This window comes from Frondihabitans sp. 4ASC-45 (assembly GCF_049472575.1).
GTDB lineage: Bacteria > Actinomycetota > Actinomycetes > Actinomycetales > Microbacteriaceae > Frondihabitans.
This window is the reverse complement of sequence record NZ_JBCEBN010000003.1, coordinates 285,365-330,703: the sequence shown is the minus strand read 5'-3', so window position 1 is coordinate 330,703 and position 45,339 is coordinate 285,365. Positions and strand designations below refer to the sequence as shown.

40 protein-coding genes and 2 tRNA genes (1 of these 42 running past the window's edge) are annotated in these 45,339 nt (G+C 68.1%); 30 read left to right on the top strand and 12 right to left on the bottom strand.

Translation table 11 applies throughout. From position 1 onward, the window contains the following. Positions 1-119 precede the first annotated feature (119 nt). A tRNA-Gln gene (locus VH571_RS07725) sits at positions 120-191 on the top strand. A gap of 38 nt (positions 192-229) precedes the next feature. Here VH571_RS07725 and VH571_RS07720 read toward each other — a convergent pair. From VH571_RS07720 to VH571_RS07690, 7 genes are all read right to left on the bottom strand, one after another. Continuing rightward, positions 230-760 (bottom strand): cysteine hydrolase family protein, encoded by a 531-nt coding sequence (locus VH571_RS07720; protein ID WP_423264013.1) that lies wholly within the window; start codon positions 758-760, stop codon positions 230-232. A 44-nt stretch (positions 761-804) separates the two neighbouring features. Continuing rightward, positions 805-2,079, bottom strand: a complete 1,275-nt coding sequence (locus tag VH571_RS07715; protein ID WP_423264012.1) for a cytochrome P450 — start codon at positions 2,077-2,079, stop codon at positions 805-807. Further along, on the bottom strand, positions 2,076-3,656 hold the full coding sequence (locus VH571_RS07710) for an FAD-dependent oxidoreductase (protein WP_423264011.1): 1,581 nt from the start codon (positions 3,654-3,656) through the stop codon (positions 2,076-2,078). Before VH571_RS07710 ends, VH571_RS07715 begins: the two co-directional genes overlap by 4 nt. 40 nt (positions 3,657-3,696) lie before the next feature. Then, on the bottom strand, positions 3,697-4,752 hold the full coding sequence (locus VH571_RS07705) for a zinc-dependent alcohol dehydrogenase (protein WP_423264010.1): 1,056 nt from the start codon (positions 4,750-4,752) through the stop codon (positions 3,697-3,699). Between the two features lie 110 nt (positions 4,753-4,862). Beyond that, positions 4,863-5,522 (bottom strand): response regulator transcription factor, encoded by a 660-nt coding sequence (locus tag VH571_RS07700; protein WP_055963332.1) that lies wholly within the window; start codon positions 5,520-5,522, stop codon positions 4,863-4,865. Further along, the gene (locus VH571_RS07695) at positions 5,519-6,688 is read right to left on the bottom strand and encodes a sensor histidine kinase (protein ID WP_423264009.1); all 1,170 of its coding nucleotides are present in this window, start codon (positions 6,686-6,688) and stop codon (positions 5,519-5,521) included. Before VH571_RS07695 ends, VH571_RS07700 begins: the two co-directional genes overlap by 4 nt. Positions 6,689-6,732: 44 nt before the next feature. Then, entirely contained in the window at positions 6,733-7,308 is a 576-nt protein-coding gene (locus VH571_RS07690) for a hypothetical protein (protein WP_423264008.1), read from the bottom strand. Between the two features lie 208 nt (positions 7,309-7,516). On the opposite strand from VH571_RS07690, the gene VH571_RS07685 reads away from it, so the two are divergent. From VH571_RS07685 to VH571_RS07660, 6 genes are all read left to right on the top strand, one after another. Continuing rightward, complete coding sequence (locus tag VH571_RS07685; protein ID WP_423264007.1) at positions 7,517-8,434, top strand: ribose-phosphate pyrophosphokinase; 918 nt, start codon at positions 7,517-7,519, stop codon at positions 8,432-8,434. Between the two features lie 85 nt (positions 8,435-8,519). Continuing rightward, entirely contained in the window at positions 8,520-10,109 is a 1,590-nt protein-coding gene (locus VH571_RS07680; protein WP_423264006.1) for a nicotinate phosphoribosyltransferase, read from the top strand. Positions 10,110-10,111: 2 nt separating this feature from the next. After that, complete coding sequence (locus VH571_RS07675; RefSeq protein WP_423264004.1) at positions 10,112-10,753, top strand: NUDIX domain-containing protein; 642 nt, start codon at positions 10,112-10,114, stop codon at positions 10,751-10,753. A 135-nt stretch (positions 10,754-10,888) separates the two neighbouring features. Further along, a complete protein-coding gene (gene glmU, locus VH571_RS07670) occupies positions 10,889-12,322 on the top strand; it encodes a bifunctional UDP-N-acetylglucosamine diphosphorylase/glucosamine-1-phosphate N-acetyltransferase GlmU (RefSeq protein WP_423264003.1) in 1,434 nt (477 codons plus the stop codon). A gap of 80 nt (positions 12,323-12,402) precedes the next feature. Continuing rightward, a complete protein-coding gene (locus VH571_RS07665; protein WP_055963312.1) occupies positions 12,403-13,380 on the top strand; it encodes a ribose-phosphate diphosphokinase in 978 nt (325 codons plus the stop codon). A gap of 1 nt (position 13,381) precedes the next feature. Next, on the top strand, positions 13,382-14,128 hold the full coding sequence (locus VH571_RS07660) for an HAD family hydrolase (RefSeq protein WP_423264002.1): 747 nt from the start codon (positions 13,382-13,384) through the stop codon (positions 14,126-14,128). Here the strand turns inward: VH571_RS07660 and VH571_RS07655 are convergent. Both VH571_RS07655 and VH571_RS07650 read right to left on the bottom strand, forming a co-directional pair. Then, entirely contained in the window at positions 14,092-15,534 is a 1,443-nt protein-coding gene (locus VH571_RS07655; RefSeq protein WP_423264001.1) for an NtaA/DmoA family FMN-dependent monooxygenase, read from the bottom strand. The genes VH571_RS07660 and VH571_RS07655 overlap by 37 nt on opposite strands. A gap of 118 nt (positions 15,535-15,652) precedes the next feature. Further along, positions 15,653-16,255 (bottom strand): hypothetical protein, encoded by a 603-nt coding sequence (locus VH571_RS07650; RefSeq protein ID WP_423264000.1) that lies wholly within the window; start codon positions 16,253-16,255, stop codon positions 15,653-15,655. A 168-nt stretch (positions 16,256-16,423) separates the two neighbouring features. On the opposite strand from VH571_RS07650, the gene VH571_RS07645 reads away from it, so the two are divergent. The 6 genes from VH571_RS07645 to VH571_RS07620 are packed head-to-tail and all read left to right on the top strand — an operon-like array spanning position 16,424 to position 22,557. Next, on the top strand, positions 16,424-17,548 hold the full coding sequence (locus tag VH571_RS07645) for an ABC transporter substrate-binding protein (RefSeq protein ID WP_423263999.1): 1,125 nt from the start codon (positions 16,424-16,426) through the stop codon (positions 17,546-17,548). 5 nt (positions 17,549-17,553) lie between these two features. Continuing rightward, positions 17,554-18,396, top strand: a complete 843-nt coding sequence (locus VH571_RS07640; protein WP_084816241.1) for an ABC transporter ATP-binding protein — start codon at positions 17,554-17,556, stop codon at positions 18,394-18,396. Then, positions 18,389-19,279, top strand: a complete 891-nt coding sequence (locus VH571_RS07635) for an ABC transporter permease (protein WP_423263998.1) — start codon at positions 18,389-18,391, stop codon at positions 19,277-19,279. Before VH571_RS07640 ends, VH571_RS07635 begins: the two co-directional genes overlap by 8 nt. Further along, positions 19,279-20,163 (top strand): ABC transporter permease, encoded by an 885-nt coding sequence (locus VH571_RS07630; RefSeq protein WP_423263997.1) that lies wholly within the window; start codon positions 19,279-19,281, stop codon positions 20,161-20,163. The genes VH571_RS07635 and VH571_RS07630 overlap by 1 nt, the downstream gene beginning before the upstream one ends. Positions 20,164-20,200: 37 nt before the next feature. Then, positions 20,201-21,190 carry an adenosine deaminase gene (add, locus tag VH571_RS07625; RefSeq protein WP_055963292.1) on the top strand — a complete coding sequence of 330 codons (990 nt, stop codon included), beginning with the start codon at positions 20,201-20,203 and terminating at the stop codon, positions 21,188-21,190. Continuing rightward, the gene (locus VH571_RS07620) at positions 21,190-22,557 is read left to right on the top strand and encodes an 8-oxoguanine deaminase (protein ID WP_423263996.1); all 1,368 of its coding nucleotides are present in this window, start codon (positions 21,190-21,192) and stop codon (positions 22,555-22,557) included. Before add ends, VH571_RS07620 begins: the two co-directional genes overlap by 1 nt. 19 nt (positions 22,558-22,576) lie before the next feature. Here the strand turns inward: VH571_RS07620 and gndA are convergent, their stop codons facing one another. Beyond that, positions 22,577-24,037 (bottom strand): NADP-dependent phosphogluconate dehydrogenase, encoded by a 1,461-nt coding sequence (gene gndA, locus VH571_RS07615; RefSeq protein ID WP_423263994.1) that lies wholly within the window; start codon positions 24,035-24,037, stop codon positions 22,577-22,579. 282 nt (positions 24,038-24,319) lie between these two features. Here gndA and VH571_RS07610 point away from each other — a divergent pair, with 282 nt between their 5' ends. The 7 genes from VH571_RS07610 (at position 24,320) to mfd (ending at position 32,258) form a co-directional block, all read left to right on the top strand. After that, positions 24,320-24,946, top strand: coding sequence for a 50S ribosomal protein L25/general stress protein Ctc (locus VH571_RS07610; RefSeq protein ID WP_423263993.1), 627 nt, complete (start codon positions 24,320-24,322; stop codon positions 24,944-24,946). A 45-nt stretch (positions 24,947-24,991) separates the two neighbouring features. Continuing rightward, on the top strand, positions 24,992-25,573 hold the full coding sequence (gene pth / locus VH571_RS07605; RefSeq protein ID WP_423264026.1) for an aminoacyl-tRNA hydrolase: 582 nt from the start codon (positions 24,992-24,994) through the stop codon (positions 25,571-25,573). Between the two features lie 304 nt (positions 25,574-25,877). Further along, a complete protein-coding gene (locus VH571_RS07600) occupies positions 25,878-26,477 on the top strand; it encodes an alternate-type signal peptide domain-containing protein (RefSeq protein WP_228514614.1) in 600 nt (199 codons plus the stop codon). Between the two features lie 22 nt (positions 26,478-26,499). Next, on the top strand, positions 26,500-27,093 hold the full coding sequence (locus tag VH571_RS07595) for a hypothetical protein (RefSeq protein WP_423263992.1): 594 nt from the start codon (positions 26,500-26,502) through the stop codon (positions 27,091-27,093). After that, positions 27,090-27,995, top strand: coding sequence for a hypothetical protein (locus VH571_RS07590; protein WP_423263991.1), 906 nt, complete (start codon positions 27,090-27,092; stop codon positions 27,993-27,995). The genes VH571_RS07595 and VH571_RS07590 overlap by 4 nt, the downstream gene beginning before the upstream one ends. Further along, complete coding sequence (locus VH571_RS07585; protein WP_423263990.1) at positions 27,992-28,573, top strand: signal peptidase I; 582 nt, start codon at positions 27,992-27,994, stop codon at positions 28,571-28,573. Before VH571_RS07590 ends, VH571_RS07585 begins: the two co-directional genes overlap by 4 nt. Positions 28,574-28,634: 61 nt before the next feature. Then, the gene (gene mfd, locus VH571_RS07580) at positions 28,635-32,258 is read left to right on the top strand and encodes a transcription-repair coupling factor (RefSeq protein ID WP_123942962.1); all 3,624 of its coding nucleotides are present in this window, start codon (positions 28,635-28,637) and stop codon (positions 32,256-32,258) included. Here the strand turns inward: mfd and VH571_RS07575 are convergent. After that, positions 32,255-33,445, bottom strand: a complete 1,191-nt coding sequence (locus VH571_RS07575) for a Na+/H+ antiporter NhaA (protein ID WP_423263989.1) — start codon at positions 33,443-33,445, stop codon at positions 32,255-32,257. The genes mfd and VH571_RS07575 overlap by 4 nt on opposite strands. Positions 33,446-33,551: 106 nt before the next feature. Here VH571_RS07575 and VH571_RS07570 point away from each other — a divergent pair, with 106 nt between their 5' ends. The 9 genes from VH571_RS07570 to VH571_RS07530 all read left to right on the top strand — a co-directional run bounded on the left by VH571_RS07570 (position 33,552) and on the right by VH571_RS07530 (position 42,430). Further along, complete coding sequence (locus VH571_RS07570) at positions 33,552-34,256, top strand: MazG nucleotide pyrophosphohydrolase domain-containing protein (protein WP_423263988.1); 705 nt, start codon at positions 33,552-33,554, stop codon at positions 34,254-34,256. A gap of 210 nt (positions 34,257-34,466) precedes the next feature. Beyond that, positions 34,467-35,066, top strand: coding sequence for a TetR/AcrR family transcriptional regulator (locus tag VH571_RS07565; RefSeq protein ID WP_423263987.1), 600 nt, complete (start codon positions 34,467-34,469; stop codon positions 35,064-35,066). 287 nt (positions 35,067-35,353) lie between these two features. Next, complete coding sequence (gene hisS, locus VH571_RS07560; protein ID WP_423263986.1) at positions 35,354-36,592, top strand: histidine--tRNA ligase; 1,239 nt, start codon at positions 35,354-35,356, stop codon at positions 36,590-36,592. A gap of 111 nt (positions 36,593-36,703) precedes the next feature. Then, positions 36,704-37,984, top strand: coding sequence for a phosphopyruvate hydratase (eno, locus tag VH571_RS07555; RefSeq protein WP_055963271.1), 1,281 nt, complete (start codon positions 36,704-36,706; stop codon positions 37,982-37,984). A 327-nt stretch (positions 37,985-38,311) separates the two neighbouring features. Continuing rightward, the gene (locus VH571_RS07550) at positions 38,312-38,851 is read left to right on the top strand and encodes an FtsB family cell division protein (protein WP_423263985.1); all 540 of its coding nucleotides are present in this window, start codon (positions 38,312-38,314) and stop codon (positions 38,849-38,851) included. Between the two features lie 29 nt (positions 38,852-38,880). Then, positions 38,881-39,444, top strand: a complete 564-nt coding sequence (locus tag VH571_RS07545) for a DUF501 domain-containing protein (protein ID WP_423263983.1) — start codon at positions 38,881-38,883, stop codon at positions 39,442-39,444. A gap of 5 nt (positions 39,445-39,449) precedes the next feature. Beyond that, the gene (locus tag VH571_RS07540) at positions 39,450-40,709 is read left to right on the top strand and encodes a S8 family peptidase (protein ID WP_423263982.1); all 1,260 of its coding nucleotides are present in this window, start codon (positions 39,450-39,452) and stop codon (positions 40,707-40,709) included. 39 nt (positions 40,710-40,748) lie between these two features. Next, positions 40,749-42,278, top strand: a complete 1,530-nt coding sequence (locus VH571_RS07535; RefSeq protein ID WP_423263981.1) for an NAD(P)/FAD-dependent oxidoreductase — start codon at positions 40,749-40,751, stop codon at positions 42,276-42,278. A 78-nt stretch (positions 42,279-42,356) separates the two neighbouring features. Then, positions 42,357-42,430, top strand: a tRNA-Leu gene (locus VH571_RS07530). Between the two features lie 8 nt (positions 42,431-42,438). Here VH571_RS07530 and VH571_RS07525 read toward each other — a convergent pair. Further along, on the bottom strand, positions 42,439-44,670 hold the full coding sequence (locus tag VH571_RS07525; protein WP_423263980.1) for a hypothetical protein: 2,232 nt from the start codon (positions 44,668-44,670) through the stop codon (positions 42,439-42,441). Positions 44,671-44,978: 308 nt separating this feature from the next. Between VH571_RS07525 and VH571_RS07520 the strand changes: the two genes are divergently transcribed. Further along, positions 44,979-45,339, top strand: the 5' portion of a protein-coding gene (locus VH571_RS07520) for a LemA family protein (protein ID WP_055963258.1). It continues 221 nt past the right edge of the window; 361 of the gene's 582 nt are visible here — the first part of the coding sequence; it begins with the start codon at positions 44,979-44,981; its stop codon lies off the right edge, out of view.

The window sequence follows — 45,339 nt, the reverse complement described above, 5'->3', positions numbered from 1 at the left end:
CCCCCCCCCCCCCGACTCCGGATAACACCCGCCCACTCGCACCTGTCGCGCACCCACGGGGCCCCGCCCCAAAACCGGAGCCGCGATCTGGCAGAATGGTCCGGCGCCTCCGGGCGTGGTCCGCCTTGGTGTAATGGCAGCACGACAGCCTTTGGAGCTGTTAGGTCTAGGTTCGAGTCCTGGAGGCGGAGCTTCGGGCTGGTCAGCGATGTGGCCGCCTCCGAGTCTTCTAGCCCCCGAGCGAGAGAACCCGACCCAGGGCCGGGATGACGCGGGTGAGGGTGCGGTCGTGACCGGCGGGATCCGGATCCGAGACGGCCTCGGCGAGCACGATGACGTCGTAGCCGAGGTCGGCGGCAGACCTGGCCGTCGATTCGACCCCGAAGGTTGTCGCGATGCCGACGATGACGACCTCGGTTACGGCCGCGGCCGTCAGGTGCTCATGAAGCTTCGTGTTCGCGAAGGCGCTCCACGCGGCCCTGTGGATGATCAGCTCGTCTTCCTGCGCATGAATTCCCACTGCGAGCTCGGTGTCGGTGCTCGGCCACGTTCGCCCTTGCGATCCGTACTGGGTTATGCCCGGCGGTGTTCCGGTCGAGATCGCGAAGACCACCGGTCGACCCGCCTCTCGGAAGCCGCTGATCGCTCGCCCCACGTCGACGATGAGCCGGTCGGCGGGTTGCGAGCGTGCGTTCGCCACCGTGCCGACCTGCATATCGACGACGACGAGGGCAGCACCGGAAGAGATGATCTCGCTCATGTTCGCCATCGTGTCGTGGTCTCTACTTTCGTTCGTCGGGCTGGTCACGGCGCTTTGATGCCGTCGAAGGTGATGTCGAGTCGACTCGGACCGCGCAGAAGGGGGTTGCGGCGATAGGGCGGCGGGTCTTCGACGAGGCGCACGTTCTCGAGTCGCGAGAAGAGCTCGGCCAGAGCGATCTGGGTCTCGAGGCGGGCGAGGGGCGCTCCGAAGCACGCGTGGATGCCGGCACCGAATCCGAGGTGGTCACGATTCTCCCGCTCGGGGTCGAACCGATCGGGATCGGCGAAGTGTCGGGGATCGCGGTTGGCGGCGGCCCAGGCAATCCAGACGGGGGACCCTTTCGTGATCGTCACGTCGCCGATACGCACATCCTCGAGAGCGATGTACTTCGGTGTGACCTGGGCGGGAGGTTCCAACCGAAGCAGCTCTTCGAAGACGAGGGGCATCGTGCTCGGGTCCGCGCGGAGCCGGTCGAGGGCCTCCGGGTGCCGCAGCAGAGTGAGCGCGCCGTTGGCGATCATGTTGACCGTGGTCTCGTGCCCTCCAATTAGCAGCATGATGGTGGTGCTGATCATCTCGCTGGTCGACATGGCCCCATCCGGGCCGGTGTCGTTGACAAGTCCCGACAGGAGATCGCCCTGGGGTGTTCCGCGACGGACCTCGGCAAGCTGGGCGAGGTAGGCCCCGAGTTCACTGGTGGCCCGTGACGCCTCCGCCTGCAGCCTTTCAGCCTCTTCGGGTGTCGTGGCCTCAGGAGGCGCGATGATCGCCATGCTCCAGGCATGGAAGCGCGGCTCGTCTTCATGGGGAACGCCGAGCACGTCGCAGATCATCATGACCGGAAGCGGGTAGGCGAAGGCCTCGACGAGATCGAGGGTGCCGGATGCGGGGAACGCATCGATGAGCGTGGTCGCCGTCTGCGTGATGTCGTCGCGGAGCGAGTCGATGTAGCCGGCGTGGTGAGGAGGGCCGAAGTGTCGCATGGTCTGACGGCGCAGGCGGTCGTGTTCCGGGGGATCCTGCATGACGAACGCGGATGTGAGGCCGGGGGCGGCCCCCTCGGTGTCGTCTCGGCCGGCGAGCGGGTTGGAGCTGATCCGCGGATCATGGACGACCTCGAGGATCTCGTCGTAGCCCGTGACGAGGAACGCCCCGTCGTCGAGGCGCTGAACCGGCGCGGCATCACGAAGGCGGGCATAGACCGGATACGGGTCGGCGCGGTTGTCGTGGTCGAGGAATTCGTTCCACACCGTTGTGGCGGTGGGGGAGGCGCCTGTGATGGGGCAGCCGGGGCGGGGTTCGGGAGAAGTGCTCACAGTGTGGTCCTTTCATCGGACTTCGCGGGGATGGTGGTTGGGCGACTAGCCCGGGAATGCGGGCGCACGCTTCGGTCGCTACCGGGCAGGCTGTCGACGGTTCGGCCCGTCGGCGGGAATGCGGCGCCGTGGTCGATCTCACGTCGGTAGTGCTCGAGCCACTTGACCTGGTCGAGGGCGGTGGCACCGACCATGCGGTCGCCGACGCCGTAGACGGCGACGAACGAACGCTTTTCGGTGGATCCTTGAGCGATGACCACGCTGTCTGCGGCCTCGGGCATGCCGACGGACTTGATCACGTGGCCGAACTGGTTCGACCAGAACACCGGCACCTCGTCGTGGTGGACGTTCGCACCCGTCAGCATGTTTCCGGCGGTGACGGTGGCCTGGCCCACGGCGTTGCCCCAGTGCTCCACCGACATTCGGCGGCCATCGCCCGACGGGTGCGGGAAGGCGGCGATGTCGCCGGCCACGAAGACCCCGTCGAGTACGGTGCCGTCGCTGTCGAGCGCCCGGCAGGTGGCGTCGCAGTCGACCCCGAGCGGGCCGACCGACAGGCCCGACTCGCTGAGCCACTCGGTGTTCCGAAGGGCGCCGATCGCGACTACCACCAGATCGACGTCGAGGGTCGTCCCGTCCGAGAGCGTGGCGGCCGCGACCGCCCCCCTCTCGTCCGAGTGAAGTCGGGAGACGGTGACAAGCGACCGCAGGTCGACGCCGTGCTCGCGCTGCACCTCGGCGAGCACGCCCGCGACGGTGTCGCCGAGCGCTCGGGCGAGCGGCGCCGGGCCTCGATCGACGAGGGTGACCGGGAGGTCGAGGCGACGGCAGGCCGACGCGATCTCGGAGCCGGTGAAGCCTCCACCGACGATGAGCACTCGCCGCGGTCCGGCGGCGAGGCGGGAGCGGAGCCGTGCCGCGTCGGCCGAAGTGCGGAGGGTGAAGACTCCGTCGAGAGCCGCCTCGTCGGCCACCGGCCACGGTCGGGCTCGGGTTCCGGTGGCGATGAGCACCCTGTCGTAGGGCACGCGTGAGCCGTCGGCGAGGAGAACGGCACGGGCGTCGACATCGAGGCCGGTGGCTGGCACGCCGAGGCGCCATTCCACGTCGAGGCCGGAGGCCTGCGGAAGGCGGGTGCCCGAAGCCGACGCCGTACCGAGCAGCACCTGTTTCGACAGGGGCGGACGGTCGTAGGGCTCGTCCGGCTCGTCGCCGATGAGTGTGATAGGGCCGAGGAACCCGTCCGACCTCAAGGCTTCCGCCGCCGTCAGGCCGGCCAGCGATGCGCCCACGACGACCACGCGATCGGTCTCGGTCAGCGCCGAGGGGCCCAATGCCGAGGAGGCCGGGGCCGAGGGGTTCACTGCCTTGGGCACGGCCCTGCGGTGCTCTCCGTCGAGGCGAATGGCCTGCACCGGGCAGGCGGCCGCGGACTGCCTAATGCGGGCCCGGAACTCCTCGGCGGGGTTGGGGTCGTAGACGAGGGCCTCGTCGCCCTCGAACCGGAACACATCAGGTGCCAGGAAGGCGCACTGCGCGTAGCTCTGGCATTTGGTCATATCAACGGCGATTCGCATGGTTCTTCTCCTTCTCGAGACGTGAGTGGTGCCGTAAGGGTCAGTCGAAGACGACGACGACCTTGTCGGCGGCGCCCGGTGTCGCAGCGAGGGTCAACGCCTGCTCGACATCGCCGAACGGGATGACGTCGCTGACGATCACCGCGTACTTCTCCCAGTTCGCGACGATGTCGCGCGTGACCTCGAAAATTTCGGTCGGGTAGCCCATCGACAGCACGATGGTCAGCTCGCTTCCAAGGAGCTGGCCGAGGTCCAGCTCGACGGGGTTCTTATGCACACCCACGATGCCGACGGTCGCTCCGTGCGTGGCGGCGGCGGTGACCGCGCCGAAGACGGGAGCGGCGCCGGCGGCATCGAGGTAGATGTCGGAGGCGGCCTTGCGAACGCCGCGACGCGTCTCGCCTTCGCCGTGGATCTCGACGAGCCGCTCGGTGACGTTCTCGGTGCGGGAGTCGATGACATCGTCGACTCCGATTTCACGGGCGAGCTCGAGTCGTTCGGGGATGACATCGACGACGACGATCGACCCGGCACCGGCGGCCATGTAGCTGATGGCTGCGCCGAGCCCGATGGGCCCGGCACCGAAGATGACGATTTTGTCGCCTGGCTTCGGCGCCGTCCGGTTGACGGCATGCCGTGCGACGGCCATCGGCTCGTTGAGCGCGGCGACCTCCCACGGGATGTGGTCGGGGACGACCGCGAGGCTGCGCCCGACCTCGGCATCTTCGATCAGCAGGTAGTCGCTCAGACCGCCGGTCGAGCCGCCGCTGCCGATGATTCCCGTCGGGGCGGCCATCGGGTTGACGACGACGTGGTCGCCGACCCGGAGGTCTGTGACCTCGGCACCGAGCTCCACGATCTCGCCGGCGGGCTCGTGGCCGAGGGGCGTGTGGCCCTCCCGGCCGGGCAGTCCGCCGAGCGAGACGTAGAACGAGTCGGAACCGCAGATGCCGCAGGCCCGCACCTTCACGAGCGCGTCGCGCGGGCCGACCTCGGGGGTCGGTACGTCGAGCACGGCTGTCGTTCCAGGGCCGGTGACATAGGTCGACTTCATAGTCGCGGGTCGGGCGGGGGTGGGGGGCTTCGAGCTGGACATCCGGTTCTCCTTGAGGGGCTGAGGTGATGCCTCAAGCCTCCCGGCGGGGACCCGTTCACGAATCGTTCGACTGCACCGATTCGGCCTACTGCGTTCGCAGTAGAAGCGGACTACGGCGTGAGCCCACCGCGGTACGCGAACGCCACCAGCTGCGCCCGATCGCGCGCCCCGACCTTCGCCATCGCCCGGTTCGCATGCGTCTTCACAGTGAACGGCGACAGGAACCGTTCGGCGGCGATCGCGTCGACGTCGAGCCCGGTCATCATGCTGAGCACCACGTCGCGCTCGCGCGGGGTCAACGCGTCGAAGCGCGCCGTCATATCCGCGTCGACGACCGTAGCCGGCTCGTCTTTCACCCGGCCGATCAGCATCGCGGCCGCGGCGGGCGAGAGCGCTCCGCCACCCGCGGCCACTTCCTCGATCGCTGCGATGAGCTCTTTCGGTCCTGCGGCCTTGCTCAGAAAGGCGTTGGCACCGGCGCGGAGAGCCGCGAGCACGTTGGAGTCCTGCTCGAAAGTGGTCAACATGACCACCCGGACCTCCTCTGCTGACCAGCGCTGTCGGATCCTTCGCGTCGCCTCGACACCGTCGATCCCCGGCATGCGGATGTCCATCAGCACCACGTCGACCGGCTGCGACGCGAGGGCTTCGACGGCGCCGAGTCCGTCAGAGGCCTCCGCGACGATCTCGAACGGGTCATGACGGCCGAGGATCCCACGGAGCCCGATCCGGATCATCTCCTGGTCGTCGACGAGGAGGAGGCGGATCATGCGACACGTCCATTCTTCAAGGGCAGGTGGGCGGTCAGTACGAATTCGGTGTCGGTGGAGGTCACTGTCATCGTTCCGGCGCCCGCGGCGACCCGTTCGCGCATTCCGACGAGGCCGAGGCCGGTGCTCGGCTCGGACGGTTCGAGGCGCTGGCCGTTGCGCACGCGCACGACCAGCCTCAGGCCCTCGGCGGCGCACGTGACGCTCACCGCACCTCGCCCGTGTTTCTGGGCGTTCGTCAGGGCCTCCTGCAGGATCCGATAGACCGTCAGCTGCGTCGCCGCATCCACGCTGTCCGCTGGCACCTCGAGCTCGGCGTGGAGGTCCATCCCGATGTGCCGATACGACTCGAACAGCGTCGGAAGCGAGTCGAGATCGGGAACGGGATCGGCTCCGCCCTGCTCGTCATCGGAGCGGAGGAGCACGAGCATCCGCTGCGTTTCGGCAAGGACGTTGCGCACCCCGGTGCGCGCCCGATCGAGCGCCTCGGTCACGTCGGGAGGTGTGTCGACCAGGGCCATCTCGACAACGCCGAGGTTCATGCTGACGACGGCGACCTCGTGGCCGACGACGTCGTGGAGGTCGCGGGCGATGCGGAGGCGCTCTTCGGCCACTCGCCGTGTCGCCTCGAGCTCCCGCGTGGCCAGCGCGTCTTCGGCCCGCCGCTCGAGCGAGTCGCGGTAGAGCCGCTGCGCGCGCAAGCCGGCGCCGATTGCCGACCCTGCAGCCAACGAGACGAGGGTCGCGAAGACGCTGGTGACCGGATCACCGAGGTCACCGGCGATGATCGTGCCGGCGAGGGTGGGAACGACCACGAGTGCCGCAGCCCGGATGGGTCGCCCGAAGCGGAGGGTGACGATGAAGACCAGAAAGACGGTGATGCTCCACTCGACCAGAGGCCCCCATGATCCAAGGGCGACCACGAGGCATCCGAATGAGTTCACGGCCAGGCCGACGAAGGGTCGTTTCGTCGCGATGAGGAGGCCCGCGAGCGTGACCGCGAGCCCCCAGATCGCTCCGATTTCCGCTGAGTCGGCGATCATCCGGATCAGCTCGACGGCGAGGCTGAGTCCGATGAGCCCGGCGACCACGGCAGGGAGTACATCGAGTCGTGAGATCCCGTTCCGCGTGACCCGCGGCAGGAGCGGCTGACGAGACGAGGGCATGGGTTGATTCTCGCCCACGACAGGTCGCACCCGAGGCGGAACTCTCACCGACGGATCGACCGCGACACGGACTGCTCGTCGCGGAGCGCGTGTGCGGCCTCGAGGACGTCGTGAGCGGCCTGCTTCTGCTCGGCCACTCGGCCGGATACCGACGCGCTTCGCTTTTTCAGAATGGTCTTCTTCAGCGGAATGGGCAGGAAGCAGTGGGCGAAGGCGACCGCGGCGAGGATGTAATAGGTGAGGCCGCCGCCGTCGAGGTAGGCGAAGACCGCTCCGCCCATGTAGGCGACGCCGACGAGGCCGGCGATGATCGCCACGGTGCGCGCCACCCGCTTCGGCGAACGCTGCAGGCGATCCACTTCGGTGACGGCGTCGAGGTGTTCTGCCTCGAGCGCATCGAGTGCAGCTCGGTCGGCGATGGCGCGATCGCGGCGGAGGAAGAAGGTGGCGGTGCGTCGGTCGAGGATCGTCGGGACCTGATCCTGAAGGGTCCAGCCGAAGACCTCGAGGGCGGTGAGTCGCTCTTCCGCCTCGGAGCGGGCGACGGTGACGGTCTGGAAGTCCCAGACGGTAGGGGCCGGTGCAACGGTCTGGTCGGCGGGGGGCGTCGTGATGGTCATGGGAAACTCCTTGATCGTCCGGGGTAGCAGCTCGTGCTGCACCTCAAGAATCGCGAAAGCGGGTGCCTGTGACGTCGTCGATTCGGGCCGGGCCGTGTACTGCGTTCGCAGTAGCTCGCGGGCTTGATGCCGAATGTATTTCTCTTTTTGAGAATAACTGCTACGGTGGAACCAGTTCTTATCACGGAGAGAAAAACTGGAGGAAGCCATGACAGTCACGTTCAGCACCCGAATCGGGCCCGGTTACGTCACCACACCGACCTTCCGCGCACACACCTTCTGGGCCGGCGAGCAGCACATCGAGGTCATCAACGACAACGACGGCAAGGGCAGCCTCACCGAGATGGCACGCATCGACGGAGCCGACGGGAACGACCTCATCAGCCTCGCCATGTGGGCCGACGCGGCCCACCAGCGCAATGCCCGTACCATCCTCGTCATGCCGTACCTGCCGGGAGCCCGTCAGGATCACGCCGACGCCCTCCCGTTCGGAGCCAAGGTCTACGCCGACCTCATCAACTCGATGACACTCGACCAGGTCATCTGCCTCGATCCGCACTCGCCTGTCATGCCCTCGCTCATCGACAACATCAGCGTCCTCACCTCCGAGCACATCGTCCGCAAGAACATCGTCGGCCGCGCCGACAGCGACACCGCCGCCCAGCGCTACCAGGGCATCATCGCCCCCGACAAGGGCGCCGTCGCCCGAGCCACAGCCGTCGCCAATGCCTGCCACATCCCGGTGTACCTCGCGGAAAAGCACCGCGACCCCGTGACCCGTCAGCTCTCCGGCTTCTCCTGCGAGCCCCTTCCCGAGACGGGTCGCTTCCTCGTCGTCGACGACATCTGCGACGGCGGCGGAACCTTCATGGGCTTGGCGTCAGCAACCGGGCTCCCGGCCGAGCGACTCGGCCTCTACGTCAGCCACGGCGTCTACACCGACCGGGCGGCCGAGCTCGTGAACTACTTCGGCGAGATCTGGACCACCAACTCCTACGCAGCCGACCCGAGGCCGACCGGCATGGCCGACGACGACACCCGCGCCGCGGCTTTCCGCACCATCGACGTCGATGCCTACCTCACCCGCGCCATCGCGGCTCCCGAGCCCCACCTGGCAGAGGCTTAAGGCACCGCGAAGACGCGTCGGGCACAACTCCGGCAGCAGACAAGACCGTCCCATAGCTCTCACCACTTCACACAGAACGGACATCATGACCACGACAGCCGCATCCGCAGCCAGCCGCCTCGGCACCCCGACGAAGCCCAGCGTCATCGCGGGCCTTCTCGCCACCGACGGCTACAAGCACTCCCACCGCCAGGTCTACCCCCAGGGCACCAACACCATCCTGATCAACTGGACCAACCGTTCCGGCAAGCTGCTGCCCGGCGCGACCCACGCTGTGCACTTCGGCCTGCAGGCATTCCTGCAGAACTACCTCATCGAGATGTGGGCGCCGTTCTTCGCCGCCACCGAAGACGAGGTCGCCGACGAGTTCGAGCGGGTGCTGCTGTCGTACTTCGGCCCCAACAACATCGGCTCCGACCACGTTCGGGCCCTGCACCGCCTCGGCTACCTGCCCCTGCACGTGAAGGGTCTCCCCGAGGGGACGCTCGCACCGTTCGGCGTCCCCACCGTGCTGGTCGAAAACACCCACCCCGAGTTCTTCTGGCTGCCGAACTACATCGAGACGGCGCTTTCCGCGTCGATCTGGCACCCGTCCACCACCGCGACCGTCGCCACCATCTACCGCGAACTGCTCGAAGGCTGGGCGGAGAAGACCGGCGGCGACCTCGACGCCATCGACTTCCAGGCTCACGACTTCTCGATGCGCGGCCAGACCAGCCTCGAATCGGCCGCCGCGTCCGGTGCCGGCCACCTGCTGTCGTTCCTCGGCACCGACTCGATGCCGTCGCTCGACTTCATCGACCGGTACTACCCCGGCGACAACGGCTGGGTCGGAGCATCCGTGCCCGCCACGGAGCACTCCGTCATGTGCATCCGCGGAGAGCAGGGCGAATTTGACACGTTCAACGCGATCCTCGACGCCTTCCCCACCGGCATCGTCTCCGCAGTCGCCGACGGCTACGACTTCTTCGGCGTCCTCACCGAGATCCTCCCGCAGCTCAAGGGCCGCATTCTGGCCCGCGACGGCAAGCTCGTCATCCGCCCCGACTCCGGCGACCCCGTCGACATCATCACCGGCACCTACATCGTCGACGACTCGAACCACGCCGACTACGAGGCGAAGAAGGCCGCTGGCGCCCTCACCCCCGAAGAGCTCGGCGCGATCGAGATCCTCGGCGACCTGTTCGGCTGGGAGCTCAACGACAAGAACTACAAGCGGCTCAACCAGCACATCGGTCTCATCTACGGCGACAGCATCACCCTCGACCGAGCCCAGCGGACCTTCGAGCGTCTCGCTGCGAAGGGCTGGGAGTCCACCAGCGTCGTCCTCGGCATCGGGTCGTTCACCTACCAGTACCTCACCCGTGACAATCTCGGATCAGCCGTGAAGGCCACCTGGGCAGACGTCGACGGGCAAAGCGTCGACATCCAGAAGGATCCGAAGACCGGCGCCGGCAAGAAGAGCGCGAAGGGTCGCCTCGCGGTCATCCGCGACGATACCGGAGAGCTCGAACTCATCCAGCAGGCCACCCCGGAGGACGAGGCACGCTCGCTCATCCAGACCGTGTGGCTGGACGGCGAGTTCATCAACCCGGTGTCGTTCGCCGACGTTCGGGCCAACCTGAAGGTTGCGCGCGCCGACCGCGCAGCACGTGCTGACCACCGGGCCGAGTGAGCATGGCCGAACGCCAGCAGCCCCTCATCGCCATCGACGTAGTCCCCATTGGCTACGACCAATCCACGCAGAAGCTGCGCTACGGAACCGCCACTCGTCGATTCGAGCCCTTCGCCGGGGAGCAGGCGCTTCCCGGCGTCCTCCTCGGCCCCGATGAAACACTTGATGAAGCAGCCCGTCGCGCTCTCGCCGACAAGGGCGGCTTCCGTCCCGGAAAGGTCACCCACCTCACCCAGGTCGGCACGTTCGACGGCCCCGGGCGGGATCCCCGCGACAAGGCCATCAGTGTTGCGTTCCTCGCCGTCATCGCACCGCACCCGTCGCGCCTGATCACCTGGCGCGACTGGGGCGATGATGACGGCATGCCGTTCGACCACGACCGAATCCTCGAGGCGGCGAAAGACGTCGCCCGCACCAGGCTCTGGGTCGACCAGGCCTTCACCCGTGCGGTCACCGGCGAGACGTTCAGCACCCGCGACGCCTCCACCATCGCCGCGACTCTGACCGGCACAGCGCCGCACGCGGGTAACTTGCACCGTCAGCTCTCCGGCCTCGACGGGCTGACCGCTACCGGCAAGGGCGAATCCACCGTCGCCGGCGGACGAAGGGCGACCACCTGGGCCTGGGGGTCGACTCCCGGTTGAGCCGCCCCGCACCCTCGTCAGTCCCGTCTGTGCCGCGGGATCCTCGGCTCGCCCCACAGACGAACCGTCCTCGCGACGGGCTCGTTACCCTGGTACTCGACCTCGTGCCCCGGCACGTCGAACCAAGGAGCACCCATGCAGCCACTCGCCGTCATCGTCCTCGCCGCAGGCCAGGGCACCCGCATGAAGTCGTCGACGCCCAAGGTGCTCCACCGTCTCGCCGGCCTGCCACTCATCCACCACGTGCTCGAGACGGCCCGTTCGCTTGAGCCGGAGCACCTCATGGTCGTCGTCCGGCACGACCGTGACACGGTCGCCGCGAGCGTGCTCGAGGCCGCACCGAGCGCCGTTCTCATCGATCAGGACGACACCCCCGGCACCGGTCGAGCCGTCGAGCAGGCCGTCGAGGCGCTCCCCGCCGACTTCACCGGCGACGTCGTCGTGGTGAGCGCCGACGTGCCGTTCCTCGACGACGACGACCTCCTCGCCCTTCTCGAGCTGCACCGCTCCGACGAGGCCGACGCGACCCTGCTGAGTGCGATCCTCGAGGATCCCACGGGCTACGGCCGCGTGATCCGCTCCTCCGGCCGGGTGCAGAAGATCGTCGAGCACAAAGACGCCTCGGCTGACGAGCGCGACGTGACCGAGATCAACTCTGGCACCTACGTGTTCACGGTCGAGGCGCTCCGCAAGCACCTCCCGTTCGTGACCGCCGCGAACGCGCAGAACGAGAAGTACCTCACCGACGTCGTCGGGCTGCTGACGATCAACCGGGGTCACGTGTCGGCCAAGCCCGTGGCCGAGGCCTGGCGCGTCGAGGGCATCAACGACCGCGTGCAGCTCGCCGCCGCGGCCCGGCGCCTCAACGACACGATCGTCACGCATTGGCAGCGCGAGGGCGTCTCGATCCTCGACCCGCAGACCACCTGGATCGACCGTGACGTCAGCCTCGCCGCCGACGTCGAGATCCTGCCCGGAACGCAGTTGAAGGGCGCCACCGTCGTCGAGACCGGCGCCATCGTCGGCCCCGACACGACGCTCGTCGACACCGAGGTCGGGGCGGGCGCCGTCGTCAAGCGCACCGACGCCACCCTCGCCGTGATCGGTGCCGGTGCGAGCGTCGGCCCCTTCGCGTTCCTGCGCCCAGGCACGATCCTCGGCGCCGACGGCAAGATCGGCACCTTCGTCGAGACGAAGAACTCGACCATCGGCGAGGGCAGCAAGGTTCCGCACCTCAGCTACGTCGGCGACACCGAGGTCGGCGTCGGCGCGAACATCGGGGCCGGCACGATCACGGCCAACTACGACGGCGTGAACAAGCACCGCACGGTGGTCGGGTCGCACGTGCGCACCGGGTCGCACAACGTCTTCGTCGCGCCCGTTAGGATTGGCGACGGAGCGTACACAGGCGCCGGAACGGTCGTCCGCAAAGACGTGCCGGCCGGATGCTTGGCTATCACCGTCGCTCCGCAGCGAACCATGAGCGGGTGGGTCGAGGCCAAGCGCCCCGGCACCGACGCGGCGAAGGCGGCAGCCGACGCGGCGGCGACCAGCGAGACGGCGAGCTGACCGAGCACCCAGAACCACCAATCGACGACTGCGCCGCCCTGCGGCCGGTGTCGGGGCCCCCGGGCCAGAGAGCGAGTGACGTGTCGGGAATCAAGATCACCGGCGAAAACCGTCTCGTCCTTGTGACGGGGCGTGCGCACCCGCAGCTGGCGATCGACATCGCGCAGGAGCTCGGCACCGAGCTGACGCACACCGACGCACGCACCTTCGCGTCGAGTGAGATCTATGCGCGATACGACGACAGCGTCCGCGGCTCTGACGCGTTCGTGATCCAGTCGCACACCCGGCCGATCAACGAGTGGCTCATGGAGCAGCTCATCATGGTCGATGCGCTCAAGCGGGCCTCGGCCAAGCGGATCACGGTCGTCGCTCCCTATTACCCCTACGCCCGCCAAGACAAGAAGGGTCGCGGTCGCGAGCCGATCTCGGCCCGCCTCGTGGCCGACCTGTTCAAGGCCGCCGGCGCGCACCGCATCATGAGCGTCGACCTGCACGCGCCGCAGATCCAGGGCTTCTTCGACGGTCCGGTCGACCACCTCTTCGCCATGCCCGTGCTGCTGAAGCACTTCCAGGAGCGCCTCGACCCTTCGACGCTGACCGTCGTCTCACCCGACATGGGGCGCGTCAAGGTGGCCGACATCTGGAGCGAGAAGCTCGGAGCGCCGCTGGCGATCATCCACAAGCGTCGTGACCCCCGCGTCATGAACGAGGTCTCGGTGCACGAGATCGTCGGTGAGGTCAGCGGTCGTGTCTGCCTGCTGGTCGACGACCTCATCGACACGGGTCGCACGATCGCCAAGGCCGCCGAGGCGCTGAAGAAGGCCGGAGCCCTCGGGGTCATCGTGGCCGCCACGCACGCCGTCTTCTCCGACCCGGCTCCCGAGATCCTCTCGAACGAGTTCATCGACTCGGTCGTCGTCACCGACACCCTTCCGATCACCGAGCACCAGATGTTCGACAGCCTCACGATCCTGCCGATCGCTCCGCTCATCGCCCGTGCGATCCACGAGGTGTTCGACAACGGGTCGGTCACGTCGATGTTCGACGGCGCCGCCTGAGGTGACACCGCTGTCGCGACTGCTCGTCCTCGACTTCGACGGCACCGTCTGCCTCGGCGACGAACCCGTGCTCAGCTACGCGCGGCACATCGACGAGGCCCTGCCCGAGACCGAGCGCGTCGTCGAATCGACGATCCGCGCGTTCCTGGCCGGCCCCGACGCGGTTGTCCATGAGAACGACGACGAGAGTGCAGGATCCGCGGCTCGCCACCTCGCCACTTTGGTCGACGCCGCCGACGGCTACGCGGCTGCGGCCTCTCTCGCGCGCTCCCGCGGCGTCGCCGCCGCTTCGCTCAGCCGCGCGTACGAGGCCAGCCGCCGCGAGCTGGCCGGCGGCCTCCTCGAGACCTGGGCTCCGGCCGGCCTCGCCGACTTCCTCACCGGCCTGAGGAGCGCCGGCGTCACCGTCGTCCTCGTCACCAATGCCACGGCGACCGGCGTAGCCGGGCAGCTGGCGCACCTGGGGCTCGACGGCGTCTTCGACGAGATCGTGACCGATGCCGGTAAACCGGGTGGGATGCCTCGGATCCTTACGTCTCTGCGGGAGAAGCACGGCCTGGCCGCGTACCCCGAGCGTCTGCTCAGCGTGGGCGACATCTGGCGCAACGACCTCGAGCCGGCCGCCGATCAGAAATCCCCTACGGCCCTGATCGAGAGGTTTGCGGCTGACGAAGCGAAGCCCACTTTCCGGGCCCCGACCTTCGAGGGGCTCTACGACGACATCGCGGCCTGGGCCTCGCGCGCCTGATCGGCGGGTGCCGGGCTCGGCGTCACCACGAAGGTGCGGCCGGGGTGGTCGGCTGAGAGGTGGGCTCCGGGTCGTCCGAGCACCTGCTCGCGGAGGGTGCCGGTGGCTGGCTCCAGGGGCATGCGGCCGCGGCGACGGAGCTCGGGCACGACGAGTTCGGCGAAGTCGACGCAGTCGGCGGTGCCGAACAGCGGTTCGAGCAGGAAGCCGTCGAGGCCGGTCTCGTCCATGATGCGTTCGAGAGCGTCGGCGACCTCGATCGGATCGCCGACAAGCTGGAGGCCGCGCGTCCCCTTGCCCTTGAGATCGTCCAGAATCTCGCGGACGGTCGGGGGAGCCGTGCCGTCGGTGGGCAGGAAGCGGTCGATGTTGCTCTGGGCGATCTGTCCGATCTGCCCGCCGTCGTCGCGCAGCTGGGTCAGATCGCGATCGGGGTCGAGCGAGAGCAGATCGATGCCGGTGTTGCCGGCGTAGAGCACGGCGACGACCTCGTCGGTCTGCATCGCGTCGAATTCGGCCCGGAGGGCATGCGCCTCCTCGCTCGTCGGGGCGACTGTCACCGAGAGCCCGACCATCGTCACGATGGAGTCCGGGTCGCGGCCGTGCTCGGCGGCGCGGGCGCGGATGTCGGCGACGTTCGCCTTGGTGTGCGGGCCGGTCGTGTATTGGACGAAAACCGCTTCGGCATTGCGGGCGGCGTAGGCACGACCGCGCTGCGATGTGCCGGCCTGGAACAGCGTCGGCGTCCGCTGCGGCGACGGTGCGACGGTGAAGTAGCCGTTCGAGCGGAAGTGTTGGCCTTCGAACGAGATGCGGTGGATCTTCGAGCGGTCGGCGAGGATCTCGGCGTCTTTGTCGGCGCGGAAGCCGTCGTCTTCCCAGGAGCCCTCCCAGAGAGTCATGGCCAGGTCGACGTACTCGTCGGCCTGGTCGTAGCGGTCGTCGTGCTTGACCATCTCGGTGTGGCCGAACAGCGCGGCGACGGCGTTCGCCGAGCCGCCCGTGACGATGTTCCAGCCGATGCGGCCGCCGGTGAGGTGGTCGAGCGTGGCGAAACGCCTGGCGGTCTGCAGGGGGTGGTCGAGCCCCGTCGCCGAAGTGACCACGAAGCCGAGCCGGGTGGTCTCGCGAGCCAGGGTCGGGATCAGCAGCGACGGATCCATGCCCGGAAAGTTGATTCCGCCCCGCGCCGCCATCTCGGGCAGGTCGCCGTCGATGGTCGGGTATCCGAAGCCATCGGCGAAGAACAGGAAGTCGAATCCCGCCTGGTCGAGGATCTTCGCCATGCCGATCCACAGATCGAGCTCGTGGTACCGGACGGAGTCGCTTCGAGGGTGCGACCAGCTGCGCGTTCCGCCGACCTGTGTGCCGGCGACTTCGAACACGCCGAGATGCATCTGCTTCATGGCGCCAGTGAACCAAATGGTTCACTCGGGGTCTAGGTGCGAAACAGGCTGTTTACGAAGCAGGCGCGAAGTCGTAACACGGCGGGCCGGATCCTGGGCTCCGTTGGGGCAACGACCGTCACACCACGCGCTCGCAGAGGGCCCGGTGCGCACTGTCGGCCACCCGGCCCACGAGCGCGTCGTCGCCGAGGCTGAGCAGCGACGCCTGGAGCCCCCGCCAGAGCGCCACGGTCTCGTGGCCGAGCTCGAGAGCCTGGTCGGGTGACGCGCCGGCGTCTTCGAACGCGCCGGCGACGTGACCGACCCACTCGGTGCCGATCAACCCCAGCAGGGTGGCGAAGCGGTCGCGCTCGAACCCGGCGAGGCCGAAGATCTCGAAGAAGAGCCGGTGGAAAGCCCGGTTCCGAGGATCCGCGATGGTCGCCCACGCGCCCCCGAGACGTTCCGTGAGCGGCAGGGCGTCATCATCGAGAAACGTGATCACCTCGGCCATGGTCGGAAACCGCGACTCGGCTCCGTGCAGCGCCTCGACGATGAGCTCTTCTCGCGATCCGAAGTAGTAGAGCAGCATGCGGTTGTTCGAGCCCACCGCCGTGGCGAGTGCCCGCAGGGTGATCTGGGCGATGCCGTTCTCGACGACGTGATCGACGATGCGGTCGAGCAGTTCGTCGCGGCGACCGGGTGCGCCCGTGGCCCGAGTGGCTCCGTCGACGTCGTCCATGCCGTCGACGCTATCGGTTGGCCGGGAGTGCGACGACGGCAATCCGACCGAAATGCCGATGAAACATCGGCGGTCTAGCGTTCCGAGGATCACCGATCGATGCCGCGGCCACAGACCCGCCCCAGCCGCGAACGATCCCTTCTGAGCCACCGAGCCCCTTGGAGTGCCATGAGCATCTTCTCTGCCCCGCCCGTGCTGAAAAAGGACTACGACCGTCGCGGGTTCCTGCGCCTCGGGGGAAGCGTCGGCCTCGTGGTCGGCACCACAGCCCTCCTCGCCGCCTGCTCGACCGATTCCGGTTCGAGCCCGAAATCGTCCGGTGCCGCTGCTGCCGGAAGCCTCGGCACAATTGCCGTGCAGCTGTCGTGGATCAAGAACATCGAGTTCGCGGGCGAGTACTTCGCGACCGAGAAGGGCTACTACACGAAGGCCGGTTTCGACGCGGTCACGCTTCTCGCCGGCGGCGGTCAGACCGGCGCCGAAGAGGCCCTCCTCGCCGGACAGGCGCTTGTCGGCCTGTCGTCGCCGTCGATCACCGCCCCCTCGATCAACAAGGGCGCGACCCTCAAGATCATCGGCACGACCTTCCAGAAGAACCCGTTCTGCCTGCTGTCGCTCGACGAGAAGACCCCGATCAAGACTGTCGCCGACCTCAAGGGCAAGAAGATCGGCGTGCAGTCCGGAGGCAACCAGACCATCTTCGAGGGCTTCTTGAAGGCCAACGGCCTGACCACCTCCGACGTGACGATGGTCACCACGCAGTACGACATCGCCCCGCTCGAGGCCGGCAAGTACGACGCGCACATGTCGTACATCACCAACGAGCCGATCCTGGCCGAGGCCGACGGCTTCACCCCGGTCGTGCTGGGCTTCGCCGACAACGGTCTCCCGTTTGTCGCCGAGACCTTCACCACCACCCAGGATGCGATCGACAACAAGCGCGACACCCTCAAGGCCTTCCTCAAGGCCGAGGTGCAGGGCTGGACCGACGCCGCCAAGGATCCCGCTCAGAGCGCCAAGTACGCCGCCGAGAAGTACGGCAAGGATCAGGATCTCGACGTGGCCGAGCAGATGAAGGAGGCCGAGGCGCAGAACACCCTAATCCTGACCGACGACGTCAACAAGAACGGCCTCTTCACGATGACCGACGAGCTCGTGGCCGAGAACATCGCGTCGCTCAAGGCCATGGGAACAGACATCACGGCCGAGAAGCTGTTCGACCTGACCCTGATCAACGAGGTCTACAAAGAAAACCCTGAGCTGATCACGACCTTCACGATCCCGACCGCCTGATCGCCATGTCTTTCGCGCCCAGTACTCAGCTCTCGCTCGCCACGAACGACCCCGCCGGTTCGCCGGAACTCGCCACCGGCATCAACATCCAGGGTCTCACCAAGACGTTCCAGCTCGGCCGGAAGTCCGTCCAGGCCCTGTCCGAGATCAACCTGGGCACGAAGAAAGACGCCTTCCTGACCCTCCTCGGTCCGTCGGGATGCGGAAAATCGACGATTCTCCGCATCCTGGCGGGCCTGGAGACCCCGAGCTCCGGCGCCGTGGTCGTCAACGGCAAATCCGCCGCCGAGATCCAGAAGAGCCACGAGACCGGCATCGCCTTCCAAGACAGCGCGCTGCTGCCGTGGCGGAGCGTGACGGCCAACATCCGGCTTCCGCTCGAGGTCGCCGGCATCACCCCGCCCGCAGGGCTCGTCGACGACCTCATCGACCTGGTCGGGCTCAAGGGTTTCGAGAACGCCAAGCCCGCCCAGCTCTCGGGCGGCATGCGCCAACGTGTATCGATCGCGCGCTGCCTCGCCGTGCAGCCGACGATCATGCTGCTCGACGAGCCGTTCGGTGCACTCGACGACATGACGCGCCAGCGGATGAACGTCGAGCTGCTTCGCATCTGGACCGAGAAGCCCGCGACCACGCTCATGGTCACCCACGGCATCTCGGAGGCCGTCTTCCTCTCCGACGTCGTCGCCGTCATGAGCGCTCGGCCCGGCCGCATCGCGGAGGTCGTCGAGATCGACCTGCCGCGCCCGCGCCTGCCCGAACTGACCCGCACTCCCGAGTTCCACGCCTACGTCGATCGCATCTCCGAGATCCTCTTCGGCTCGCACGGGGCGGCCGTCGATGACTGACCTCAAGCAGGCGTTCGAGCGCGAGCTGTCGCAGAGCATCGCCCTCGACGTCGAGACGAGCCGCGGCCCCGCCCGCCGCTCGATGCTCGGCTCCTTCCGTTCGATGCCGCCCTGGGTCGGCTCCGTCGTCGGCATCGTCGTGATCCTGGTGGTCTGGCAGATCGTCGCCGTCACCGTGTTCTCCGTCACGGGCAGCGTGCCGCAGCCGGGCCTCGTCGCCGCCCAGCTCCTCCACGACCTCACCGACCCGATCTACTGGAACGCGATCGCCCAGACGGCCGCGACTGCCGGCTGGGGATTCCTGTGGGGCAACCTCATCGCCTTCGTGCTGGCCGTGCTCGTGCTCGTCTTCCCGTGGTTCGAGGGCATGTCGACGCAGCTCGCGGTCGTCACCTCGTGCATCCCGTTGACGGCGATCGCGCCCATCGTGACGCTTCTGATGCCCGCAGGATCCCGCACCACGTCGATCTTCCTGGCCGCCCTGAGCGTCATCTTCACCACTGTGGTCGGCACCATCCTCGGCCTCAACGCCGCGACCCAGACCCAACTCGATGTCGTCCGCGCCTACGGCGGCTCGCGCCTGACGCAGCTTGTGAAGGTGCGCTTCATCGCGGCCCTGCCGAGCATCATGGCGGCGCTCAAGCTGGCAGCGCCGGCAGCGCTTCTCGGCGCCGTGCTGGGGGAGTACTTCCTCCTCGGGGTCGACTCGGGCATCGGGATCCTTCTTCTGGCCGCGCAGGCGACCGCTGCCAGCGTCAAGCTCTGGGCGATCGCTCTGATCTGCGGTGGCGTCGCCGGGCTCGCGTACTTCGTGATCGGCCGGATCGGTCGCCTCGTCACACCGTGGTCGGCGGGCGACAGCCGCGCCGGGCAGGGGTTCTGATGGCCACCGCGATCCGCCTCTCGCGGACTGAGAGCCGAGCGCCGTCGCAGACCGGAGCCACCGTGCGGTTCGTCGCGCGTCGGATCGGCCGCACGGTCGTGACGATTCTCGCGTCAGCCGTGATCCTCGGCCTCCTCTGGCAGTTCGCGATCATCGGACTGCACGCGAACGCCTTCATCGCGAAGAAGCCGCTCGACGTGTACAACTACCTGTTCGTCGACTCGTCGCTGTCGCAGACCACCGCGGCCGAGAACCGCGAGGTGCTGTTCGGTCTGCTCGGCACGACGCTGCTGCATGCCCTGGTCGGCTTCGTCTTCGGGGTGGGCGCGTCGATCGTCATCGCGATCGTGTTCACCCTCATTCGCCCGATCGAGTTCATGTTCATGCCGATCGCCATGCTGCTGCGCACCGTTCCGCTGCTCGCCATGGCCCCCGTCATCTACCTGATCTTCGGCAACGGGCTCGTGACGGCAGCCTTCATCGGCGGAGTCGTCGTGTTCTTCCCGCTGCTGGTCAACCTGACGCTCGGCTTCCGGTCGGTCAGCGCCCAGTCGGTCGACCTGATTCGCGTCTACGGCGGGAGCCGCTGGACGATCATGCGAAAGATCGCCATTCCGACGGCGCTGCCGCACTTCTTCGCCTCGATGCGGATCGCCGTGCCCGGGGCCATCACGGGGGCGATGCTCTACGAGTGGCTCTTCACCTACGAGGGCCTCGGAGCCGCCATCACCAGCGCCAAGTCGAGCTCCGACTACGGCATGATCTGGGCGATTGTGGTGCTCATCACCGTCGTGTCGATCCTCTTCTACACGATCGCGACGTTCATCGAGACGGCCGTTCTCGCCAAGTGGGGCCCCGATGCCGGAAAAGCCGTCTCAAAGTGACCCGCACCATCCCCGTACCGAATCCAGGAGTACCCGCATGAGCGACACCCCCGTCCGCGACCTCACGGCCCTGCCGAAGGCGCACCTGCACATCCACCACGAAGCCGCCATCCGGGCGACGACGCTTGCCGAGATGGGGGCCGCCGAAGGCGTCGACGTCTCCGTGCCCGCCGAGTTCGACGACTTCAGCGCATTCAGCCAGACCTACCGCGGCATGCTGCAGGTGCTCTCGATCAAAGAGAACCTGTTCCGCCTGATCGACGAGTCGATCGAGGACTGCGCTCGCGAGGGAATCGTCTACGCCGAGTTCGGTGCGAGCCCGCACTTCTACGTCGACACCTTCGGCTCGACCGAGCTCGCCCTCGACGCCATGATCGCCCGAGCCCGCGAGGCCGGCGAGCGCTGGGGCGTCGAGGTCGGCTATATGGTCACCGTCGACCGCACCGAGAGCGTCGAGACCGCGACGGCCTACGCGAAGATCGCCGCTGCCTACGCCGGTCGCGGGGTCGTCTCGCTCGGCCTCGCCAACGACGAGCGGGGTCACCCGGCCGAGCAGTTCCACGAGGCGTTCGCCATCGCCAAGGAGGCCGGGCTGCTCTCGACGCCGCACGCGGGCGAGCTGGCAGGGCCGGAGCAGGTCGAGAAAGCGGTCGATGCCCTTCAGGCCGACCGGATCCTGCACGGGGTGACCGCGATTCAGAGCGACGCCCTGACGGCACGGCTGGCCGCCGAGGGTATCTGCCTCGACGTCTGTCCGACCTCGAACCTGCTGCTCGGCGTGATCCCCGAGATCGACGCGCACCCGCTCAAGCAGCTGCTCGACGCGGGTGTGCGTTGCTCGATCAATGCCGACGACCCGGTGCTCTTCGGCCCCGGTCTCCTGTCGGAATACGAGCTGTGCCGGTCGGTGCTCCGGCTCACCGACGAAGAGATCGCGGCGTGCGCACTCAGCTCGATCGAGTGCAGTGGCGCCTCCGACGCCGTCAAACAGAAGGCAGTCGCCGGGATCGCGGCGTGGCTGGCCTGATGCGTCGCCTCGTCATCGAGGGCGCGCACGTGGCCACGGTCGACGCGGTCGATCGGGAGTTCGTCGGCGGACACGTCGTGGTCGACGGCTCGCGCATCATCGCGGTCGGCGACGGGCCGGCGCCGCCCTGGGTGTTCGCAGACGGGGTCGAGGTCGAAAGCGTCGACGGCAGCGGGCATCTGCTGACGCCCGGCCTCGTCAACACGCACCACCACCTCTACCAGTGGCTCACCCGCGGCATCGCGCAAGACTCGATCCTCTTCGACTGGCTCGTCGCGCTCTACCCGACCTGGGCGCGCATCGACGAAGACCTCGTCGAGGCGGGTGCCGAAGCGGCCCTCGCCGTGCTCGCGAAGTCGGGCTGCACCCTCGCGGCGGATCACCACTACGTCTTCCCCCGAGGATCCGGCGACATCGTCGGGGGCATCGTCCGTGCTGCCGCTCGAGTCGGAATCCGACTCCACGGAACGCGCGGCTCGATGGACCTCGGGCGTTCGGCCGGTGGGCTCCCGCCCGACTTCGCCGTGGAGACCACGGCCGTAGCCCTCGACGCGTCGGCTCTCGCGGTCGAGCGGTACCACGACGCCTCGGCCGACTCGATGGTGCAGATCGCTCTCGCGCCCTGCTCGCCGTTCTCGGTCACCAGCGAGCTGCTCACCGAGGCGGCGACTCTCGGCCGCTCCCTCGGCGTGCGCCTCCACACGCACGGCTCGGAGACGGTCGAGGAGGACGCGTTCTGCCAGGAGCGCTTCGGCAAGACCCCGACCCAATATCTGGAGGATCTCGGTTGGCTCGGCGACGACGTCTGGATGGCGCACAGCGTGCACCTCGACGACCACGCCATCGCCCGCTTCGGCGCGACCGCCACCGGCAGCGCCCACTGCCCGTCGTCGAACGCCCGGCTCGCGGCCGGCATCGCGCCCATCCCGCAGCTGCTCCGCGCCGGGGCGCCGGTCGGCCTCGGCGTCGACGGCTCCGCCTCGAATGAGTCGGGCCAGCTCGGCACCGAGATCCGCCAGGCCGTGCTCATGAATCGCCTTCGTGCCGGCGCTGATGGGTTCAGCGTCCGTGACGGGCTGCGGATCGCGACCGTGGGCGGTGCCCGCGTGCTCGGGCGCGACGCCGATCTCGGGTCAATCGAGGTCGGCAAGCTGGCCGATCTCGCGCTCTGGGACCTCCGCGGCGTCGAATTCGCCGGCCTCGTCGACCCGGTCGCGTCTCTCGGCCTCGCGTCGATGCCGCCGTTGGCAGGGCTCTTCGTCGGTGGGCGCCGGGTCGTCGACGACGGCCGTCTGACCACGATCAACGAGGTCGGCGTCGCTCGAGCCGCAGCCCGGGCGAGCGCCGACCTCCTCGGCCGCGTCTAGCCGTCTCGCCGGCTTGGCCCTAGTGGGTCGAAGGTTCGGTCTCGATCTCGGAGCGGTCGCCCGACCACAGCGTGTGGAACACCTTGTCGCTGTCGGTGCGCTTGTAGGTGTGCGCTCCGAAGAAGTCGCGCTGACCCTGGATCAGCGCGGCCGGGAGGCGCTCCGACGCGAGCGAGTCGTAGTAGGCGAGGGCCGACGAGAAGCCGGGCACCGGGATCCCCGAGAGGGCTGCCTTCGCGACGATCCGGCGCCAGGCGTCTTCGCCGTCGGCGACGGCCTTCGCGAAGTACTCGTCTTCGAGAAGGGTGGCAATGGTCGAGTCGTTCTCGTACGCGTCGACGATGCGGTTCAAGAACTGCGCGCGGATGATGCAGCCGCCGCGCCAGATCTTGGCGACGGCGCCCTTGTCGATGCTCCAGCCATACTCCTTGGCGCCCGCGATGATGGCGTCGAAGCCCTGGGCATAGGCGACCATCTTCGAGGCGTACAGGGCCTTCTGAACGTCGTCTTCGAAGTTGTCGCCCGGATCCTGAATCTCGGGTCGGTTCTTCAGTGTCTTCTGAACGGCAGCGCGCTGGTCGGGCTTCGACGAGACCGCTCGGGCGAAGACGGCTTCGGCGATACCGCCGACCGGCACGCCGAGGCCGACCGAATTCTGCACCGTCCAGACGCCGGTGCCCTTCGAGCCCGCCTGGTCGACGATGAGGTCGACGAGCGGCTTGCCGGTCTTCTCGTCGACCTGCTTCAGCACCTCGGCGGTGATCTCGATGAGGTACGACTCGAGCTCGCCCTTGTTCCACTCCTCGAACACCTTTGCGATCGCGGCGGGCTCGTGGCCGCCAACGCGGCGAAGGAGGTCGTACGACTCGGCGATGAGCTGCATGTCGGCGTACTCGATGCCGTTGTGGATCATCTTGACGAAGTGCCCGGCGCCGTCGGTGCCGATGTGGGTGACGCACGGTTCGCCCTCGGCGACCGCGGCGATGGACTTCAGGATCGGGCCCAGCGTCTCCCAGGCCTCCGCGCTGCCTCCCGGCATGATCGACGGACCCTTGAGAGCGCCCTCTTCGCCACCCGAGATGCCGGTGCCGACGAAGTTCAGCTTCTTCTCTTTGAGGTCGTGCTCGCGACGGATGGTGTCGTGGAAGTTGGCGTTGCCGCCGTCGACGATGATGTCGCCCTCCTCGAACAGGTCGGCGAGCTGCGAGATGACCGCGTCGGTGCCCTTGCCGGCCTGCACCATGATGATCGCGGTGCGCGGCTTCGACAGTGAATCGACGAACTCCTCGATCGTCTTCGACGCGATGAAGCCGGCGTCGCCGTGCTCCTCCATCAGCGTGTCGGTGCGCTCGGGGGAGCGGTTGTACACCGCGACGGTGTTGCCCTCGCGGCTGGCCAGGTTGCGCGCAAGATTCGATCCCATGACGGCGAGCCCGACCACTCCGATGTTCGCCTGTGCGGTCTTTCCGTGTTCGGCCACGGTGCCTCCTTCGAATGTAAGTGAGGTCAATCTATCCACCACCTCCGACACGTATCCAGGGTCTGTCAGGCCCACTCTGGTGCCGGAGAGAGTGCCGTGTAGACTCTTCCCTTGAACTTCGGCGAGGGGTGCACGGCACCCGTTATCGACGCGGTGGGCGGATTATGGGCGCAGGCTCCGGTCTTTCCTCACGCACGGTTTCACCAACTGCGTTCGAGTTGAATCCACGGGCCACAGATCGCCGACTTCGGCGAGGCCCACAATCTTCCAAGGAGACACACAATGGCTGACGACAGCAACAAGCTTTCCGTCGAGCGTCGCTCGAGCTTCGGCAAGGGAGCGGCTCGCAAGATCCGCGCCGCCGACAAGATCCCCGCCGTGATCTACGGTCACGGCACCGAGCCCGTGCACATCTCGATGCCCGGTCACGAGACCATGCTGATCACCCGTCGTGCGAACTCGGTCCTCGAGCTCGACATCGAGGGCACCCAGCAGCTCGCACTCGTCAAAGACATCCAGCGCGACCCGGTGCGCCAGATCATCGAGCACATCGACCTCATCGTCGTCCGTGCCGGCGAGCGCGTCGAGGTCGAGATCCCCGTTCACATCGAGGGCGAGTCGGCTCCCGGCACGATCCACGTGGTCGAGGCCAACACCCTGCTCCTCGACGTCGAGGCGACGCACATCCCGCAGAGCGTCGTCGTCTCCATCGAGGGCCTCGAAGAGGGCACCCAGATCCTCGCCTCCGACGTCGAGCTCCCCTCGGGCGCCAAGCTCGTTCTCGACGGCGAGTCCCTCGTCGTCAACGTCACCGTGCCGCAGCTCGACCTCGTGTCCGACGCCGACTCGACCGACGAGGCCGCCGAGGGCGACGTGCCGTCGATCGAAGACGAAGAGCGCTCCGAGTAACACCCCGAACAACAGCGCGATAGCGGATCGGCGAGGAGCAGCGCTCTGGACGACAACAGATGGCTCGTGGTCGGGCTCGGTAACCCCGGGCCCGACTACGCCTCGACCAGACACAACGTGGGCCAGATGGTCCTCGCTCTCCTCGCCGATCGGTTGCAGTCCGGTTTCAAGAGCCACAAGACGCAGGCCGTGGTCGCCGAGGGGCGCAGCTTCCCCGGCGGCCCGCGCTTCGTCCTCGCGAAGCCGACCACGTTCATGAACGTTTCGGGTCCGCCCGTCGCCGCACTCCTCCGGTACTACGACCTCGACGTGTCGCGGCTCATCGTCGTGCATGACGAACTCGACATCCCCTTCGACACCCTCAAGATCAAGCAGGCCGGCGGCCACGGCGGCCACAACGGTCTGCGCGACATCATCGCGGCCTGCGGGTCGAACGACTTCACCCGGGTGCGGGTCGGCATCGGCCGTCCCCCCGGGCGTCAACCCGCGGCCGACTTCGTTCTGCACGATTTCTCGAGCACCGAGCGCAAGACGCTCCCCAATCTCCTCGACGATGCGGCCGACGCCGTCGAGATGATCGCGGCCGACGGCCTGACCGTGGCGCAGCTGAAGTTCCACACCGCCTGACTCCGGCCTGCCGGTACGCGCGAGGGCCGTCGCCGGACGGGGGACACCCGATGTCCCCCGGACTGGGTGTGTCCGCCGTATGGGGGACCGGCTTAGGTTCTACCCAGAACAGAACGGTTCGGCAACTGCCCGACGGTCGTCACGGGTAGCCCAAACACCCCGTGAGCCGACCTGTTCCGCAGGCGGCACCCGAGCCGTCGAGAGTCGGGGGACTCAAGGACTCCGCAGCGGACACCCCGATCGTCGGCATCACCGACGACGTCCGCGGCAGGATCGCGCACGGATGCGCAGAAAAGGCAGTGCAATGAGCCAGACCACCACGATCACCGCCACCCGCGGCACCGCGATGAACAGGATCGTCTCCGGGACGATCGCGGGTGCCGTCGGCATCGTCCTGCTCCTCGGCGGAGCGGGTACGTTCGCTCTCTGGAACAGTTCGACCGGAGCCGAGGCGGGCACGATCTCGTCCGGCACGCTCGCACTCGCGCCCATCGCCGGATCGGCGGGCACCTGGACCGACACCACGAACGGGCGCAACACGGGAACAACCGCCGCGAACATCGTGATGGTGCCCGGCAACTCCTACTCCTACACGCGCCAGTTCTCCGTGAAGGCCACCGGAACCGATCTGAAGGCGGTGCTGACGTACGACGAGGCCAGCATCAAGGGCACGTCCGAGCTCATCCAGGCGACGACGCGCTCGCTCGACGTCTCCTCGTCGTCGGCGAACGTCAGCCGCGTCGGCAGCTCCAACACCTTCACCGTGACTCCGGCGGCCGGCACATCGACCGTGTCTGTCGTCTTCTCGATCGCGCTTCCGCAGACGGCTGAGACCGGGCAGAACGGCACCGTCGACCTGACCGGGCTCAAGTTCACCCTCACCCAGACGGCCATCGGGTCGTAGCCGCGACGACGGGAACGCAACCATGCGAGAAATCGCGACAGGACGGCACGCCGCGCCTCGGCGACGTCGGACGCTCGCCCTGCTCGCCCTCGGCGTGGCCATGGCAGTCCTACTCTGCTTCGTCGGCACCCGCGGCACGCTCGCCCTGTGGAAGGCCGATGCGGCGATCCGCGCCGGCACGATCAAGAGCGGTACGGCCTCCCTCGACGTGTCGATCCTGCCCGCGATGTACCTGACCGCTCTCGGCCCCGGAGGCTCCACGACGGGCGCGTTCACCGTGCAGAACACGGGGTCGGTTCCCATGGACATCCGGGTGTCGACGACGTCCACCCATGTGGCCTACGCCGGGTCGACCCCCGACGCGACCGTCCTCGGATCCTTGACGATGCACCTCTCGAGCGTTGCTAAGGCATCCGATTGCAAGGCCGGCCTGTCGGGCGCCTCCGGGCCGATCGCGACGTTCGACACCGGAACCGGCTACTACCGACTGCCCGTCACGACGACCAGGGCCACTGCGTGCCTCGAGGTGTCGCTCGCGGCCGACGCGCCGCAGTCCGTCTCGGGTGCCGTCGTCGACTTCGTCGTCACCGTGTCGGGCAAGCAGGTCGTGTCGTGAAGCGCAGGATCCGACTACCCGCCGGGCGGGCGGCTCTCGTCGCAGCCCTGGTCGCGGCCATGATCGCCGGTACCTCGTCGACGGCTTTCGCCCTGTGGTCGACATCTCGGATCACCCAGTCCAGTGCCACGATCGGCTCGCTCGTGGGGGGCCTCTCGGGGACCGACGCAATGACGACGACGTTCTCGTCGACGGCCACATCGTTCACCGCGCCGCTCACCCTGACGAACAACGGCACCATCGCGGGCACGTACTCCACATCGACCGTCGCCGCGCAGAGCCGAACGCTCGCGCAGAACATCACGGTGGTCGCCTGGCAGGTGGCCGCCGCTGCGGACTGCACTGCGTCGGCTGACGCCCCGTCCTCGTCGCTCTCGGGAACCTGGGCCTCGATGCCGAGCCTCACGGGATCCCTGCCCGCCAAGCAGTCCGCCGTCTGGTGTCTCCGCAGCGCGCCCACGTCGAGTGCACCCGCGTCGTCGACGACGAACCCGGTGATCTCGATGGTCCTCGCGTCGGGCAGCTGGCGGTCGCCGACGGTGGCGGGCGGCTTCTACGTCGACACGGCCAAGGCCGCGGCCGCCGTGGCGACGGCGACCTGCACCGACCAGTCGGGAGGCAATAACGTCGTCATCGCGTGGGACGCCTCGAGCAGATCGCCCGACACCTTCTACGACCTCGAGATCGGCGGCACACGCGTCGGCGACCCGACCCAGGGGTACTCGGCATCGACGACCCTGTCGGCCAGTCGAATCTCGACCACGGTCGCGCCCGACGGAACGGCCCGGGTCGACGTGGTCGTCCTCGACGCGAACGGGAATGCGACGGCGACGATCCAGGCGTCCAGCACGGTGACGCTCGCAACGACGTCGGCGGGCAGGACACTCCGGTGCGGCGCGTGAGCGGCATCGTGCGCGCCGTGGCGGTGGGCTTCGGTCTCGGGGTGATGCTGCTCGTGGCAGGTCTCGGAGTCATCCTCGTCGTCGTGCCGAAGGCGACCGGCTCGACGCCGCTCACCGTCCTCACGTCGTCGATGGAGCCGACGCTCCCGCCCGGCACCCTCGTGGTCGTCCGCCCCGAAGACCCGTCAAGGATCCGAGTCGGCGACATCGCGACCTACCAGCTCGCCTCGGGGAGGCCCGAGGTGGTGACGCACCGCGTGCGCGCCGTCACCACCACGTCCACCGGCGAACGGCTCTTCACCTTCCGCGGAGACGCGAACGACGTCGCCGACGCCCCGGTCGCCGCCATTCAGCTCCGTGGCGTCGCCTGGTATTCGGTGCCGTTGCTCGGCCGGGCCAACACCCTCGTCAACGGCCACGACCGACCGTGGATCATGCCCGGGATCGCCGGCGTCCTCCTCGTCTACGGGCTCGCGATGGTCGCTCTCGGAGTCCGCGCGGCGCGGAGGCGTCGACGGGGCCCGGCTGCGGGCCGCCGATCGGCCCATGGCCGGAGACGGCTCACTGCCGCGTCGTAGCCCACTTCGCCCTGCGCGGACTCCCGGGCCGGTGTCGGAGGCGGCACGTAGACTCGAACCCGTGATACTCCAGGGTTTGATTCCTGCGCTTTCGCGCGCCTCGACGTTCGACTCTGCCCTGAAGCAGGCGACGAGATCGAGCGACTTCTCTCTCGTCGACGGCCTCCGCGTGCCTCTGCTGGCCGGGCTCCTCGACCGTCGTGCCGAAGGGTCGGGTGCGGCGCAGGCGCTTCTCGTGATCACCGCCACCGGGCGCGAGTCGGAGGCGGTCCGCACGTCGCTGACCAGCTACCTGCCCGACGCCGAGGTGATCGAGTTCCCCGCATGGGAGACCCTTCCCCACGAGCGGCTCAGCCCGAGCGCCGAGACGGTCGGCAAGCGCATCCACGCACTGCGGCGCCTGGTCGAGTGGCAAGCCGCGTTCGCGTCGGATCCTTCGTCTGTCGCCCCGCTCGTGGTCGTCGCGGGCGTGCGCGCCGCGCTCCAGCCGATCTCCGACAACCTCACCGACATCGATGCCGTGCGGCTCACCGTGGGGGAGCGCGGCTACGACCTCTCGGCGATCGCTGTGCGCCTGGTCGACCTCGCCTACGCCCGCGTCGACATGGTCACGCGTCGTGGCGAGTTCGCCGTGCGCGGCGGCATCCTCGACGTGTTCCCGCCGATGGCCGAGCACCCCGTCCGCGTCGACTTCTTCGGCGACGAGATCGACCAGATCCGCCTGTTCGCGGTCGCCGACCAGCGCAGCCTCGACACCGAAGCGAAGACGGTCGAGTTGCCGCCGAGTCGCGAGATGCTGCTCACCGAGTCGGTCCGCCAGCGGGCCCGCGAGATGCAGCACGAGTTCCCGAGCCTCGCGCAGATGCTCGAGAAGATCGGGCAGGGCATCCCCGTCGACGGAATGGAGTCGCTGGCCCCGGCGCTCGTGCACCGTCTCGTGCCGCTCACGCACTACCTGCCGCCGTCGGCGGCCATCGCCGTGCTCTCACCGGAGCGCGTCGTGTCGCGGGCCAAGAGCCTCGCCGACACCAACCGCGAGTTCCTCCAGGCAGCCTGGAGTGCCGCCACGGCCGGCGCCGAGGCACCCATCGACCTCGACTCGGGCGACTTCCTCACCGTCGGCGACCTGCGCCTCCAGGCCGGCGACCGCACCTGGTGGTCGCTGTCCGGGTTCGACTCCGGCGTCGTGCTGAGCGACGAGGAGCGGATCGAGTCGGCCGGTGACTACGTGCGGATCGACGCCGAGACCGTCCCCAGCTTCTCCGGCAACGCCGAGGGTGCCGTCGAGCACGTCGCCGAGCTCGCGGCCGCCGGCTGGAGCATCGTCGTCACCGCCCGAGGCGTGGGCCTCGTCGACCGTGCCCGCGACGTCCTCGCCGAGCGCGGGGTCGCGGCACGTATCGTCGAGGCGCTTGGCGACGACCTCGAGCCGGGGGTCGTGCATCTCGTCACCGGCGGTGTCGAGGCCGGCTTCCAGGTGCCCGAGGCGAAGCTCGCCGTGCTCGGCGAGGCCGACTTCTTCGGTCGGGCCGCCGGCTACGACGGGCGTCAGGTCAAGAAGCTCGCCTCGCGTCGAAAGAACGTCGTCGACCCCCTGCAACTCAAGACGGGTGACATCGTCGTGCACTCCACGCACGGCATCGGCCGGTTCCTCGAGCTCACCAGCCGCGAGGTCTCGTCGGGCGGCCGCAACGCCGTCAAACACAGCCGCGAGTACCTCGTGCTCGAATACGCGCCGTCGAAGCGCGGGCAAACCGGCGATCGTCTCTACGTGCCGACCGACCAGCTCGACCTGCTGAGCCGCTACGTCGGTGGCGAAGCGCCGAAGCTCTCGAAGATGGGCGGCAGCGACTGGTCTCAGGCGAAGGGCAAAGCGCGCAAGGCCGTTCGCGACATCGCCGTCGAGCTGGTCAAGCTCTACTCGGCGCGAATGGCCTCGCGCGGTCACGCCTTCGGCCCCGACACTCCCTGGCAGCGCGAGCTCGAAGAGGCCTTCCCGTTCGCCGAGACGCCGGATCAGCTGACCACGATCGACGAGATCAAGGCCGACATGGAGCGCCCCATTCCGATGGATCGCCTCATCTCGGGCGACGTCGGCTACGGCAAGACCGAGGTCGCTATCCGTGCCGCCTTCAAAGCCATCCAAGACGGCAAGCAGGTCGCCATGCTCGTGCCAACGACACTCCTCGTCAAGCAGCACATGGAGACCTTCTCCGAGCGATTCGCCGGGTTCCCGGTGCACCTCCGAGCGTTGAGCCGGTTCCAGACGGCCAAAGAGTCGAAAGAGACGATCAAGGGCATCGGCGACGGGACGGTCGACATCGTCATCGGCACGCACCGCATTCTCACCGAGGGGCTCTCGTTCAAAGACCTCGGGCTCGTGATCATCGACGAAGAGCAGCGCTTCGGCGTCGAGCACAAAGACCAGCTCAAAAAGCTGAAGACGAACGTCGACATCCTCGCGATGAGCGCCACACCGATCCCGCGCACGCTCGAGATGGCCGTCACCGGCATCCGCGAGATGTCGACGCTGGCCACTCCACCCGAAGACCGTCACCCGATCCTCACCTTCGTCGGCCCCAACAGCGAACGTCAGATTGGCGCCGCGATCCGTCGCGAGCTCCTCCGCGAGGGGCAGATTTTCTTCGTGCACAACCGTGTCTCGTCGATCAACCGGGTCGCCGCCCAGCTCGCCGAACTCGTGCCCGAGGCCCGGGTGGCCATCGCGCACGGGCAGATGCCCGAGTCGGCGCTCGAACAGGTGATGGTCGACTTCTGGGAGCGCAAGTTCGACGTGCTCGTCTCGACGACGATCATCGAGACCGGCCTCGACATCGCCAATGCCAACACGCTCATCATCGATCGCGCCGATCGCTACGGTCTGTCGCAGCTGCACCAGCTGCGCGGCCGCGTCGGCCGCGGCCGTGAGCGCGGCTACGCGTACTTCCTCTACGACGCCGACAAGCCGCTCTCCGAGACGGCTCAGGATCGCCTCGAGACCATCGCCGCGAACAACGAGCTCGGCGCAGGTATGCAGGTGGCACTGAAAGACCTCGAGATCCGCGGTGCGGGAAACCTGCTCGGCGGCGAGCAGTCCGGTCACATCGCTGGCGTCGGCTTCGACCTCTACCTCCGCATGATCGGCGAAGCGGTCAACGCCTTCCGCGGCGACGTCGCGGAGGGGCAGACCGAGTTGAGGCTCGAGTTGCCCGTCGACGCCCACATTCCCGAAGACTACGTCGAGAGCGAGCGCCTCCGTCTCGAGGCGTACCAGAAGCTCTCGACGGCGTCGTCGCCGACCTCGTCTGACGAGCAGATCGACTCGGTGCTCGAAGAGCTGACCGACCGCTACGGAGAACCGCCCGCCGAGGTCCTCGCCCTGATCGAGGTGTCGAGGCTTCGCAGGATGGCCCAGAAGACCGGCCTCAGCGAGGTCGTCGCGATGGGAACCAACATGCGCGTTGCGGCCATGGAACTCGCCGACAGCGTGCAGCTCCGGCTCGCCCGGCTGTTCCCGGGCGCGCGCTACTTCGCCCAGACGAAGTCGGTCAGCGTGCCGATGCCGCGCAAGAACGGCGAGGCCCTCCCCGACGCCGAGCTGATCACCTGGGTCGAGCAGCTGCTGACGAGCGTCTACGGGGCCGAGCCCGCGCGGCCGACTGACAGCGCGGCGGCACCGAGCTAAGCGAGTTGCCTTGCGCGGGCGCGATCCCGCTTGCGGTGCGCTCGCGCCAGCATACTCACGAGCGCGCCGGCGATCACGATCGACAGCCCCGACCCGACGAGCACCGCGAGCGTGCCCTCGTCAACGATCTCCTCGCTTCGCGCGAACGCCAGCTCGTTCATCAGGAGCGACACCGTGAATCCGATGCCGCCGAGCATCGCGACGGTGATGAGCTCGGTCGTGCTCAGAATCTGCCCGCGCCTCGCCGGGTCGGGATCGCGGAACACTCTCGAGGCAAGACCGCCGGCGAGGGTGATACCGATCAGCTTGCCGACGGGAAGCGCGACGACGATCGCCCAGAATACCGGGCTCAGCTCGCCGAGACCCACGCTCGGGACGGCCACGGCGGCCGCAGCGAACGCGAAGACGGGCAGCACGATGCCATTCACGAAGGGCTCGAGCGCGTGCACGGCCTTGCGCGCGGGCCCCAGCGGCAGCACGAGGCCGACGGCGACGGCTGCAATGGTCGCGTGGACCCCGGAGCTCAGGACGAGGTACCAGGTGACCACTGCCAGAACGGTGACGAGGGCGACTGCCGCGACCCCGAGGGATCCTTGTCGTCGTCCGAGCAGCCGGCCGGCCGCGAAGGTGGCGACGACGCCGAGAACTCCCAGGCCGAGGTAGAGCGGGCTGCTGTCGTGGGTGAAGAAGACGGCGATGATGAGGATTGCGACCAGGTCGTCGAGTACGGCGAGCGCGAGGAGGAAGACGCGGATGCGCCCCGGCAGACCCCGGCCGAACACGGCGAGCACGCCCAGCGCGAAGGCGATGTCGGTGGCCGTGGGCACGGGCCAGCCGGAGGCGTACGACGAACCGGCCGTGAAGATGAGGTAGACGGCGGCGGGCGCCGCGACTCCGCCGATGGCCGCGATGGCCGGGACGATCGCCTTCGAGAGCGAGTTGAGCTGTCCCTTGACGAGCTCGTGCTTGAGGTCGACCGCGACGACGAAGAAGAAGAGGGCCAGGAGGCCGTCAGAGATCCAGTGCCCGATCGACAGGTCGAGCCCGATGAGCGGAATCGACAGGTGGTGGTCTTTGAGGGCGAGGAGGCCGGGCCCGGTCGACAGATTGGCGAGGACGAGGCCGAGAACGGCGGCGGCGAGAAGAAGAACGGCGGAGGCGCGCTCAGAGCGGAGCAGGTTCGGCATGGGTTCCTGTCGGGAGGGTCGGGCAGAGAAGTGTCGACCAGACTTCCCGACTCACCAATGCCCATTCTATCGTTGAGCACCGACAGGCGCAGAAAGCAGGCATCACGTGACGTCTTCCCCGGCATCGGCCGCCCTCTCCGCCCTCGAGGCGACGGTCGGTGCTTTGCTCGATCCGCCCGGGTGCGAGTGGAATCGCGCGCAGACGCACGAGTCGCTCGTCACCTACCTGGTCGAAGAGACCTCCGAGCTCGTCGAGGCGATCGAAGACGGGAAACCGGCCGACATTCGCGAGGAGCTCGGCGACGTCCTTTACCAGGTCGTTCTGCACGCGGCGATCGCCGAGCGGAACGGTTCCGGATTCGACCTCGCCGCGGTCGTGACGGAGGTCGACGCGAAGATCCGACGGCGTCATCCGCACGTGTTCGGCGACGACCGGGCCGACGGCGTCGACGACATCGTGAGGCTCTGGTCGGCGGCGAAGGCCCGAGAGAAGGCGGCTCGGAGCAGCCGGTTCGAGGGCGTGCCCGCGGGACTGCCGGCTCTGGCGAGAGCGCAGAAGATCGCGGCGCGCGCGGAGTCGTTGGCCGTCTCAGAACCGAGCGCAGGATCCGACGGCTCGCTTCTCGACGCCGACAGCGAGGCCGCGTGGGGCTCGGCCCTCTTAGCGGAGGTGGATCGGGCGTCGGCCCGCGGATGGGATGCCGAGCGAGCTCTTCGCGGCGCCGTGCGCCGACGCGAGGCTGCCCTTCGGGTTGCCGAGGTGGAGCAGGAAGAAGAGAAGAGACGGCGGGGCACCCCACAACCCGAATAGAGGGGACCCCGCCCGAGCAGGTGATCAGCCATGCTCGACCGCGCTTGTTCAGCGCGATGGAATAACCCTACACCACAGTAAAATGTCACCTGGTCACTTTCAGTATTTCACCAGGCGGACCCCTGCCGTCCACCCTCTGTTATGGTGAGCGTTGGTCGCTGGGGTCGCGCAGGGTGGCTCATCGCGGCGACGGTACGAAAGACGAGTGTGATGCCGAGAAAGCCCGACCCGACACGCAAGCCGGAGCTCTTGGGCCAGATCCTCGAACACCTCGCCGGGCGGACTCTCGCCACCGTCTCGTTCCGCACACTCGCCGAAGCGTTGGGCGTAAGCACCTACGTTTTCGTCTACCACTTCGGCAATCGCGCGCAGCTCGTCGACGAGATCGTACGAGCCATCGTGGCGCGCCAGGACGACCTCCTCGCGGTCGACCCCACCACCCTCGACGAGCAGGGTTGGCTCGACTTCATGGAGTCGGCGTGGCAGAAAGTGTCGACGCCCTACAACCTCCAACTCCAGCGTCTCGAATACGAGGCCGCCATGCTCGAGATGATCGACGGCGCCGAGCCGGGCGTCGCACGCTCGGCAGTCGCCAAATGGCAGGGTTTTACGCGGAAGTGGTGCGTTTCGCAGGGGGTGCCCGAGGCTGTGGCTATGGTCGAGGCGCGGCTGTTCACCGACACCGTCTATGGCCTGCAGTACGACGCCCTGGCGACGGGAGCGACGGAGGAGGTCGCCGACGTTTTTCGTCGTCACGTTGCGACTTTCGCCGAGCGGATGCGAGTGGCAGCCACCCCCGCCACTGTCTGAGGCGTGGGATCGACGCAGGGCCTACGCGAAGTCTGTTGGAACGAAGTGGCGGGGCCCCGCCTAGGGAGCGGGGCGCCGCCGGCCGGACCAGCTCGTCACCGCAGGGAAGGGACGAGCTGCCGGGCAGGCAAGGCGCGCAACCCGATTCGCGCCTGCCGGTCTTGGGGGGTGGTCGGTGTGAAACGGTTGGCCACCCGATCGGGTGCTTCGAGAATACATGAAATGTCACATCTCGACAACCAGAATGGAGCGCAGAAGCGCTCGTCGGACTCTGAAAGACTGATCGCATGGCCTCCTCCGTCACTCCGCCGCGCGGAATGCGCGACTTCCTCCCCGCCGACAAGCGTCGCCGCGACCTGATCCTCGACCGCATCCGGTCGACCTATCGATCCTTTGGCTTCGACGAGATCGAGACGCCCGTGGCGGAGGAGAGCGACCGCCTTCACGCCGGGCTGGGGGGCGATAACGAGAAGCTCGCCTTCGCCATCATGAAGCGCGGCATCACGCCCGAGAAGCTCGCCGCGGCCTCCGAGCCGCTCGAGCTCGCCGACCTCGGCCTCCGCTTCGACCTGACCGTGCCGCTCGCGCGTTTTTACGCGACGCACCGCGCGACTCTCCCCGGGGTGTTCCGCGCGATTCAGATCGCGCCCGTCTGGCGAGCCGAGAGACCGCAGAAAGGGCGCTACCGACAGTTCGTCCAGTGCGACATCGACATCATCGGAGAGCCGGGCCCGATGGCCGAGATCGAGCTGCTCAGTGCCACGTCGGCCGTGCTCGACGGGCTCGGGCTGGCGGGCACGACTATCCGGATCAACGACCGCCGGATCCTCGTCGCCCTTCTCTCGCACTGGGGCGTTCCCGTCGACCGGTTCGACCACGCGCTCGTGATCGTCGACAAGCTCGACAAGGTCGGCGTCGACGGTGTCGTCACCGAGCTCGCCTCGATCGGGGTCCCGGTCGACGGTCTGGCCGAGGCTCTGGGCGAGCTCTCCGGCGCCACCTGGGAATCGGTCGCCGATGCTGACTGGCTCGACGCGGCCGCGTTCGCCGATCTGGTCTCGCTCCGAGACGCTCTGCCCGGCGCCCGCCTCGAGTTCGACCCCACGCTCGTGCGGGGAATGGGCTACTACACCGGAACGATTTTCGAGGTGGCGCACCCCGACTTCGGCTACTCGCTCGGCGGCGGCGGTCGCTACGACGGCATGATCGGTCGGTTCCTGGGCGTGGACGTGCCTGCGGCCGGATTCTCGCTCGGCTTTGAGCGTCTGGTTGATCTCGTCGAGCTTTCGGGTGAAGGATCCGGCGACGGCGTCGTCCTCCTCTACGACGCGGGCGCTGAACCGGCCGCTCTCGTGCGTCTGCAGCACGAGCTCGCCGCTCACGGAACCCGCGTCCGCCTCGACCGCAAGGCGAAGAACCTCAAGAACCAGCTCGCCGGCCTGAAGGAACAGGGCTTCGAGTCGTTCGCCACGGTCTCCGACAGCACCGCGACGGCCGCCGATCTCTCCTTCCGCTCCCTGTCGTAGAAGAGGCATCGGGCAGCCTGTGGAGAACCCCCTCCGGCGTTAAGGCGCCCTACTAGGATTGGGCGCGGGCTTCGAGCCTGAGCGAAAACAGACGATCCTAAGGAGTTATCCGTGGCAGCAATCGACGCAGTAGGCGCTCGCGAAATCCTCGACTCGCGAGGCAACCCGACCGTCGAGGTCGAAGTTCTGCTCGACGACGGTGTCGTCGCGCGCGCGGCAGTGCCCTCCGGCGCATCGACCGGCGCATTCGAGGCCTACGAGCTTCGCGACGGCGACAAGGGTCGCTACCAGGGCAAGGGTGTTCTCAAGGCCGTCGCCGCCGTCATCGACGAGATCGGCCCCGAGATCGAAGGTCTCGACGCCACCGATCAGCGCGTCATCGACAAGGCCATGATCGACCTCGACGGCACCGACAACAAGAAGCGCCTCGGCGCGAACGCGATCCTCGGCGTGTCACTCGCCGTCGCCCGCGCCGCCGCCGACTCGGCCGACCTGCCACTGTTCCGCTACCTCGGTGGCCCGAACGCGCACACGCTGCCCGTGCCGATGATGAACGTCATCAACGGTGGCTCCCACGCCGACAGCAACGTCGACATCCAGGAGTTCATGATCCTGCCGATCGGTGCATCCAGCTTCTCCGAGGCCCTCCGCTGGGGTACCGAGACGTACCACGTGCTCAAGAGCGAGCTGAAGTCGCAGGGCCTCTCGACCGGCCTCGGTGATGAGGGTGGCTTCGCCCCCAACCTCTCCAGCAACCGTGCCGCTCTCGACCTCCTCGTCGAGGCGATCACCAAGGCCGGCTTCACCCCCGGCAAAGACATCGCACTCGGCCTCGACGTCGCCTCCAGCGAGTTCTTCTCGAACGGCTCGTACTCCTTCGAGGGTGCATCGAAGTCGGCCGAAGAGATGTCGGCCTACTACGAAGAGCTCGTCGCGTCCTACCCCCTCGTCACCATCGAAGACCCTCTCGACGAAGACGACTGGGAGGGCTGGGCGCACCTCACGTCCGTCATCGGCTCGAAGACGCAGATCGTCGGCGACGACCTCTTCGTCACCAACCCGACGCGCCTCGCCAAGGGCATCGAGAACGGCGCCGCCAACGCGTTGCTCGTCAAGGTCAACCAGATCGGCACGCTCACCGAGACGCTCGACGCCGTGGCCCTCGCACAGCGCAGCGGCTACAAGACCGTGATGTCGCACCGCTCCGGCGAGACCGAAGACACGACGATCTCCGACCTCGCCGTCGCCACCGATGGCGGTCAGATCAAGACCGGCGCCCCGGCTCGCTCCGAGCGCGTCGCGAAGTACAACCAGCTGCTCCGCATCGAAGAGGAGCTCGGCGAGGCCGCGGTATACGCCGGCGCCTCGGCGTTCCCGCGCTTCACCGCGTAGCGACTGCTGCAGGAGGCCCGTCTCGCGCTTCGGTGCGGGGCGGGCTTTTGCGTGCGTGCGCTCGGCGACGCGCTTTGGCAAAAGCGACGCGGATCGGCCAAAACGACGCGGCGAGCCAGGTCGAATTGGCCGAACCGCGTCACTTCGTCAGCTCGGCGGGGCTGAACTTCTCGCGGCGCCGGCCCCCTGCCGAATTCGAAGGAGAAACTGCCGGGCGACCCCCTCGGATCCTTGATTTCTCGTCGCCGGAGGCGGGAATCTCCTTCGAATTCGGGCGGCACGCGCGCGCTGGCCCAGAGGCGGCCGGGCGTCGCCTAGGGTCGAGGCATGGCTAGCTCACCCTCCGACCGCGAAGGCGGAACGACCCGACGCGTGCCGGTGACCCTGCCGGCGATGGAGACGGCGGCCGGCGGCTGGCTGCGTGGCATGCGCGTCTCGGGGTTCAGCCTGCTGATGCTCGTGATCATCGTGCTGTTCGTGATCATCCTCGCGCCGAGCCTGAAGACGCTGATCCAGCAGCAGCAGCAGATCACGTCGCTGCAGTCCGACGTCGATGCGCAGAAGCAGAACGTCGACGATCTCAAAGACACGGTCGCCCGGTGGAACGACCCCGCCTACATCGAGGCCCAGGCCCGCGATCGCCTGTTGTACGTCTATCCGGGCGAGTACAGCTACCTCGTGATGGACGATGCGGCGACGAAGTCCGAGACAGCCGCGAAGACCGAGGCCGGAACGAAGATCACCAAAGACATCCAGAACCCGCAGGTCGACTGGGTCGGGGCGATGACCGCGTCTGTTCTCGACGCGGGCCTGACCGACGAGCCCGCGGCGAAGCTCGTGTCGCCCGACCTGAAGGGCGCCAAGTAGGCGCACGGGCCGGGTATTCTGATCACTCCATGACCACGCCACCCTTCGCCCCCGTCACCGAGCACGACATCTTCGTCGTCTCTCAGCAGCTCGGTCGCCCGGCGCGCAACGTGATCGGCATCGCCGCGCGCTGCGTCTGCGGCAATCCGACCGTGGTCTCGACCAAGCCCCGCCTGGCCGACGGAACGCCTTTTCCGACCCTGTACTACCTGTGCCACCCGGGTGCCACGGCCGCGATTTCGACTCTCGAGGCGACCGGCGTCATGGCCGAATACACCGAGCTGCTCGCCGACAGCGCCGACCTGCAGCAGAGCTATCGTGCGGCTCATGAGGCGTACCTCGCCGATCGCGAGGGCATCGAGCACGTCGACGAGATCGATCACGTGACAGCCGGCGGCATGCCCGAGCGCGTCAAGTGCCTCCACGCCCTGGCCGGTCACGCCCTCGCCGCCGGGCCCGGCGTCAACCCGTTCGGTGACCTCGCGCTCGAACGAGCGACCTGGAGCCCCGACGTGTGCACCTGCCCCGACTACTCCGCCGACGGCGCAGAGCGCCCCGACGCGACCGACGCGACCGCAGGATCCGAGGGCTGACCAGAGTGCGCCGGCTCGGAGCGTTCGCGGCCGCCGTGGCTGTCGTCTCCGCGCTGGTGATCCCCGGCGTCCTTCTCCCGGCCACCGCAGCGTCTGCCGACTCGATCCGCGATCGGGAGTACTGGCTCAGCGACTACGGCATCGAGCAGGCGTGGAACACCACCCGCGGCCAGGGCGTCACGGTGGCCGTGATCGATTCGGGAGTGGACGGCTCGGTCGCTGAGTTGCAGGGCGCCGTCGTCGGTGGCGCGGACTTCTCGGGGAGCGGATCGTCGAACGGGCAGACGCCGATCGGCGACGACTCCGCGCACGGCACCCTGGTCGCTTCGCTCATCGCCGGCAGGGGCGCCGGTTCGGGTTCCGGAGTGATCGGCGTCGCGCCCGAGGCGAAGATCCTCTCGATCTCGGTCGGTTTCGGCGCCAAGGCGAACAATGCCGACGAGCAGATCGCCACGGCCGTGCGCTGGGCGGTCGACCACGGGGCCAAGGTCATCAACATGTCGCTGACCCGCAACACCCTCGACTGGCCCACGAGCTGGGACGACGCTTTTCTCTACGCCATGAAGAAGGGTGCGGTGGTCATCGCCGCCGCCGGAAACCGGGGGAGCGGAACCGACGAGGTGGGTGCCCCGGCGACGATGCCGGGAGTGCTGACCGTGGCCGGCGTCGATCAGTCGAAGAACGCGAGTTTCGACGCGTCGAGCCAGGGGATCACGATCGGGGTCGCGGCACCGAGCGAAGGGCTCGTCGGTGTGGGGCCGGGCGGGCAATACCTGCTGTGGTCCGGCACGAGTGGCGCCGCCCCGCTGGTCTCGGGCATCGCCGCCCTCGTCTTCGCCAGCCACCCCGGAATCTCGGCCGACGACGTGATCCAGCGGATCGTCTCGACGGCCACGCCCAAGGGGTCGCCGTCGCCCGGCCCGATCTACGGCCACGGTCTGGTCGACGCCGACGCGGCCGTCACCAGGAGCGTGTCGAGCGTCTCGACGAACCCCGTCGGCGACCTCGCAGAGTGGATCCGGCTCCACCGCCGGGCCGAAGCCTCGCCGCAGCCGACCTCATCGCCCGAGCCCTCCGCGCCGGTGACCGCGAGCCCGACGACCGCGGTGGCGAATAGAGACGGAAGCGCTGGATTCCTCCCGAGTGTCGAGACCTGGAGATCTGCGGGGATCCCCCTCGCGGTTTATTCTGGTCTCGGGGTCAGTGTGCTGGTCGTCGTCATCGGGGCCGTTCGCCATTTCAGTCGTCTGCGAAGCAGGCGCTAGCCTGTTTCCCGTCCACACCTATCTAGGAGTTCATCCCTCGTGCCCAAAATCCTGATCGTCGGCGGCGGCTACGCCGGTTTCTACACCGCCTGGAAGCTCGAGAAGTGGCTGCGAAAGGGCGAGGCCGAGGTCACCGTGGTCGACCCGCTGCCCTACATGACCTACCAGCCGTTCCTTCCCGAGGTCGCAGCCGGTTCGATCGAGCCGCGTCATGCCATCGTGTCGCTGCGACGCCACCTGACTCGCACCAACGTCGTCACGGCCAAGGTGACGAAGGTCGACCACGCGACGAAGACCGCGACGATCACCCCCGAGGTCGGCCCCGAGTGGACGGAAGAGTACGACCAGATCGTCATGACCGCTGGTGCCGTCTCGCGCACGTTCCCGATTCCGGGTGTCGCCGACGAGGCCATCGGCCTCAAGACGATCGAGGAGGCCGAGGCCATCCGCGACAAGCTCCTCACCAACTTCCAGAAGGCCGCGAACCTCGACGCCGGCCCCGAGCGCGACCGCCTGCTCACCACCGTCGTCGTCGGTGGCGGCTTCGCCGGCATCGAGATCTTCGCCGAGCTGCGCAGTTTCGCGACCGACCTGCTCAAGAACTACCCGAACCTCACCATCGACGACACCCACTTTCACCTCATTGAGGCGATGGGTCGCATCATGCCCGAGGTCGCCCTCGAGACGAGCCACTGGGTGCTCAAGAACCTCGCCGAGCGCCAGGCCATCGTCCACCTCGACACGCAGCTGCAGTCGGCCGTCGGCGGCAAGGTCGAGCTGTCGACCGGTGAGTCGTTCGAGTCCGACCTCATCATCTGGACGGCCGGCGTCATGGCCAACCCGGTGGTTCGCAACACCGACTTCCCGATCGAGGCCCGCGGCCGCATCTCGGTGCAGCCCGACCTCCGCGTCGTGACCGAAGACGGCACCGTCGTGCCCGACGCCTGGGCCTGCGGCGACGTCGCGGCGACGCCCGACCTCACCGGCGGCGGCGTCGGCGGCTTCTGCGTGCCGAACGCCCAGCACGCCGTTCGCATGGGCAAGCAGCTCGCGAAGAACCTCACGGCCGACCTCCGTGGCGAAAACACGAAAGACTACCGCCACGACAACCTCGGAGCCGTCGCCGGTCTCGGTATCGGTATCGGTGTGTTCCAGAGCGGCAAGTTCGCCCTCAAGGGATTCCCGGCGTGGATGGCGCACCGCGGCTACCACGGCATGGCCATGCCGTCGTGGGAGCGCAAGATTCGCGTCGTGACCGGTTGGGCCAACAACTTCGTGCTCGGCCGCGACATCGCGTCGCTCGACAACGTCACGAGGCCGCGCGCCGCCTTCGAGGAGTTTGCCTCGCGCCCGAAGCCCGCGGCTCCGGCCGACGGGCCCGCAGCAGCTCCCGCCCCCGAAATCGGCAAGGTTGCCGGCCAGCCCGGCCCCGCGTACGCCACTCCCGCCGACGGTGAGACGAAGGCTGAGCCGGTGGCTGCGGAGTCGAAGCCCGCCGCTAAGAAGGCTCCGGCGCGCAAGCCGGCTGCCAAGAAGGCGCCGGCTGAGAAGGCCCCCGCCGCCGAATAGCTCGTCGTTAGTCGTGATGCCCCCGTCCTGCGGGGGCATCACGCGTTTCGCGGCCCGTTCAGTACGCTTGACGGGCACGCCCCCGTAGCCCAATCGGCAGAGGCAGGCGACTTAAAATCGCTTCAGTCAGGGTTCGAGTCCCTGCGGGGGCACTCGCTCGTCAGATGTCGTCGCCGGGCTCGACGAAGCGCACCCAGGCCCAGGCGCCCACGGCAAGGGTCGCGAATGCCGCGGAGGCGATCACGAGCGGCAGCATCGGGAACGTCTCGTCAGGGCCGCCGAGATAGACGACGGAGGCCATGGCGACGCCGATCACGGCGAACCCGACCAGCGTCGGCCGCGACCAGGCGTAGAGAGCGCGGCCGGGTAGGGCTCCGAGCGGAACCAGCAAGACGATCAAGGATCCAAGACCCGCCAGACACATCGTCGCCAGCGCCTCCCGCGTGATCTCGGCGGCGAACGCAGTGCTCGAGGCCGGCATGAGCCCGTGCGCGATCCATGCGAGGAACGACAGACCGGCCAAGGATCCCAGTTGGGCCGTGGCGAGGACACCGCCCGTTCGGACGTCGTCTCGCCGTTCGTCGTCCCGCCCGGTGTCGCGGCCGCGTGCATCGACCGTGCTCGCTTCGAGAACGCGCCCACCCGCGTCGGCGAGGCCCGCAGCGAGGAGCACTCCGAGGGCGAGCGGCGGGTCGATGCCCAGCACCCGGGTTGCCACACACGCCGCCACGGCTCCGACGAGCAGGCGGGGCGAAACGGAGAGGGAGAGGCGCAGCCCGAGACGACGCCCGAGGAGCCAGGTGGGGAGCACGACGCCGAGACCGTTGATCAGGGCGATTCCGACGGCGATCGCCACGACGAGCCGGATGTAGCGCACCTGGTCGTCGACGCCCGCGGCGAGGGCGACGAGCACGGCGCCGACCGCGAGGGCCAGGACGACCCCTGCGGTCGGCGAGAGGACCGACCGCTCGTCGCGGTCGGAGAGCGAGCGGTTGCGGCCCGCGAGTCGGTGGGCTCGTCCGGCGAGCCGACCGCCCAGCGCCGAGGCAGCAAGGCGCAGGGGTGCGACGACCAGGAGGAGGAAGACGAGGCCGATAACGAGGGCCCACATCCACGACCAGCCGCCGAGACCCTGCGACAGCGTCGGGAGGGTGCCGCCGAAACCGGTCGGGCCCGACCACGACGAACTATCGATGACGCCGGGGGTCGAGGCGGAACCCGAGCCGAGGGATCCTGAGCCGCTTCCTGAACCGCCGCCTGAACCACTGCCGCCGGTGCCTCCGCCTGATCCGGTCGACCCACCGGAACCGGACGAGCCACCGCTGGGCGACCCGCCGCCCGGGGTACCGGGGCTGGTCGGCGTGCCCGTCGGGGGAGCGGCAGACGGCTCCGTCGAGTCGGATGGCGTCGTGGGCTGGGCGGACGGAGTCGCCGACGGAGTCGAGGGCGTGGCCGATGGCGACGACGGGGCGAATGTGACCAGGACGGCCGCACTGGGCGCACCGTAGTTGCCGGCGGTGTCGCGCTGAGCAGCCTGGACCCGGCGGTCTCCGGACGGGAGGAGGAGGCCCTCCGAACTGCAGCTCCATGCGCCGTTCTTCACGACGGCGGTGCAGACGGGATTGCTGTCGACGTAGGTGGTGACGGTGGAACCGCTTTCGCCGGTGCCGTCGAAGACCACGGGTTGCCGGCTGATGGTGGAGCCCTGCGCGGGGTGGACGATCGTCGGCGCAGCCGGGGCATCGCGATCGATCGTGACGGTGACCGCGGCGGAGGCGGACGAAACAGGAACCGCCGGCACGCGCGACGACGACTGCGTCGCCTGAACGCTGTAGCGACCGGACGGTGTCGTCGCGGCCGAGAGCACGGTGCTCCACTGCCCCGCGTCGCTGACGATCGCTGTCGCCGCAGCCTTGCCGTCGGTCGTCACCGTAACTCGAGCGCCGGGATAGCCCGTCCCCTGGACGCGGGCTCCGATGTCGACTCCCGACCCGGTCGTCAGCACCGGGGCGGCGAGCACCGAGAACGGAGCCGACTGGACGTCGCCGAGCGCGGTGTCGGTGAGGTCACGCACGGTGAGAGTCTGGCCGGCGCCTGACACGAGAACGACTTCACACGACCAGCGCCCGTCGGCAGTGGCTGTCGAGGTGCAGAGCGACGATGCGGGGTGGACGGGGTCGAGCACGCGCAGATGTGCCGAGGGCGTGGCTGTTCCTGACACCGTCACCCGGGCGCGCGGGGAGTCGGCGACCGAGATCGTCGGGGCGACGGGCGGGGCCGGTGTGCCGATGCCCTGCGAGGGTGTCGGCGTCGCGCTCGTCGGCGCCGCCTCGGCTGCGGACGGAGCGACCGAGAGACCCGAGACGATCAGAACGAGGGCTAGTGCTGCCATGCAGATCGCTGCGGGTACCCGCCCACGACGAACTCGCCCGCTGGCCATGGCCACGGAGCGTCGGGAGCTGGGGGTCGTGTTGGTGAGCACTGCCCCCAGTAAGCCAAGTTGCGGGGTACAAGTCAATCGTTCGAACGGCGGAGTACGTGAAATCTCCGTGAATTGTTACAAGTGCCCACAGGCACAAGGCCAAGGATCCGTCGAAACCGCCGCTGGGCGTGAGTTGCCTCCGAGAATGCCCCCCGCGCATGGAGCCCCCATTCAGCCCGTTTATAGTGATCCCCGGATCGACAAGGAGTATCTCAACCATGGATTCCGCCCTCATCGGCATTCTCATCGCAGCAGGCATCGTCGTGCTGCTGCTCATCATCTTCGGCATCTACCTGTGGGCGACCTATAACTCGTTGGTCACCCTCAAGGTGCGCGTCGATGAGGCGTGGAGCGATATCACCGTCCAGCTGAAGCGTCGGGGTGACCTCATCCCCAACATCATCAGCACGGTAAAGGGGTATGCCACTCACGAGTCGGGGGTCTTCGAGAGCGTGACCAAGGCGCGTGCCGAGACGCTGAGCGCCACGAGTCCGGCCGAGGCCGCGGTCGCCGAGAGCCACATGCAGAAGTCGCTGAAGAGCATCTTCGCCGTGGCCGAGGCCTACCCTCAGCTGCAGT

Bases quoted from the DNA above. Each gene is read 5' to 3' on its own strand.
- VH571_RS07635 (WP_423263998.1), top strand. From the start codon at position 18,389: ATGACTGACCTCAAGCAGGCGTTCGAGCGCGAGCTGTCGCAGAGCATC.
- VH571_RS07720 (WP_423264013.1), bottom strand. From the start codon at position 760: ATGAGCGAGATCATCTCTTCCGGTGCTGCCCTCGTCGTCGTCGATATG.
- glmU (WP_423264003.1), top strand. From the start codon at position 10,889: ATGCAGCCACTCGCCGTCATCGTCCTCGCCGCAGGCCAGGGCACCCGC.
- add (WP_055963292.1), top strand. From the start codon at position 20,201: ATGAGCGACACCCCCGTCCGCGACCTCACGGCCCTGCCGAAGGCGCAC.
- VH571_RS07650 (WP_423264000.1), bottom strand. From the start codon at position 16,255: ATGGACGACGTCGACGGAGCCACTCGGGCCACGGGCGCACCCGGTCGC.
- VH571_RS07645 (WP_423263999.1), top strand. From the start codon at position 16,424: ATGAGCATCTTCTCTGCCCCGCCCGTGCTGAAAAAGGACTACGACCGT.
- VH571_RS07610 (WP_423263993.1), top strand. From the start codon at position 24,320: ATGGCTGACGACAGCAACAAGCTTTCCGTCGAGCGTCGCTCGAGCTTC.
- VH571_RS07525 (WP_423263980.1), bottom strand. From the start codon at position 44,670: ATGGCAGCACTAGCCCTCGTTCTGATCGTCTCGGGTCTCTCGGTCGCT.
- VH571_RS07710 (WP_423264011.1), bottom strand. From the start codon at position 3,656: ATGCGAATCGCCGTTGATATGACCAAATGCCAGAGCTACGCGCAGTGC.
- VH571_RS07695 (WP_423264009.1), bottom strand. From the start codon at position 6,688: ATGCCCTCGTCTCGTCAGCCGCTCCTGCCGCGGGTCACGCGGAACGGG.
- VH571_RS07550 (WP_423263985.1), top strand. From the start codon at position 38,312: ATGGCTAGCTCACCCTCCGACCGCGAAGGCGGAACGACCCGACGCGTG.
- VH571_RS07705 (WP_423264010.1), bottom strand. From the start codon at position 4,752: ATGTCCAGCTCGAAGCCCCCCACCCCCGCCCGACCCGCGACTATGAAG.
- VH571_RS07545 (WP_423263983.1), top strand. From the start codon at position 38,881: ATGACCACGCCACCCTTCGCCCCCGTCACCGAGCACGACATCTTCGTC.
- VH571_RS07630 (WP_423263997.1), top strand. From the start codon at position 19,279: ATGGCCACCGCGATCCGCCTCTCGCGGACTGAGAGCCGAGCGCCGTCG.
- VH571_RS07700 (WP_055963332.1), bottom strand. From the start codon at position 5,522: ATGATCCGCCTCCTCCTCGTCGACGACCAGGAGATGATCCGGATCGGG.
- hisS (WP_423263986.1), top strand. From the start codon at position 35,354: ATGGCCTCCTCCGTCACTCCGCCGCGCGGAATGCGCGACTTCCTCCCC.
- VH571_RS07680 (WP_423264006.1), top strand. From the start codon at position 8,520: ATGACCACGACAGCCGCATCCGCAGCCAGCCGCCTCGGCACCCCGACG.
- VH571_RS07690 (WP_423264008.1), bottom strand. From the start codon at position 7,308: ATGACCATCACGACGCCCCCCGCCGACCAGACCGTTGCACCGGCCCCT.
- VH571_RS07620 (WP_423263996.1), top strand. From the start codon at position 21,190: ATGCGTCGCCTCGTCATCGAGGGCGCGCACGTGGCCACGGTCGACGCG.
- VH571_RS07575 (WP_423263989.1), bottom strand. From the start codon at position 33,445: ATGCCGAACCTGCTCCGCTCTGAGCGCGCCTCCGCCGTTCTTCTTCTC.
- VH571_RS07685 (WP_423264007.1), top strand. From the start codon at position 7,517: ATGACAGTCACGTTCAGCACCCGAATCGGGCCCGGTTACGTCACCACA.
- VH571_RS07640 (WP_084816241.1), top strand. From the start codon at position 17,554: ATGTCTTTCGCGCCCAGTACTCAGCTCTCGCTCGCCACGAACGACCCC.
- VH571_RS07565 (WP_423263987.1), top strand. From the start codon at position 34,467: ATGCCGAGAAAGCCCGACCCGACACGCAAGCCGGAGCTCTTGGGCCAG.
- VH571_RS07600 (WP_228514614.1), top strand. From the start codon at position 25,878: ATGAGCCAGACCACCACGATCACCGCCACCCGCGGCACCGCGATGAAC.
- VH571_RS07675 (WP_423264004.1), top strand. From the start codon at position 10,112: ATGGCCGAACGCCAGCAGCCCCTCATCGCCATCGACGTAGTCCCCATT.
- VH571_RS07595 (WP_423263992.1), top strand. From the start codon at position 26,500: ATGCGAGAAATCGCGACAGGACGGCACGCCGCGCCTCGGCGACGTCGG.
- VH571_RS07655 (WP_423264001.1), bottom strand. From the start codon at position 15,534: ATGAAGCAGATGCATCTCGGCGTGTTCGAAGTCGCCGGCACACAGGTC.